The organism is Streptomyces sp. NPDC036764 (assembly GCF_055609385.1).
Map to the genome: position 1 here is coordinate 163,760 of NZ_JBVJPT010000006.1, position 55,063 is coordinate 218,822.

Consider the following 55,063-nt stretch of genomic DNA (forward strand, 5'->3'; position numbering starts at 1 on the left):
GGGGGGGGGTGGGGGGGGGGGGGGTGGTGTTTTCGTCGGGGGGGTGCGGGGGGGGTTGGGGGGGCGGGGGGGGGGGGGGGGGGGTCTTCCCCCCCCCCCCCCCCCCCCCCCCCCCCCCACCACGTCTGCGACCCCGCCGGGCCGGCGTCCCAACCGGACCCGGCGGGGCCGCCGTCTCAACGGCGCCCGCCGCGCCTGCGTCGCAGTATCGAGGCCGCGACCAGCGCTCCGACCACCGCTCCGGCGACCAGCACCGGTCGGGGGTGCCGCAGGCCGGCCTGGACGACCGTGCGGACGGGGCGCGGTGCGCCGTGCTCCACCGTGTGGCCCGCTTCGGTCGCCCGGTCCTGGACGGTGTGACCGGCTCGGGTCGCCCGGTCCTGGACGACGTGTCCCGCTCGTGTCGCGCGGTCCTGCATCGCGTGGCCGGCCTGGGCGGCGCTGCTGCGCAGTTGCACGGTCATCGCGCCCGCCTTGTCCTTCAGGTCGGCGGCGCGGGCCATGGCCCGGCCCTTCACATCCGCCCTCTCCAGCAACTCGGCCACGGTGTCGCCGAGTTCGCCGCGCGTCCGCTCGATCTGGTCACGCAGCTCCTCGGCTCCCTTGGCCTCCTCGGCGGCATTCACGGCCGCGCCGGGTATGTCCCCCGCAGTCCTGTCCGTCATCGGTGCGCCCTTCCTTTGATCTCCTCGACGTCCGTCCTGACGCTGCCGAGAGCCGCCTCAGGTGTGGGTGGTGCCGCCCGGCGCAACTGGGCCCGGCCGGTCGCCGCGAGCAGAGCCGCGAGCGCGAACAGCACCCCGGTCACGATGAGCGCCGCCGCCCACAGGGACAGCGTCAGCGCGAGGGCGGCGGTGGCGGCCGCGGCCAGGAAGAGCAGCCCGGCGTACGCGACGGCGCCCGCCGCGCCCAGCAGGCCGCCGCCTCGACCAGCCCGCCGGCCCTTCTCGGCCATCTCCTCCTTGGCGAGGGCGACTTCCTGTCGTACGAGTCGGGAGAGCTGTTCGCCCGCCTGTGCGACGAGTTCGCCCACGGAGTGGTGCTCCTCGCGCACCGGCTCGGGGGTCATGGTCCCGGTCACGGTGTTCCGCCTCCTCTCGGTTCGGAACCCCCGGGTACCCGGACCTGCCCCCGCTATCCCTCCCGTCCGCCGCCCGGCCCGCGCTCGCCCAGCCGGGCCAACTGCGCCTGGAACCAGTCGAGGCGGGCCTGCAACAGCGCCGCCTCCGCGGTGAGTTCGGGCACCCCGAGTTCACCGGCGGCCCCGAGGTCGCCCGGCGCCACGGACACCGCCTTGCCCGCGACCACCCGCAGCCCCTCCCCCGCAAGCCGGGCGAACCCCGCCAGCGAGACGGACGTACGGCCGCGCAGGCAGCCCCCGCAGGACGGGGCGAGCGCCCGCCAGTGGGGGCGGCCCCAGTCGGCGTCGGCCAGGGCCGTGGCGACCGCGCCGCAGGCGCACGGGCCGACCGTGGCGGTGCGCACCCGCTGACGGGCGTAACGGAAGCCGTGTTCGAAGCGGATGTAGCGGCCGAGCACGGTCACTTCGAGAAGTACGGCCGCCCGGTGTTCGGCCGTGCACAGCAGCGCCTCGGCCGCCGTGCGGTCGTGCACACAGTGGAAGCCGCAGTCGCAGCGGCGGCTCGGCGCCCGGTGCCGCAGGCCGTAGACGCAGGACGCGTCGGCCAGGACCCCGTACGGCAGCGCGCCGCCCAGCGACACACCGGTGAACCCGGCCCGGGTGCCGTCCTGGGACAGCATCGGGTGGGCGATCTTGTATCCGGTCGGCGGCTCCGTCGGGCGTTCCTCCGGCAGCCGCAGCCTCATCGGGCGGCCGGGGCCTCTTCGGATTCGGACGCGGGCGTCTCGATGTCCTGGATCTCGTCGGCGAGCCGGAGTTCTTCGTCGTGGGTCTGCGGCCGCTCCTCAGCGACGCCGGTGGCGAGTGCCTTGCCGAGCTTCATGACGCCTCCCATGACCAGGGGTCGTTGACCGTCCTGGCCATGGTGACCCATGACGCCCGGATTTGGACATAGGGCATGCGGCCGCCTAACGCGCCCCCAGCGCCCGCGCCACCGCGTCCCTGACCTCCTGTTCCGAGGGTGCCGACCGCCCCTGTTCGGCGGCGAGTTCGGCGAGCGAGGTCATCGCGACGCCGGGCAGTCCGCAGGCGACGAACCTCGTGAACTCGACCAGGTCGGAGGTGACGTTGAGCGCGAAGCCGTGGCTGGTCACTCCGCCCCTGATCCGCATGCCGATCGACGCCAGCTTGCGCCCGTCCGGCGTCCAGACCCCGACCAGCGACTGGGCACCGGAGGGGGTGTCCCGTCGTACCGTCTCGAAGCCGAGGTCGGCGCAGGCGGCGATCAGGCCGTTCTCCACCCAGCGCACGATGTCGCCGGGCCCGCGCTCGCGCAGGTTGAGCACGAGGTAGCCGATGAGCTGGCCGGGTCCGTGGTAGGTGGCCTGACCGCCGCGGTCGACGGGCACGAGCGGGACCGTCAGGTCCGCGGGGAGTTCGGCGGGCGGCGTGCGGGAGCCGTAGGTGATGACGGGCGGGTGACTGAGGAGCGCGAGCCGGTCCGGGATCTCGCCTGCGCGGCGCCGCCCGACCCAGTCGGTCATGTCCCGTACGGCGTCCTCGTAGGGGACTTCGCCGAGGTCGACGCGCTCGACGCACCCAACAGTCCGCATTTCGCAGGACCCCTTATCAATACCTCGTAGAAGAATTAAGTGGAGCTACACGATCGCCTTGCCGAGACTACTCTCATGACGCCTGCCGACACCTCCGCCGCACCCTCGCCCGCGCCCTTCGGCCGCGCCCTGTGCGCCATGATCACGCCCTTCACGCAGGCGGGGGCGCTGGACCTCGACGGCGCGCAGCGGCTCGCCTCCAAGCTGGTGGACGAGGGCTGCGACGGTCTGGTGCTCTCCGGCACGACGGGCGAGTCGCCGACCACGACGGACGCGGAGAAGTCGGATCTGGTCCGGGCCGTCCGGGAGGCCGTGGGCGAGCGGGCGTCGATCGTCGCGGGCGTGGGCACCTTCGACACCCGGCACACCGTCGAACTGTCCCTGGCGGCCGAAAAGGCGGGCGCCGACGGCCTGTTGGTGGTCTCCCCGTACTACAGCAGACCCCCGCAGGACGCCGTCGAGGCGCACTTCCGCGAGATCGCCGACGCGGCGGGGCTGCCGATCGCGCTGTACGACATCCCGGGCCGCACCGGCACCCGGATCGAGCCGGAGACACTGATCCGGCTCGCCCAGCACCCCCGGATCGTCGCGGTGAAGGACTGTTCGTACGACTTCCTCGGCGCCCAGAAGGTGCTGGCCCGTACGGAGTTGGCCTACTACGCGGGCTGCGACGAGCACAACCTCGCGCTGTACGCGGTGGGCGGGGCCGGGTATATCAGCACGGTCGCCAATGTGATCCCCCGTCATCTGCGGTCCGTGCTGGACGCGTTCGACGCGGGCGACACGGCGGGCGCGGCGCGGCTTCAGCAGCGCGCCACGCCCCTGATCGAGTCGATGATGTCGGCGGGCCTCCCCGGCGCGGTCACCGCCAAGGCTCTCCTGGGCGGACTCGGCCTGCCCGGTGGCCCGGTCCGCGCGCCGCTGCGCCCCGCCGGCCGCGAGGCGGTCGACGGGCTGCTGACGGCGTACGAGTCGCTCACGGCCGGCTGATCACCGGCAGCTCACCGGCGGGCGAAGACGGGTTCCCACTCCTGCGGCTCGGCGTTCAGGGTCTCCTCGCGGACCCCGCTCAGGGGTACGACCTTGTCGCTGCCGATGGTGACCAGCACCAGACGCGGCCGGTACTCCTCGTCCAGGCTGGTCACCCGCTCCCAGGCGATGAGCCGCTTGTCGTCGGCCCAGGCCAGCAGATGGCCTCCGCGGACCTTGGTGATCTCCTTGCCCGTACGGGGATCGCGGATCGAGGAGTAGGAACGGCCGGGCGAGCCGTTGACCTCCTTGGTCAGGCCGAGGGCGGCCAGCCGCCCGCTCGGGGACAGCCGCGCGGCGACGTCCGAGCGCAGATGCTTCTCGTTCGCCGGGGCGGCCACCTCCTGGCCCCGGAGGCCGTAGAACTTCTGCATGCCGTCCGCGCCGCCGACGACCTGCTCGTACACCAGATCACCGGTGCGGCTGTACGCGAAGTCCTGGCGGGCGTTGCCGTTCCGGTCGGGTGCGACCGCGCTCCACGAGCCCCGGCCGGTGGCGATGTCGAGGTCGTAGAAGCCGGACCGGCTCGACTGGCCCCAGGTGGGCATCCACGCCCACTCCTCCTTGTCGTCCGCATTGAACAGCTTCTCCTTGATCCGCGCGTCGGGGCTGTCGTCGTACGTCGTCGCGACGAGCCGGCGGCCGTCGTACGAGAACGCGAGCCCGCCGACCCGATGCCCGACCGGGATCCACCGCTCGACCTCCCCCGTCGCGAGGTCGAGCAGGCCGATCCGGCGGGCGGGCAGATTCCGCTCCAGCACGGCGGCGGTCCTGATGCCGGGGGCGACGGCGACGAAGGACCACCGGGCGTCCTTCTCGTACCTCCCGGTCTTCGCGTCGAGCAGCCAGTAGGTGCGCTCGGAGACGGCACGCTCCTCGGTCAACGGCCGGGTCCGTGCCGTGTAGTACGCGGCCAGGACCGCGTCCCCGGCCCCGATCACGTCCCGTGGCGGCGTCTGGTCCGGGTGGGCGTGGACGCCGTCCTGGTCCAGGACGTTCGCGGGGCGCACGTCCTCCTTGCCGGGGTCCAGCAGCGGCACCGCCACGGCGATACCGACGACGGCGGCGGTGGCCGCGGCGACGGAGGCGATCCGCCGGGTGCGGCGGCGCCGACGGCCGGCGAACACCCGGTCGGCGAACCCCGGCCCCGCCGTCGGCTGTTCGGCGGCAAGCTCCCGCAGGGAGTCACGTACGAGTTCCTCGACGTTCACGGACGCACCTCCACGGGTGAGAAGTCACGGGACGGCCGCGGCTCGGGGGCGGCCGGGTCGAGAGCGGCCAGCTCCGGCGCGAGGGAGCGCAGGCGGGCGAGCGAGCGGTGGGTCGTGGACCGTACGGTGCCGACCGTGCAGCCGAGGATCCGGGCCACGTCGGCCTCGGGGAGGTCCTCGAAGTAGCGGAGCACCAGGACGGTGCGCTGCCGTGGGGTCAGCCGGGCGAGCGCGCCGCGCATCAGCAGGCGCAGTTCGGCGGCGGCCGCGCCGTCCGGGCCTGCGGCGGCCTCCGGGGGCTCGGCGACGCTCAGCTCGCGCCGCCGCCACTTCAGCCGCCAGCGGCTGATCTGCTGCCGGTACAGGATCTGCCGTACGTACGCCTCCGGCTCGTCGATGCGATGCCAGCGGTCGGCCGCCTTCATCAGCGCGCTCTGGAGGAGGTCCTCGCCCGCGTGCCGGTCGCCGCCGGACAGCAGGACGGCGGTCTTCAGCAGCGCGGACGACCGGTTCTCCACGAACTCCCGAAAGCTGTCCTGCGCTTCGGCATCCATCGTCACCTTCTCTTCCCCCCGGGCGGGCCGGATGCCCGCCGCTCCTGCCCCTTGTGACGCGTGCGGGTCGCCGCGGCTATGCCTGGGGTGCGAGAGGAATTCAACGGGACGGGGTCGCCGGGACGGGACCGGGCGGGGGCCCATCGTACGGAGAACGGAAAGGGGCCGGGTCCGCACCGCATCCTTCTGCGATACGTGCCCGGCCCCTGCCGTGCCCTGCGCGCTCAGCCCCAGGTGTACCCGTCGCCGAAGAGCAGGAAGTGCTCCAGCACGTCCTCCATCGGATCGTCCACCTGCCCCACGTTGACCAGCCCGATCCGCGGGCCGTTGTGCGAGCCCGTGTTGGTCTCGTCGGCGTACGCGTTCCCGGCCGGCAGCCAGCACACAGCTCCCGCGGCCAGCACCCCGACCACCAGTCGCACCACGGTCCTGGTCCGCCGGTCAGTCCTCACTCGACCCGTCATCAGCGCTCGGTCCTCGTCTCGTCGTTTCGGCATGTGATCGGAAACTGCGTCGACCGGTTCATCTGCCTGGACCACTGGGAGGTCACGACGAGTAACCCGTACGTGAGCGTGGCGCGCCGCCTGTCGGCCTGTCGGGGTCGGTCAGTTGTGGCTGTGCAGGATCTCGTTCAGGCCGCCCCAGACCGCGTTGTTCGGGCGGGCCTCGACGGTGCCGGTGACCGAGTTGCGGCGGAAGAGGATGTTGGACGCGCCGGACAGCTCGCGGGCCTTGACGATCTGGCCGTCCGGCATGGTGACGCGGGTGCCGGCCGTGACGTACAGGCCCGCCTCGACGACGCACTCGTCGCCCAGCGCGATCCCGACGCCCGCCTCGGCGCCGATCAGGCAGCGCTCGCCGATGCGGATGATCACGTTGCCGCCGCCGGACAGCGTGCCCATCGTCGAGGCGCCGCCACCGATGTCGGAGCCGTCGCCGACCACGACGCCCGCGGAGATACGGCCCTCGACCATGGACGTGCCGAGGGTGCCGGCGTTGAAGTTGACGAAGCCCTCGTGCATGACCGTGGTGCCCTCGGAGAGGTGGGCGCCCAGGCGGACCCGGTCGGCGTCGGCGATACGGACGCCCTTGGGCGCCACGTAGTCCGTCATGCGCGGGAACTTGTCGACCGACGTCACCTGGAGGTGCAGACCCTCGGCGCGGGCGTTCAGCCGGACCTTCTCGACGTCGTCGACGGCGACCGGGCCGAGCGAGGTCCAGGCCACGTTGGCGAGGAAGCCGAACTGGCCCTCCAGGCTCAGGCCGTGCGGCTTGACCAGGCGGTGCGAGAGCAGGTGCAGGCGCAGGTAGACGTCGTGCGCGTCGATCGGCTTCTCGTCGATCGAGGCGATGACCGTACGGACCGCGACGACCTCGACGCCCCGGCGGGCGTCCGGACCGATCGCCTTCGCGGCGCCTTCGCCGAGCAGTTCCACGGCCTTCTCGGCGGACAGCCGCTCGCTGCCGGAGGGGCCCGGCTCGGCGACGAGCTCGGGCGCGGGGAACCAGGTGTCGAGAACGGTGCCGTCGGCGGCGATCGTGGCGAGGCCGGCGGCCACGGCGCCGGTGGTGCGAGGAGCAGTCGTGTCGGTCATGAGGGCAACCTAACCGGCCGGGGCGTGTCGGGGCGAACTCGGGCGCGGGGCGTCTCAGGGTGCGAGCCGCCCGGCTGGTGCGCCTACGGGCGCCGGGGTCCCTTCGCGTTCGCGAGAGCCCCCGGCGCCCGGGCCCTTGCCCGACCGGCCAGCCCGCGCTCCCCTCGTGGCGCGGGCCGGCGCAGTCCGGCGTCAGATGTCAGGGCCGCCGGCCCGCCTCGTCCACCACCGCCTTCACCACGTACGCGTTGCCGCCGACCACTTCGCCGTCCTCGATCATGCGCTGGCCGACGACCTCGAAGGTCACGGGGTCGAGCAGCCACTCGTCGGCGTGCTTCTCGCCCTCACGGCCGGGCTCGGGGAACCTGACGGCGACGGCGTACTGGCCGGCCTCGTCCTCGACCAGGTGGTCGACCAGTTCGCCGCCCGGGATCGTGGCCAGGGCGCGGTACAGGCCCGCGAGGCTCTTGGGGGGCTGGACATAGGCGTCGAGCAGGACCGAGAGCTCGGTGTAGTCGTTCCCCGCCTGCGTCAGGCTCTTGTCGTCGACCAGGGCGTTCTCCTCGCGCAGCGCCTTGAGCGTGCCCTCGCCGTCGGCCGGCAGGGTGGCCAGGAAGCGGTACAACTGGCGGGGCGAACGGTCGTCGTACTCGTCGCCGAGCCCTTCGAGGTTCAGCTCGGTCGTCTCGAGCCGGCCCGGGTCCTCGGCCCCGGGCCTGGGGTAGGAGGCGAGCTTCGCACCGTCGTAGCGGAGCCACTTCTCCAGCTCGAAGTCCGCGTCGTCGTCCCCCTCCTGCGTCTCCTTGGCGTAGATCCACTGCTCCGCGCGCGGTTCGGCGACCGGTGGCTGCGCTTCCACCGTCCGCGCCGCGAACTCCAGCAGCTCGGGCGCGCTCATCCCCTTCAGATCGAGGCCCGGCGCCACGGCGGGCGGCGCCTCGCGTCCCGTCCGGTGCCCTTGGGCCAGCAGCGTCGCGGTGATGACGACCGCCGTCACGGCGACGAAGACCGCGGCGATCACCAGCGGACGCCGTCCCCACGTCACCCGGCCCCGCCTCGCCGTCAGTGCCGCCTCGACCAACCGGGCCCGCCCCGGCGCCAACCGCGCCCGGTCGGCGACGGGGGCGTCGGCGCGCATTTCCCGTACCTGGGTCATCTCGTCCACGCTCACGCCACCTCCGCCGCGTCACTCACGAATGCCGGATCGGCGCCCAGCGCCGTACGCACCTTGCGCCGGGCTCTGTTGAGCCGGGAGCGGACCGTGCCCACCGGGAGGTCCAGCGCCTCGGCGACCTCCTGGTAGGTGAGGTCGGCCCAGGCCACGAGGAGCAGCACATGCCGGTCGCCCGCCGAGAGGGAGGCGAGGGCGTCGGCCAGCGGGCCCTGCGCGGCGACGCGGCTGTCGGTGTCCTCGACCCAGGAGGCGGCCACCGGGTCGTGCCCCGTGCGGGCCAGCGCCCGCAGCGCCCGCACCTCGGCACGGCGCTGCTTGCCGATGAGGTTGGCGGCGATGCCGTAGAGCCAGGGCCGTGCGCTGGGGCGGGTGCGGTCGTAGCGGGCGCGGATGCGGAAGGCGGTCAGGAAGGTGTCGGCCGTGATGTCGTCGGCGGCCACCTCCCCGAGTCGCCGTGCCGCGTACCGGTGGATGTCGGGCGCGTAGCGGTCGTAGAGCCGGGCGAACAGCTCGGGCTGTTCCAGCGATCCGGCCACGACCTCGGCATCGTTCGCCACACTTACCGCCGGCGGCGGTGGTCCGCTCACAAGGCCTCCCCCTGTCGTGTCGTGCTGAGCGTGTCACCCCCTGTTCCCCGCGGGGCGGCAAAGAGTTCACGGCAAGTCAGGGGCCCGCCCCGCAGGGCACGTCAGGGGATCACGCGGCGCAGCACATCCCGCGCGTACGCCTCGTCGTAGGGCATCTCCGTGAGCAGCACCTGCAAGCAGATCCCGTCCATCAGCGCCACCAGCGCCCGTGCCGTGACGGGGTCGGTGCCGGGGGACAGGCAGTCGGCGAGGTCGCGGGCCCACTCGGCGGCGACCGGGCGCAGGGCGGGCCGGCGCAGGGCGGCCAGGTAGAGCTCGTACTCCAGCTCCACGCCCGTGCGGTCGCCCGCGAGCCACTCGCCCATCCAGCTTGCGAGTTCGGAGGCCAGGTCGGCCTGCGGGTCCTGGAGTCCGCCGCACGAGGCGATGACCTTGGCGAAGCCCTCGTTCGCCTGGCGCAACGCGGCGACCAGCAGGTCGTCGAGGGTCTTGAAGTGGTACGTCGTCGAGCCGAGCGGTACGTCCGCCTCGGTGGCGACGGTGCGGTGAGTGAGCCCGGCGATGCCCTTCTCCCGCACGATCCGGATCGCGGCGTCGATGATCCGCTGACGCCGCTCGGGGTCGTAGCGCCGGGCCATCAGTGCGCACCGCCCAGGTTCAGCACGACCACACCGACGATGATCAGCGCGATGCCGGCGGCCTTGGTGGCCGTCATCCCCTCCCCCATGAACAGGATCCCGATGGTGGCGATGGCGGCGGTGCCGACGCCGGCCCAGATCGCGTAGGCCGTGCCCACCGAGACGGTCTTCAGCGTCTGGGCGAGCAGCGTGAAGGAGAGCAGGTAACCGAGGGCGGTCAGCAGCGAGGGCAGGAGCCGGCTGAAGCCCTCGCTGTACTTCATCGCGGTCGTGGCGGCCACCTCGGCAGCTATGGCTCCGGCGAGCAGCAGGTATCCCATGCGTACAAGCGTACACAACGATGCGTACGGCCGTACACAAGCCGTCCGTCGTGCGAAACGACGGCGCGCGCGATCCTGCCCGTTACGACTTGCGCGCCTCGAAGAGGTCGCGGGACTGCTCGATGTGGCCGATGTACCGGTGGGTCCAGTCGCACATGCCGTCGATGGTCACCCGCAGGGCCTGGCCCGGCTCGGTCAAGGTGTACTCGACGCGCGGCGGCACCGTGGGGTACACGGTGCGCTCGATCAGGCCGTTGCGCTCCAGCATGCGCAGGTTCTGGGTGAGCATCTTGTGGCTGATGCCCTCGACCTCACCGTGCAACTCGCTGAAGCGCAGGGTGCGGTCCCCGACGGCCTCGATGATCAGCAGGGCCCACTTGTTGGCGATGTCCGTGAAGATCTCCCGGGCCAGGGAGTCCGCGCGCGTCACGTCCGCCTGGTCGATCGAGCCGCTGAACTGCTTGGTACCCATGAGGTTCCCCAGTCACTGAAAAGTGCGTTCTTCCATGTCGGCGTTCACTCTCCTACGGTTCCTGAGTAACCTCAAGTGAGTGAGAGCCCGGAGCCCCGAGCCCGGAGCGCGGAGCGCGGGCTCGGAGTGCAAGGAGCGGACACCATGGCCATCACCCTGATCAACCCGGCCGGACTCGTGGAGGTCGACGCCTACCGTCAGGTGGCGATCGCCGGCGGCTCGAAGCTGGTCTTCGTCGCCGGGCAGGTCGCCTGGGACGCGGACGGCGTCACGGTCGGGGCGGGCGACCTCGCCGCACAGGTCGAGCAGTGCTACCTCAACGTCGCGACCGCCCTGGCCGCGGCCGGTGCCTCCTTCGAGGACGTGGCGAAGCTGAACCTGCATGTCGTCGACTGGACCCCCGACAAGATGCCTCTTCTCATGGAGGGCATCACCCGGGCCGCCGCCAAGCTCGGGGTCGCCCCCGTCCCGCCGGCCACGCTGCTGGGCGTCGCGGCCCTCGACGTGCCCGAGCACCTGGTCGAGCTCGAGGCCACAGCCGTCCTCGACTGAGGGCTCAGCAGGTGCGGCGGCGGTACCCGGACTCGCCTTCCGGTACGACGTCGAGGTCGCGCAGCACCACCGACAACTCGTCGCCCCATTGCGCGCAGGCGGCGGCGAGGCCGTCCGCGCGGTACTCGATGACGAAGACCCGGTCGTCGTAGGCGTCCGCGTAGGTGTCGCACTCGTCGTACTGGCCGCACTCCTCGGCGACCGCGAAGTCGAAGCCGAGGTCACGGCCCTGTCGCGCCAGAGACGCGGCGTTCTTCTGGCCGATCGCCAGACCGGCGTCGTGGGCGCGGGCGGCGAGCAGCTTGCCGAAGGCCACGTTGTCGTCGGCGGTCAGCAGCCCGTCGGACCGCTCGTTGGAGTCGAGGTTGTCCGCCTCGACGGCCTGGAAGCCGGCATCCGCGCAGCCGTCGATCCACTTGCCCACGATCCCCACGAGCCGTTCGCGCTTGGCGGCCGTGGAGATGTCCAGCAGGATCTCGTCCCAGTCCCGGTCGACGACCGCAGTGCCGTCGTCGTCACGCAGCAGCAGGTCGGGGGCGTGGTCCTCCCACCAGTCCGCTGCGTCCGGCTGGGCCTGGAAGGCGTTGACGTAGCAGATGTTGTACACGCCGGGCGCGGGCTCGGCGGTTCGGTCGCGGGAGACCGCTTCCACGCCGTTCGGCGGCTTGTAGGCACCGCCGATCTGGTAGTCGAAGTCGATGCCCGGCTCGGGCAGCTCCACCTCTCCCTCGCCGCCCGGGCCCGTGGCCGAGGGGGCGGTGGAGCGGTCCGGTGCGGCGCCGCCCCCGCCGTCGGACGCCGTGCAACCGCCGACGGCGAGGGCGAGCGCACCGCACAGAGCCGCGACCGCCGGCGCTCGGCGAAGGGCACGGGGAACGCGGTGGACCATGATCCGGGAACTCCTGTCGGTGCGTGAACTACGGTGCTGCCGGCCATGATGCCCTGCTCAGCGCACGGACTTCGCCCGCGTCCGCCCGCACGCCCCGAACTGCGCCGCGGGCAGCCCCGGTTCAGGCCGGCACCGCGGCACGGTCGGATGGCTCGGGACCGGCGGCACGGTGAGAAATCGATGTGGACACAGCTCGTTCCAAACAGCTATTCCCGAACCACTGGGTCCACTAGTGTTTCACCGTTCACATACCGGTCCTTCACAGCCGCGGCTGTCGTCTCGTGACGCCGCTGGAGGAACACCGCATGCCTGAAAACAAGTCCCGGCCGTCTCAGGACCAACCCTGGGAGAACGGCTGGGCCCCGGACACCTCGCGGGCACCGGGAACGCGCCGCCTGTGGCTCGCGGGCGGGATGGCGATGGCGACGATCATCGCCTGCATCACGGCAATAGCCATATCCGAGAAGAACCCTGACGGTGATTCAGCCGGGGCGTCGGCCCCCGCGGACGCCACGGTCCCCGGGTTGATCTCCTTCGCCACTCCGTCCAAGACGGCTCCCCCGAAGGGCAAGAGCGGCCTGTCGACGCAGAAGTCGACGACCGAGGCGCCCCGTCAGCAGGACGCCACAACGCCCAAGCCGGCGCCGTCCAAGTCGCCTTCCGGCGACGCCGGTTCACCGACGAAGGCCCCGAAGCCCCCGGCCGGCACGACCACTTGGCGCTCCGTCCGCTCGGTCAACTACCCCGACCGCTACTGGCACATGAGCGACGGCCGGGTGGGCCTCGACCAGGTCCGCGGCTCCGAGTCCCGCGAGGACTCCACCTTCAAGCAGGTCAAGGGCCTGGCCGACAGCTCCTGCTACTCCTTCGCCACGCGCGACGGGAGGTATCTGCGCCACCGCAACTTCGTCCTGCGTACCGAACGCAACGACGGCTCCGCCCTGTTCGCCCAGGACGCCACCTTCTGCCCGCGCGGCTCCTCCTACGACTCCGGCGCGACGATGCTGGAGTCGGTCAACTACCAGGGCCACTTCCTCCGGCACAAGAACTTCGTCGTCCGCCTGGAGCGCTACGACCACAGCTCCCTGTTTCTGGCGGACTCGTCCTTCCGGCTGGTGGACGGGCTGGCCTGAGCCGCGTCGGCCCGGGCACGAGAAAGCGGCGGCACCCGGGCAGGTGCCGCCGCCTCATCGTGAACGGGGGGTCTCAGACGTTGAACCCGAGCGCCCGAAGCTGCTCGCGGCCGTCGTCCGTGATCTTGTCCGGGCCCCACGGCGGCATCCAGACCCAGTTGATGCGCAGCTCGTTGACGAGGCCGTCCGTGGCTGACTTCGCCTGGTCCTCGATGACGTCGGTCAGCGGGCAGGCCGCCGAGGTCAGGGTCATGTCGAGCGTCGCGATGTTCGCGTCGTCGATGTGGATGCCGTAGATCAGGCCGAGGTTGACGACGTCGATACCCAGCTCGGGGTCGACGACGTCGTACAGCGCCTCACGGACCTCTTCCTCCGAGGCCGGCTTCATCTCAACGGTCTCGCTCATGCCGTCTTCCTTTCGGCGTCGGCTCCGCCCAGGGCCTGGGCCGTCGCGTCCTTCCACGCCATCCAGCTCAGGAGGGCGCACTTGACCCGTGCCGGGTACTTGGAGACGCCGGCGAACGCGACCGCGTCCTCCAGAACCTCCTCCATCGCATCGTCCGGCTCGAGTTTCCCCTTGGACTGCATCAGCTCCAGGAAGGTCTCCTGGATCTTCTGCGCGTCGGAGAGGTCCCTGCCGACGAGGAGTTCGTTCAGTACGGACGCGCTCGCCTGGCTGATGGAACAGCCCTGGCCCTCGTACGAGACGTCCTCGATCTTCGTGCCGTCGTACTTCACGCGCAGGGTGATCTCATCGCCGCACGTCGGGTTGACGTGGTGCACCTCGGCATCGCCATCCCGCAAGCCCCGCCCGTGCGGGTTCTTGTAGTGGTCCAGGATGACTTCCTGGTACATCGAATCCAGCTTCATGCGATCGCTCGTCCCGTCAGCCGAAGAAGTTCCGGACGTGCTCCAGGCCGTCCACCAGAGCGTCGATCTCGGCCGGCGTGGAGTACAGATAGAACGACGCTCGCGTGGTCGCAGGAATTCCGTACCGCAGGCAGACCGGCCGCGCGCAGTGGTGGCCGACCCGGACGGCGATGCCCTGCTCGTCGAGGACCTGGCCCACGTCGTGCGGGTGGATGTCGCCGAGGGTGAAGGAGATCGCGGCGCCCCGGTCCTCGGCCGTGGTCGGGCCGATGATCCTGAGGTCCGGGACCTCCGCCAGCCGCTTCACCGCGTACTCGGTGAGCGCGTGCTCATGGGCGAGGATCTTGTCCATGCCGATCGAGTTGAGGTAGTCGATCGCCGCGCCCAGACCGATCGCCTGGGAGATCGGGGGCGTGCCCGCCTCGAACTTGTGCGGGGCGGGAGCGTACGTCGACGAGTGCATCGACACGGTCTCGATCATCTCGCCGCCGCCGAGGAACGGGGGCAGGTCCTCCAGCAGCTCCTGGCGGCCCCAGAGCACACCGATGCCGGTCGGACCGCACATCTTGTGGCCGGTGAAGGCCACGAAGTCGGCCTGGAGCGACTGGACATCCATCGGCATGTGCGGCGCGGCCTGCGAGGCGTCGATGCAGACCAGCGCACCGACCTCCTGCGCACGGCGCACTATCGCCTCGACCGGGTTGACCGTGCCCAGGATGTTCGACACCAGCACGAACGAGACGATCTTCGTCTTCTCCGTGATGATCTCGTCGATGTTGGACAGGTCGAGACGGCCGTCGTCGGTGAGGCCGAACCACTTCAGCTTCGCACCCGTGCGCTGCGCGAGCAGTTGCCACGGCACGATGTTGGAGTGGTGCTCCATCTCCGTGATGACGATCTCGGTCTCGTGGTCCACCCGGTAGGGCTCGTCGGCCCAGCCCAGCATGTTGGCCACGAGGTTCAGCGACTCGGAGGCGTTCTTGGTGAAGATCACCTCGTCGCGCGAAGGCGCGTTGATGAACTCGGCGACCTTGTCGCGCGCGCCCTCGTACAGCGCCGTGGCCTCCTCGGCGAGGACGTGCACGCCACGGTGGACGTTGGCGTTGTGCTGCTCGTAGTACTCGGAGAGCACGTCGAGCACCTGGCGCGGCGTCTGCGAGGTCGCCGCGTTGTCCAGGTACACGAGCTTCTTGCCGTCGTGGACGACGCGGTCCAGGATCGGGAAGTCCTTGCGGAGCGCCTCGGTGTCGAGGAGGCCCGGCATCTGTGTCACGCGGATGCGCCACCCTTCGTGTATGCCTCGTAGCCCTCGTTCTCCAGCTTGTCGGCGAGCTCGGCGCCGCCGGACTCGACGATGCGGCCCGCGGAGAAGACGTGCACGTGGTCGGGCTTGATGTAGCGCAGGATGCGCGTGTAGTGGGTGATCAGCAGCGTGCCGACCTCGCCGGTCTCGCGGACCCGGTTCACGCCCTCGGAGACGACGCGCAGAGCGTCGACGTCCAGGCCGGAGTCGGTCTCGTCGAGGATCGCGACCTTCGGCTTGAGCAGCTCGAGCTGAAGGATCTCGTGGCGCTTCTTCTCACCGCCGGAGAAGCCCTCGTTGACGTTGCGCTCGGCGAAGGAGGGGTCCATGTTGAGGCGCTCCATGGCCTCCTTGACCTCCTTCACCCAGGTGCGCAGCTTGGGGGCCTCGCCGCGGATGGCGGTGGCGGAGGTGCGCAGGAAGTTGGAGACCGAGACGCCGGGGACCTCGACCGGGTACTGCATCGCCAGGAACAGGCCGGCGCGGGCGCGCTCGTCGACGGACATCTCCAGGACGTCCTCGCCGTCGAGGGTGACGGAACCGCCGGTGATCGTGTACTTCGGGTGACCCGCCAGTGAGTAGGCGAGCGTCGACTTGCCGGAGCCGTTGGGGCCCATGATGGCGTGCGTCTCGCCCTGCTTCACGGTGAGGTCGACGCCCTTGAGGATCTCCTTCGTGGCGTTGTCGGCCTCGACGGTGACGTGCAGGTCTCGGATTTCAAGCGTTGCCATGGGTGCCTCAGGACTCCTGGGTGAGGGAGACGAGCACGTCGTCCCCTTCGATCTTTACGGGGTATACGGGGACGGGGCGCGTCGCGGGAAGGCCGGACGGCTTGCCGGTTCTGAGGTCGAACGCGGAGCCGTGCAGCCAGCACTCGATCTGGCAGTCCTCCACCTCGCCCTCGGAGAGCGAGACGTTCGCGTGCGAGCAGATGTCGTGGATGGCGAACACCTCCCCCTCGGTCTGCACGACCGAGACCGGCGTGCCGTCGAGTTCCACCCGCTTCGGGGTGTCCTCCTCCAGCTCGCTCAGCCCACAGGCGCGTACGAAAGCCATCAGACCGTGGCCTCCAGCTCCTCGTCGATCTTCACGAGGAGGCGCTCTTCGATGTCGTCGACGCCGATCTGCTGGACGAGCTCGGCGAAGAAGCCGCGCACCACCAGGCGACGGGCCTCGTCTGCCGGGATGCCGCGGGCCATCAGGTAGAAGAGCTGCTCGTCGTCGAAGCGGCCGGTCGCCGAGGCGTGGCCGGCGCCGACGATCTCGCCGGTCTCGATCTCCAGGTTCGGCACGGAGTCGACGCGGGCGCCGTCGGTCAGAACCAGGTTGCGGTTCATCTCGTAGGTGTCCGTGCCCTCGGCCTTGGCCTCGATCAGCACGTCGCCGATCCACACCGCGTGCGCGTCCTCGCCCTGGAGCGCGCCCTTGTAGGCGACGTTGGACTTGCAGTGCGGGGTGTTGTGGTCGACCAGGAGACGGTGCTCCTGGTGCTGGCCGGCGTCGGTGAAGTAGAGGCCGAAGAGCTCGGCCTCGCCACCGGTGCCGGCGTAGGCCACGCGCGGGTGGAGGCGTACGAGGTCGCCGCCGAAGGTGACCACGAACGACTTGAAGGTGGCGTCCCGGCCGATCAGCGCGTTGTGCTGGCCCACGTGCACGGCCTTGTCGTCCCAGTCCTGGACGGAGACGACGGTGAGCTTGGCGCCGTCGCCCAGGATGTAGTCGACGTTGGCGGCGAGCACGGCGTCACCGGTGTGGTCGATGACGACGACGGCCTCGGCGAAGGCTCCGAGCTCCACGACCTGGTGGCCGTAGGCGACCCCGCCCTCGCCGTGCACGGCGATCCGGATCGGCTCGGTGAGGACCGTCTCCTTGGGGACGGTGATCACACCGGCCTTCTCGAACGCCGAGTACGCCTGGGCGGCGACCCGGTCCACGGGCATGCCCGCCTTGCCGAGGCGCGCGTCGTCGCGGCCGACGGTCTCGACGGTGACGCCCTCGGGGGCCTCGACGGTGACCTGGAGGCCGTCGCCGGTCGCCACGGCGGTGCCGTCGTGCAGCCCGCGCAGGCGCTCCAGCGGGGTGAACCGCCACTCCTCCTCGCGGCCGTGCGGGACCGGGAAGTCCGCCACGTCGAAGGACGGCGGCGCGCTCATGCGCGTGGCGACGGTCGACTCGGCGGCAACGGCCACCGCGCCGGCGGTGGTGGACCCCACCGGGATGTTCTGAGCCTCAGCCATGGCTGTCGGTCTGCTCTCTTCCTACGTCAGATTTCGCTAGCTGCTTTACCGAGGACCCGGTCTTAACCGACCGCGCCTTCCATCTGCAGCTCGATCAGCCGGTTGAGCTCGAGGGCGTACTCCATGGGCAGCTCCTTGGCGATCGGCTCGACGAAGCCGCGCACGATCATGGCCATCGCCTCGAACTCGCTCAGACCGCGGCTCATCAGGTAGAAGAGCTGGTCCTCGGAGACCTTGGAGACGGTCGCCTCGTGGCCCATGGACACGTCGTCCTCGCGGACGTCCACGTAGGGGTACGTGTCGGAGCGGGAGATGGTGTCCACGAGCAGCGCGTCGCACAGCACGTTGGACTTCGAGCCGTGGGCGCCCTCGCCGATCTCGACCAGACCGCGGTACGAGGTACGGCCGCCACCACGCGCCACGGACTTCGACACGATGTTGGAGGAGGTGTTCGGCGCCATGTGGACCATCTTGGAGCCGGCGTCCTGGTGCTGCCCCTCGCCCGCGAAGGCGATGGACAGGGTCTCGCCCTTGGCGTGCTCGCCCATCAGGTAGACGGCCGGGTACTTCATCGTCACCTTGGAGCCGATGTTGCCGTCGATCCACTCCATGGTCGCGCCCTCGTAGGCGACGGCGCGCTTGGTGACCAGGTTGTAGACGTTGTTCGACCAGTTCTGGATGGTCGTGTAACGGCAGCGGGCGTTCTTCTTGACGATGATCTCGACGACCGCGGAGTGCAGCGAGTCCGACTTGTAGATCGGGGCCGTACAACCCTCGACGTAGTGCACGTAGGCACCCTCGTCGACGATGATCAGGGTCCGCTCGAACTGGCCCATGTTCTCCGTGTTGATGCGGAAGTAGGCCTGGAGCGGGATCTCGACGTGCACGCCCTTCGGGACGTAGATGAAGGAGCCGCCCGACCACACGGCGGTGTTCAGCGACGCGAACTTGTTGTCACCGACCGGGATGACGGTGCCGAAGTACTCCTTGAAGAGCTCCGGGTGCTCCTTCAGCGCGGTGTCGGTGTCGAGGAAGATGACGCCCTGCTCCTCCAGGTCCTCGCGGATCTGGTGGTAGACGACCTCCGACTCGTACTGGGCGGCGACACCGGCGACGAGGCGCTGCTTCTCGGCCTCCGGGATGCCCAGCTTGTCGTAGGTGTTCTTGATGTCCTCGGGCAGGTCCTCCCAGGACTCCGCCTGCTTCTCCGTGGAGCGCACGAAGTACTTGATGTTGTCGAAGTCGATGCCCGAGAGGTCCGAGCCCCAGTTCGGCATGGGCTTCTTGTCGAACAGCCGCAGACCCTTGAGGCGGAGCTTGGTCATCCAGTCCGGCTCGTTCTTCTTCGCGGAGATGTCACGGACGACGTCCTCGCTCAGACCGCGCTTCGCAGAGGCGCCGGCTTCGTCGGAGTCGGCCCAGCCGTATTCGTACTTGCCCAGGCCGTCGAGCTCAGGGTGGGCAGTCTCCTCGATGGGGAGAGTCATGCGGGGTTCCTCCCGGCCGTGCTTGCAGATGCGTTATCGGTGTTATGGGAAATCTTCGGGATGAACGTCGTGCAGACGCCGTCGCCGTGCGCGATGGTCGCCAGACGCTGGACGTGCGTTCCGAGCAGCTCGGCGAAGATCTCCGTCTCCGCCTCGCACAGTTGGGGGAACTGCTCCGCGACATGCGCCACCGGGCAGTGGTGCTGGCAGAGCTGCTCGCCCTTTTGGGGGAGGGGTGCGCTGCGCGCCGTAGCAGCGTACCCGTCCACGCTCAAGGCCTTGGCCAGGGCTTCGGTCCGCTCATCGGGGCTGACGGCCTCGATCGCCTTGCGATAGGCGCTCGCCTGGGAGGCGATCCGGGCGCGGGCGAAGGCGGCGACCGCCTCGCTCCCGCCCTCGCGCTCGGCGATCCACTTCAGGGCGTCCGCTGCGAGCTTGTCGTACGACTGGTCGAAGGCGTCGCGGCCGCAGTCGGTGAGCGCGAAGACCTTGGCGGGACGGCCGCGCGTACGCGTGCCGTACACCCGCTGTTCCCGGGGCTCCACGACGTCATCGGCGACCAGCGCGTCCAGATGCCTGCGCACGGCGGCCTGGGTGAGCCTCAGGCGGCCGGCCAGGTCGGCGACGGTCGACGGCCCGTGGTCCAGGATGGATCGCGCGACCCGGTTGCGCGTGGAGCGCTCCCCGGTCGCGAGCTCCTCCTGAGGGGGCCCCGTGGGGGTCTCCCGAGCCTCGCCGACGTTTTTCACAACGCCATTGTTGCGTAATTCCTCAAAGCCAGGCAAGCGGCGTCCACGTCCGTCGACGGTGCCCTGCGTCACTTAGGCATACCTAATCTGACCTGCGGAAACGATCTTTGATCGATCAAACCGGTGGCGCCGCGAGGCCCCTTCCGGAACACTCCGGAAGCATGCCCATACCCCCTCCGACCGGCCCTCTTGTCACTCGGGACACCCTCGCCGCACAACTTCGCGAGCTGGGCGTCCGATCCGGTGAGACGCTCCTCGCGCACTCCTCCCTCAGCTCCCTCGGCTGGGTCTGCGGAGGCCCCGTCGCGGTGGTCCAGGGACTGCTCGACGCCCTCGGTCCCGAGGGCACGCTGGTGGTCCCCACCCAGACCGGCGACCTCTCGGATCCGGCGGTGTGGAGCAACCCGCCCGTTCCCGAGGAGTGGTGGGAGGCCATTCGGGCGACGATGCCCGCGTACGACCCTGCCGTCACGCCCACGCGCGGGGTCGGCGTCATCCCGGAGACGGTACGGACCTGGCCGGGCGCCCTGCGCAGCGCGCATCCGCAGACGTCCTTCGCCGCCGTCGGCCCGCGCGCGGCCGAGATCGTCGCGGGCCACGCGCTCGACTGCCGGCTCGGCGAGCGCAGCCCGCTGGCCCGGCTGGAGGCGCTGCACGCGCGCGTGCTGCTGCTCGGCGCCGGCTACGACACCTGCACCAGCTTCCATCTGGCCGAGTACCGGATCCCGTCACCGCTGGTGAAGGTGGGGCGGCCGGGGCCCGCGGGCTGGGAGGTGGTGACCGAGGTGTCCATCACCTCGGAGCGGTTCGACGAGCTGGGCCATGACTTCGAGCGGGACCGTCGCGTCGTGCGCGGGAAGGTGGGCGCGGCCGACGTCCGGCTGTTTCCCATGGCCGACGCGGTGGCGTACGCCCAGCGGTGGCTGGGGATCCACCGGCCCCGCGCCGAGGAGGTATGAGGACGGCCGTATGAGCAGATGTGAACCCGGCCGTCCGGGGCACCGTCCGCCTACCTAGACTCTGGAGCCATGCGAACTGAGCCCGTGCTCCAGGTCCAGGCCCTGGTGAAGCGGTACGGCGACAAAACCGCGGTGAACGGTCTCGACCTGGTGGCCCACGCGGGTGTCACCGCCGTACTCGGACCCAACGGCGCGGGCAAGACCACGACCGTCGAGACCTGCGAGGGATACCGCAGACCGGACTCCGGCACCGTGCGGGTCCTGGGGCTCGACCCGGTGCGACAGTCCGGGGCGCTGCGGCCCCGGATCGGCGTGATGCTCCAGTCCGGCGGCGTCTACTCGGGCGCACGGGCCGACGAGATGCTTCGCCATGTGGCCAAGCTGCACGCGCATCCCCTGGACGTCGACGCCCTCATCGAGCGCCTCGGCCTCGGCACCTGCGGCCGGACCGCTTACCGGCGCCTCTCCGGCGGCCAGCAGCAGCGGCTCGCGCTCGCCATGGCCGTGGTCGGCCGCCCGGAGCTGGTGTTCCTGGACGAGCCGACCGCCGGGCTGGACCCACAGGCCCGCCGGGCCACCTGGGACCTGATCCGCGACCTGCGCGCCGACGGCGTCTCCGTGATCCTCACCACCCACTACATGGACGAGGCCGAGCAGCTCGCCGACGACGTCGCGATCATCGACGCCGGCCGCGTCATCGCCCACGGCTCCCCCGAGGACCTGTGCCGCGGCGGCGCCGAGAACACCCTCCGCTTCACCGGCCGCCCCGGCCTCGACGTGGGATCCCTGCTCAAGGCCCTGCCCGCCGACTGCACGGCGGCGGAGCTGACGCCGGGTTCGTACCGCGTCGGCGGCAAGGTCGACCCCCAGTTGCTCGCGACGGTGACGTCGTGGTGCGCACAGCACGGGGTGATGCCGGACCGGATCTCGGTGGAGCGGCACACTCTGGAGGACGTCTTCCTGGAGCTGACCGGCAAGGAGCTGCGCTCGTGACCACCCTCGGTACAGGTAGGGGTACGGGTACGTACGCCCCGAAGCCGGGCGCCGCCCCCCTCCCCCGCATGATCGGGGCACAGGCGGCCCTGGAGACGAAGATGCTGCTGCGCAACGGCGAGCAGCTCCTGCTGACGGTGGTGATCCCCACCCTGCTGCTGGTCCTTTTCAGCTCGGTGGACATCGTCGACACGGGTGCCGGCGAGGCCGTCGACTTCCTCGCCCCCGGCATCCTCGCGCTCGCCGTGATGTCGACGGCGTTCACGGGGCAGGCCATCGCCACGGGCTTCGAGCGCCGGTACGGAGTGCTGAAGCGGCTGGCCTCCTCACCGCTGCCGCGCTGGGGCCTGATGACGGCGAAGACGGTGTCGGTGCTGGTCACCGAGGTCCTGCAGATCGTGCTGCTGACGGTGATCGCGTTCGCGCTGGGCTGGTCGCCGCACGGCAACCCGCTGGCCGTCCTGCTTCTGCTGGTGCTCGGCACCGCGGCCTTCTCCGGGCTCGGCCTGCTGATGGCCGGCACGCTCAAGGCCGAGGCCACACTGGCCGCCGCCAACCTGGTGTTCCTGCTGCTGCTCGTCGGCGGCGGGGTGATCGTGCCGCTGGACAAGTTCCCGGCCGCCGCCCAGGACGTCCTGGGTCTGCTGCCCATCTCCGCGCTCTCCGACGGGCTGCGGGACGTCCTCCAGCACGGGGCCGGGATGCCGTGGGGCGACCTGGGGATCCTGGCCGTGTGGGCGGTCGTGGGACTGGCCGCGGCGGGGCGGTTCTTCCGCTGGGAGTAGGCCCGCGGACCCCGGTCCGGGACCCTCGTGAAACCGTGCACAAGCGGGCGCCTACGATAGGGCGCGTGCCAAACGTGACCCGCGCCGACGCCGTAGCGGCAGTGCGCAACCCGCTCGCCTTCATCGCCGCACGCTGGACCCCCACCCCGAGGACGGTCCGGCGGGCGGCGCTCGCCGCGCTCGTGATGTCGGTGCTCATCGTGGTCACCGGCGGTGCGGTACGCCTGACCGGGTCCGGGCTCGGCTGCCCGACCTGGCCCAAGTGCACCGACGACTCGCTCACCGCCACCAGCGAGATGGGCCTGCACGGCGCCATCGAGTTCGGCAACCGCATGCTGACGTACGTGCTGTGCGCGGCGGTCGGCTGGGCGATCATCGCCGCGCGCTCGACGAAGCCGTACCGGCGGGACCTGACCCGCCTCGGGTGGGCGCAGTTCTGGATCGTGATGAGCAACGCCGTGCTCGGCGGCATCGTCGTCCTCGTCGGACTGAACCCGTACACGGTCGCGGCCCACTTCGTGGCGACCTCCGCGCTGATCGCCGTCGCCACGGTGATGTGGCAGCGCGCCCGCGAGGGCGACGGCGCGCCGCGTCCCCTGGTGGGCAAGGCGGTGCAGCAGCTTGTGTGGGTCCTGGTCGCGGCCTCGGTGCTGCTGATCCTCCTCGGCACGGTGGTCACCGGCGCGGGCCCGCACGCGGGCGACTCCAGCGAGGTCGAGCGGATGCCGGTCGACTGGGAGACCGTCACCAAGCTGCACGCCGTGCTGGCGTGGATCGTGGTCACCCTGGCCTTCGCGCTCTGGTTCGTCCTCAAAGCGGTCGACGCACCGAAGGGCCCCCTGAACCGCACCCGCGACCTCTTCCTGATCCTGCTCGGCCAGGGCGTCATCGGCTACGTCCAGTACTTCACGGACCTCCCGGAGGTACTGGTCGGCCTGCACATGTTCGGCTCGGCCCTGGTCTGGATCGCGACCCTGCGCATCCTGCTCGCGCTGCGGGAGCGGCCCGAGCCGGAGGTGCCCGACCTGCCGCTTCAGGCGTACGACGCCACGAGCGCGTCGATCGCCGGTCCCAGGTAGTCCCGCGTCAGCCCGGCCCGGCGCGCCGTCCACTCCTCGGTGGGCGGCGCGGGATCCTCGTAGCGGCGCCTGCGGATGTCCTCGACGAGCTCGACGGGTGCCCCGAGGCCGGGCAGCAGCTCCAGCGCCTCGCGCTTGGAGATCAGCCGGCCGTCCCGCAGGGTGACGCCCGCGCGGGCGAAGGTGACCAGAGCGAGGTCCACCCACACGTCCTGGGTCCACAGCCGGGCGTTGTCGACGGCGGGCCGCCAGAAGTCCCGCTGGTCGCGTACGACGAAGTCGCCGAGCTCCCGGTCCGTGACCGGCGGCAGCAGGCCGGCCGGGGCCTTACCGTGCAGCACGCGTCCGAAGGTGTGCAGTTCGCGCCGGGTGACGGGGCTGACCGACCGTTTGAACAGCTCCTGGTGCGCCCAGGTGAGATGGCGCCGGCCGGTGTCGTCCATCGCGTCCGGCGTCAGGTAGGTGCAGTGCAGCTTCGCGGCGAGCGGCTCGGCCCGCAGCCGGGCGTGCAGTTGGGCCAGCCGCCAGATCGTGCGGGGCGTGAGCGGTGCGTCCGCGACGACGATCAGGTCCAGGTCGCTGACGCCCTCCTGGTAGTCACCGCCGGCCAGTGAGCCGTGGGCCCAGACGGCGAGCGGGGCGGCCGGCGGCAGGGCGGTCTTGAGGCCGGTGACGAAGCGGTCGAGTAACACCTCGGTCTGCATCCGCCCAGTCTGTACAGGACGCCTCGGGCGGTAAACCCCCTCACTCCAGCCCCCCGTCACTCCAGCCCGTACACCCTGCGCGCGTTCCCCGCCGCGACCATCTCCGCCACCCGCTGCGCGTCCGCGAGCGACCACGCGTCCTCGGCGACCCAGCCGCCGAGCACCCTGGCGAGGGCCTCGCGGAAGAGGCGGGCGCCCACCACGTGCAGTTCGGGCAGGCCCTGGGCGCCGGTGGAGAAGAGGATCTTGCCGAAGGGGGCGAGTTCCAGGATCTCGGCGAGGATCGTGGCCGCGCGGGCGCCGGTGCGGATGAGGGCTGCGCCGGAGTCGGCGTAGACGTGCGGGAAGACGCCGGCCAGATGGGCGGCGTGCCGGTGGTACGGGTAGCCGTGCAGCAGGACCAGGTCGGTGCCGAGTCCGGCCGTGGCGCGGACGAAGTCCGTGAGCAGGACCGGGTCGGTGCGGTCGATGCGCAGGCCCGGCTCGCCCAGCCCCGCGTGCAGTTGGAGCGGCAGCCCGGAGGCGACCGCGATCCACAGCAGATGCCGTAGGAGCACGGGGTCGCTCAGCTCGCCGCCGACCCGGCGGGCCGCGAGCCAGCGCCCTGCCGCGCCCCGCACCTCCCCGGGCCCCGGCGGCTCGGGCGCGAGCGCGAGGCCGTGCCGTACGCCCGCGACCGAGGTGAAGGCCACGGCGTTCACGGCCGCGCCGTGCACCGACTCGGCGAGGTTGGCCAGGAAGGACTCGACGGTGCCGGAGGTGTCGGCGACCTGTTCGGCGAGGAGTTCCAGGCGCACGATCTCATGGGCCCTGGCGGACGACGCGGACGCCATCTCGGGCGGGCCGGTGAGATCGCCCGGCAGTCCGGTGTCGACCAGGTACGTCGTGATGCCGCTGCCCCGCAGCAGACGCCGGCCCGCCTCCAGTACGCCGAGTTCACGACGCCGGGCCAGATAGCGGGCGGGCCGGCAGTGCGGTTCCAGGCCCAGCAGAGGGGGGCACCAGCGTCGTACGGCGAAACCCGTCTGGGTGTCGAAGAGGGTGGTGCCCGGCGCCGGCGGGCCCTCGGTGCGGGCCAACTGGGCCTCGAAGGTGCCGAGGCCCAGCTCCGTTCGCAGTACGCCGTGGCAGTACTGGTCCACGAGGAACGGCGTGTCGATCATCCGGGCTCCCCGTGGGTGGACTGCGCTTGCTACAGGTCCTAACGGGTGAACCGGTGACTAGGTGTTGCGGAAGGAGGGAGCGGCTCGGGAAATGGCGTGACTCAGCCGCCGATCTGGATGCCCGCCATGCGCTTCCACTCGTACGGGCCGGTCGTCACCTTCGCCGCGAACTCGCCGTCGAAGGACTCGTGGCGGGTGATCCCGGCCTTCTCCACCGCCTTCTCGGCGATCTCGTACGACGGTGCCACCAGGTCTCCCCAGCCGCCGTCCTCGCCCACGAGCACGATCCGGGCGCCCCGCTCGCCGATGTAGGCCACCTGGACCTCGGCGCCGCCGTGGGACTTCGCGAAGGAGTTCATCTGCTTGGCCAGCTTGGCCACCCTGCGCTCGGCCTTCTGGTCAACCTGCTGCGTGTCTGCCATGGTCAGGATGCTACTCACGAGTAGATCGGCTGGCGAGGGCAGGGCACTGTGACGTGCGTCAGCGCAGGAAGGGGTCCACCGCGACCGCGACGAACAGCAGCGACACGTACGTGATCGACCAGTGGAACAGGCGCATCTCCTTGAGCTTGCCGCCCGTCACCTCCGCCTTCGCGCGGTTCTGCAGCGCGTGCGCCTCCCACAGCCACCAGCCGCCCGCGCCCAGCGCGACCACTGTGTAGAACCAGCCCGTGTAGCCGAGCGGCGTGAGCAGCAGCGACACCGCCACCATCACCCAGCTATAGATGACGATCTGCTTGGCGACGACCTTGTTGGAGGCGATGACCGGAAGCATCGGCACGCCCACGCGCGCGTAGTCCTCCTTCACCTTCATGGACAGCGGCCAGTAGTGCGGCGGCGTCCAGAAGAAGATCACCAGGAAGAGGATGAGCGGCGCCCAGGACAGCGAGTTCGTGACCGCGGACCAGCCGATCAGGACCGGCATGCAGCCCGCGATGCCGCCCCACACGATGTTCTGCGACGTACGGCGCTTGAGGATCATCGTGTAGACGACGACGTAGAAGAGGAGCGCTCCGAGGGACAGCCAGGCCGACAGCCAGTTGACGGTGAGGCCGAACAGCAGCGTGGAGACGACCGCGAGGGTGATGCCGAAGGCCAGGCACTCGCGCGGGCTGACCATCCCGGTGACCAGCGGGCGCTGCGAGGTGCGGTCCATGAGCGCGTCGATGTCGCGGTCGATGTACATGTTCAGGGCGTTGGCGCCGCCGGCGGAGAGGTAGCCGCCGACGCACGTGAGCAGCACCAGACCGAGGTCGGGCACGCCCTGCTCGGCCAGGAACATCACCGGAACGGTGGTGATGAGCAGCAGCTCGATGATCCGCGGCTTGGTAAGCGCCACGAACCCCTTGACCCGGGCCCCGATCGGCCGCCGGCTCGGGCTCTGGCTCGTCCCGATAATCCCCGCTGGACGGGATTCAACGGCCGTCACGCACACCCCTGACAGAGACATCCCAGCAAGCCCCCCGGTGTGAAGTCCCGGTAAAGGCTCGCGCGTACCACGCCACTGTAGACGTTGCCCAGACCCGGACATTCGCGGGGGTGGGGTCGTGTTGGAGGGGGCCGTCCGAAGGGCGCGCCGAAGCTCGATTGAGCACCCGGATGAGCGGCTCCGTATTCACTTGCCGAATGTGGAACGACCCAGTCGGGAGGCACATCCCGGTGACTCCCGGCAGTCTGGAATGAGTCGAAAAAACGCACGTACTTCCGGGGGTAGGCTCGACAACGGCCGGCCGACGCCGAGTACGCCGGCAGCCGGTGGGCGTGTGTGCCCGTGACACCGGCAACCGACATGTGGAGAGGAGCCCTGACCCAGGGTGAGCACCAAGCCGACCACCACAGACCTCGAGTGGACCGAGCTGGACCAGCGGGCTGTCGACACCGCCCGCGTCCTGGCCGCCGACGCCGTACAGAAGGTCGGAAACGGCCATCCGGGTACGGCGATGAGCCTGGCACCCGCCGCCTACACCCTCTTCCAGAAGGTGATGCGGCACGACCCCGCGGACGCCGAGTGGGTCGGTCGCGACCGCTTCGTGCTGTCCGCAGGCCACTCGTCCCTGACCCTCTACACCCAGCTCTACCTGGCCGGCTTCGGTCTGGAGCTGGACGACCTGAAGGCGTTCCGGACGTGGGGTTCGAAGACCCCCGGCCACCCGGAGTACGGCCACACCACGGGCGTCGAGACGACGACCGGCCCGCTGGGCCAGGGTGTCGCCAACGCCGTCGGCATGGCGATGGCCGCCCGCTACGAGCGCGGTCTGTTCGACCCGGACGCCGCGCAGGGCACCTCCCCCTTCGACCACTTCGTCTACGCCATCGCCGGTGACGGCTGCCTCCAGGAGGGCATCTCCGCCGAGGCGTCCTCGATGGCCGGCCACCAGCAGCTCGGCAACCTGATCCTGCTGTGGGACGACAACCACATCTCGATCGAGGGCGACACCGAGACGGCCGTCTCCGAGGACACCGTCAAGCGCTACGAGGCCTACGGCTGGCATGTGCAGCGCATCGCGCCGAAGCCGGACGGCGACCTGGACCCGCACGCCATCTACAACGCGATCGAGGCCGCGAAGCAGGTGACGGACAAGCCGTCCTTCATCGCGATGCGCTCGATCATCGCCTGGCCCGCCCCGAACGCGCAGAACACCGAGGCCGCCCACGGCTCGGCGCTCGGCGACGACGAGGTCGCGGCCACCAAGCGCGTCCTGGGCTTCGACCCGGAGCAGTCCTTCGAGGTGGCCGACGAGGTCATCGGCCACACCCGCAAGGCGCTGGAGCGGGGCGCCGAGGCGAAGGCCGAGTGGGAGAAGTCCTTCCAGCTCTGGCGCGACAACAACCCCGAGCGGGCCGCCGAGTTCGACCGCATCCACAAGGGCGAGCTGCCCACCGGCTGGGAGGAGAAGCTCCCGGTCTTCGAGCCCGGCAAGGGCGTCGCCACCCGCGCCGCGTCCGGCAAGGTGCTCCAGGCACTCGGCGCGGTCATCCCGGAGCTGTGGGGCGGCTCGGCCGACCTGGCCGGCTCCAACAACACGACGATCGACAAGACCTCGTCGTTCCTGCCGGCGGACAACCCGCTGCCGGAGGCCGACCCCTACGGCCGCACGATCCACTTCGGCATCCGCGAGCACTCCATGGCCGCGGAGATGAACGGCATCACCCTGCACGGCAACACCCGTGTCTACGGCGGTACGTTCCTGGTCTTCTCCGACTACATGCGCAACGCCGTGCGCCTGTCGGCGCTGATGCACCTGCCGGTGACGTACGTCTGGACGCACGACTCCATCGGCCTGGGTGAGGACGGCCCCACCCACCAGCCGATCGAGCACCTCGCGTCCCTGCGCGCCATCCCCGGTCTCAACGTGGTCCGCCCGGCGGACGCCAACGAGACCGCGATCGCCTGGCGCGAGATCCTCAAGCGCTACACGAAGGAGTTCGGCAAGGGCGCCCCGCACGGGCTCGCGCTGACCCGTCAGGGCGTGCCGGTGTACGAGGCCAACGAGGACACCGCGCGCGGCGGTTACGTGATGTTCGAGGCCGACGGCGGCAAGCCCGAGGTCGTCCTCATCGCGACCGGTTCCGAGGTGCACGTGGCCGTCGAGGCGCGCGAGCGGCTCCAGGCCGACGGTGTGCCGACGCGGGTCGTGTCCATGCCCTCGGTGGAGTGGTTCGAGGAGCAGGACCAGGGGTACCGGGACAGCGTCCTGCCGCCGGCCGTCAAGGCGCGGGTGGCGGTCGAGGCCGGTATCGGTCTGACCTGGCACAAGTACGTCGGGGACGCGGGTCGCATCGTTTCCCTGGAGCACTTCGGTGCTTCGGCCGACGGCAAGGTCCTTTTCCGGGAGTACGGCTTCACTGCCGAGAACGTGGCGGCCGTCGCGCGGGAATCCCTCGCCGCGGCCCAGCGCTGACGCTCATATACGAGACGTAGGAGTTTGATTTTCCATGACAGACGCATTGAAGCGCCTCTCCGAGGAGGGCGTCGCGATCTGGCTGGACGACCTGTCGCGCCAGCGCATCACGTCCGGCAACCTCGCCGAGCTGATCGACCAGCAGCACGTCGTGGGTGTCACGACCAACCCGTCGATCTTCCAGAAGGCGATCAGCGGTGGTGACGGCTACGAGCAGCAGGTCGCCGACCTCGCCGCCCGCAAGGTGACGGTCGAAGAGGCGATCCGCATGATCACCACGGCGGACGTCCGGGACGCCGCCGACATCCTGCGCCCGGTCTTCGACGCCACCGGCGGCCAGGACGGCCGGGTCTCCATCGAGGTCGACCCGCGGCTCGCGCACAACACCCGTGCGACCGTCGCCGAGGCCAAGCAGCTCGCCTGGCTGGTGGACCGTCCCAACACCCTGATCAAGATCCCGGCCACCAAGGCGGGCCTTCCGGCGATCACCGAGGTCATCGGCCTCGGCATCAGCGTCAACGTCACGCTGATCTTCTCGCTGGAGCGCTACCGCGAGGTCATGGACGCCTACCTGGCCGGTCTGGAGAAGGCCAAGGAGCGCGGGCTCGACCTGTCGCTCATCCGCTCGGTGGCGTCCTTCTTCGTGTCCCGTGTGGACACCGAGATCGACAAGCGCATCGACGCTCTCGGCACCGACGAGGCCAAGGCCGCGCGCGGCAAGGCGGGCGTGGCCAACGCGCGCCTCGCCTACCAGGCGTACGAGGAGGTCTTCTCCTCGGACCGCTGGAGCGTGCTGGAGAACGCGGGCGCCAACAAGCAGCGTCCGCTGTGGGCGTCGACCGGCGTGAAGGACCCGGCCTACAAGCCGACCCTCTACGTCGACGACCTGGTGGCGCCGAACACGGTCAACACCATGCCCGAGGCCACCCTCCAGGCCACGGAGGAGAAGGGCGAGATCACCGGCAACACCATCGCCGGCACCTACGAGCAGGCCCGCGCCGACCTGGACGCGGTCGAGCGGCTCGGGATCTCGTACGACGACGTGGTGCAGCTCCTGGAAGACGAAGGCGTCGAGAAGTTCGAGGCGTCCTGGAACGACCTGCTCAAGTCGACCGAGGCAGAGCTGGAGCGCCTCGCCCCCTCGGAGGGCTGATCCCTTTGCCACCCTTCAACGTCACTGAAGCGAACCCGCTTCGTGACGCCGCCGACCGACGGCTCCCGCGTATCGCGGGGCCGTCGGGCCTGGTGATCTTCGGCGTTACGGGCGATTTGTCACGTAAAAAGCTGATGCCCGCGGTGTACGACCTCGCCAACCGGGGTCTGCTGCCGCCGGGCTTCTCGCTGGTCGGTTTCGCCCGCCGCGAGTGGGCGCACGAGGACTTCGCGCAGGAGGTCCACGAAGCGGTCAAGGAACATGCCCGCACGCCCTTCCGCGAGGAGGTCTGGCAGCAGCTCATCCAGGGCATGCGCTTCGTGCAGGGCACCTTCGACGACGACGAGGCGTTCGAGCGGCTGCGCGCCACCATCGACGAGCTGGACAAGGCACAGGGCACGGGCGGCAACTTCGCCTTCTACCTCTCGGTGCCGCCGCGCTCCTTCCCGGTGGTCATCCAGCAGCTCAAGAAGCACGGCCTCGCCGACCAGTCGTCCGGCTCCTGGCGCCGCGCGGTCATCGAGAAGCCGTTCGGCCACGACCTGGCCTCCGCCGAGGAGCTCAACAAGGTCGTGCACGAGGTCTTCGCCCCGGACCAGGTCTTCCGCATCGACCACTACCTGGGCAAGGAGACCGTCCAGAACATCCTGGCGCTGCGCTTCGCCAACACGATGTTCGAGCCGATCTGGAACCGGTCCTTCGTGGACCATGTGCAGATCACGATGGCCGAGGACATCGGCATCGGCGGCCGGGCCGGGTACTACGACGGCATCGGCGCCGCCCGTGACGTCATCCAGAACCACCTGCTCCAGCTCATGGCCCTGACGGCCATGGAGGAGCCCGCCTCCTTCGACGCGGACGCGCTGGCCGCCGAGAAGACCAAGGTGCTCGGTGCCGTACGGCTGCCGAAGGACCTGGGCCGCGACACCGTGTTCGCGCAGTACGCGACCGGCTGGCAGGGCGGCGAGAAGGCGGTCGGCTACCTCCAGGAGGAGGGCATCGACCCCAAGTCGAAGACCGACACGTACGCCGCGGTCAAGCTGTCCGTCGACAACCGCCGCTGGGCGGGCGTCCCCTTCTATCTGCGCACCGGCAAGCGGCTCGGCCGGCGCGTCACGGAGATCGCGGTCGTCTTCCAGCGCGCGCCGCACTCCCCGTTCGACACGACGGCCACCGAGGAGCTGGGCCAGAACGCGATCGTGATCCGCGTCCAGCCCGACGAGGGCGTCACGGTCCGCTTCGGCTCCAAGGTGCCCGGCACCTCGATGGAGATCCGGGACGTGTCGATGGACTTCGCCTACGGCGAGTCCTTCACGGAGTCCTCGCCCGAGGCGTACGAGCGACTGATCCTCGACGTCCTGCTCGGCGACTCCAACCTCTTCCCGCGCACCGAGGAGGTCGAGCTGTCCTGGAAGATCCTCGACCCGATCGAGGAGTACTGGGACACGCACGGCAAGCCCGCCCAGTACCCATCCGGTACCTGGGGGCCCGTCGAGGCGGACGAAATGCTCGCACGAGAGGGACGGAGCTGGCGCCGGCCATGAAGATAGACCTGACGGACACCACGGCCAGCAAGATCAACAAGGCGCTGGTGCAGGGGCGGCGGGCCATCGGCACGCCGGCCGTCGGCATGGTGCTCACGCTGGTCATCGTCACGGACGAGGAGAACGCGTACGACGCACTCAAGGCCGCGAGCGACGCCTCGCGCGAGCACCCCTCGCGCACACTGCTGGTCATCAAGCGGGTCTCGCGCTCGCCCCGCGACCGTACGACGTCCCGGCTGGACGCCGAGGTGCGGGTGGGCGCGGACGCGGGCACCGGTGAGACGGTGGTGCTGCGGCTGTACGGCGAGGTGTCCGAGCACGCCCAGTCCGTCGTCCTCCCGCTGCTGCTGCCGGACGCCCCGGTGGTGGCCTGGTGGCCGGTGAACGCGCCGCTCGACCCGGCGAACGACCCGCTGGGCGCTCTTGCCCAGCGCCGGGTGACCGACACCTACGCCTCGGAGCAGCCGGTGCGGGAGCTGTCGTCCCGCGCCGACGCCTACACACCGGGCGACACCGACCTGTCCTGGACCCGGATCACGCCCTGGCGCTCGATGCTGGCGGCGGCTCTGGACCAGGTGGTCTGCGAGGTGAAGGCCGTCGAGGTGGAGGGCGAGGAGTTCAACCCGAGCTGTGAGCTGCTGGCGATGTGGCTCGCGGACCGGCTGGACGTCCCCGTGAAGCGGTCACTGTCGTCGGGCCCCGGCCTGACGGCGGTCCGCATGGCCACCGACTGCGGCCCGATCACGCTGGACCGGGCGGACGGCTCGCTCGCGACCCTGTCCATCGAGGGCCAGCCGGACCGTGCGGTGGCGCTGAAGCGGCGCGAGACGGCCGAGCTGATCGCGGAGGAGCTGCGGCGGCTCGACCCGGACGACACCTACGCATCCGCGCTGCGGTTCGGCGTGGAGCGGCTGAACTCGGGGCCGGCCTCCTCGGTCAGGGGCGCCGAGGCGGCCGTGGCCAAGGCGGAGCGGGCCGTGGCGCTGGCCCAGGCCGCCGTGGCCCGGGCCGAGGAGCCGGCGGCCGACGAAGCCGGGACCGAGCAGGCCGAGGGGGCGTCACCGGCCAAAGGAGAACCGGCCGCAACGCCCGCCCAGGCGGCTGCGCAAGCATCCGGGAAGGAAGCGGCGGCGCAGGAAGTGACGGCGCAGGGCGCGAAGAAGGCGGCGGCGAAGTGAGTACTCCGCAGCTCGTCGTGCACCACGACAAGGAGCTGATGGCCCAGGCCGCGGCGGCCCGGCTGATCACGAAGATCGTGGACGCGCAGGCCTCCCGGGGCTCGGCGTCCGTGGTCCTCACCGGCGGCCGCAACGGCAACGGCCTGCTGGCCGCGCTGGCTGCCGCCCCCGCGCGGGACGCCATCGACTGGGGCCGTCTCGACCTGTGGTGGGGCGACGAGCGCTTCCTCCCCGAGGGCGACCCCGACCGCAATGTCACGCAGGCCCGCGAGGCCCTGCTGGACGCGGTGCCGCTGGATCCGAAGCGGGTGCACGCCATGCCCGCCTCGGACGGCCCGTTCGGCACGGACGTGGAGGCGGCGGCCGCCGCTTACGCGGAGGAACTGGCCAGGGCGGCCGGCCCGGAGAACCACGGGGCGGTTCCCACCTTCGACGTCCTGATGCTGGGCGTGGGCCCCGACACCCACGTCGCCTCCCTGTTCCCGGAACTGCCCGCGGTACGGGAGACCCAGCGCACGGTCGTCGGAGTGCACGGCGCCCCGAAGCCCCCGCCGACCCGTGTCACCCTCACGCTCCCCGCGATCCGGGCGGCGCGTGAGGTGTGGCTGCTGGCGGCCGGCGAGGACAAGGCGCAGGCCGCGGCGATCGCCCTGTCGGGCGCGGGCGAGATCCAGGCCCCGGCGGCGGGTGCCCAGGGCCGTTCCAGGACCCTGTGGCTCCTGGACGCGGCGGCGGCGTCACAACTGCCGAGGTCGCTGTATCCACCGGCGTCGTCCTGAACGCCTTCGGGCCCCCACTTCACCGCGAAGTGGGGGCCCGAATCACTTGGGCCCGAATCACTTGGGCCCGAATCACTTGGGCCCGAATCGCTTGGGCTACTTCACCGACCCGGCCATCACGCCCTGCACGAAGTGCCGTTGGAACGCGAAGAACACGACCACCGGCACCACCAGCGAGACGAACGCGCCGGGCGCCAGTACGTCGATGTTGCTGCCGAACTGCCGTATCTGGGACTGGAGTTCAACGGTTAGCGGCTGTGCGGAGCTGTCGGCGAAGAGCAGCGCCACCAGCATGTCGTTCCACACCCACAGGAACTGGAAGATGGCGAGCGAGGCGATGGCCGGGCGCCCCACGGGAAGCACCAGGCGGGTGAAGATGCGCCACTCGCTGCCGCCGTCCATCCGCGCCGCCTCCAGCATCTCCTTCGGCATCTCGGCGAAGTAGTTCCGCAGCAGGAACACCGCGAACGGCAGTCCGTACGCCACGTGGAAGAGGACGACGCCGGGGATCGTGCCGAACAGGCCGAGCTGGCCGAAGAGTTTGGCGACCGGGAGCAGGCCGATCTGCACGGGCACCACGAGCAGCGCCACGACGAGAAGGAAGATCGCCTCGCGTCCGGGGAAGTCCAGCCAGGCGAAGGCGTATCCGGCGAGGGCCGCGAGGACGACCACCAGCAACGTCGTCGGCACCGAGATCAGCACGGTGTTCCAGAAGGCCTGGCTGATCCCGGCGTTCCCCAGCAGCGCCGAGTAGTTGTCGAAGGACAACTGGCCGGGACTGGTGAACACCGTCCACCAGCCGCCGTTCGCCGTGTCCTTCGCGGACCGCAGGGAGGAGAGGAACAACCCGGCCAGCGGGGTCAGCCACACCAGCCCGATCACCACCAGGAACGCCTGGACCAGTGAGTTGCCCAGGCCCCGCCTGACCGCGTTCATCGCTGACTCCTTCGGAAGCGGCGGACGTTGAAGACCATCGCCGGGATGACCAGCAGCAGAAGCAGGACGCCCAGCGCGCTGCCGAGCCCCTGGTTGTTGCCGCCGCCGAACGACACCAGCCACATCTGTGTCGCGAGTACGGTCGCGTCCTCCTGTACCGGACCGGGCGCGATGATGTAGACGAGGTCGAAGACCTTCATGACGTTGATGACGAGGGTGACGAAGACGACCGTGAGGACCGGCGCCAGCAGCGGCACCGTGATCCGCCTGAAGATCTGCCACTCGTTCGCGCCGTCCATCCGCGCCGCCTCCAGCGCGTCCCGGGGCAGGGCCGCGAGGCCCGCGCCGATCAGGACCATCGCGAAGCCGGTCCAGATCCACAGGTACGCCCCGATGATCGCCGGCGTGACGAGCGTGGGCCCGAGCCAGGAGACGCCCTCGTAGGGGGCGGCGAAGTTCGAGGCCGGCAGCCTCACCGAGTACGAGCCGTCGTCCAGCCCCTCGAAGCGGAAGGAGCCGTCGGACGCGGTGGTCGCCGTGGCGACGGTCTTCCCGGCACGCGACGCCTCGACCGTCATCTCCGGCAGCCCGTTCTCACGCCGGTCGACCTTGCCCTGCTCCCCTCCCCCACCTGGCGTGAAGTCGAGGTACACGACGCCGCGCAGCTCACCGGGGCCCGCCTTCTGACCCGCCGCCGGGTAGGCCGGTTCGGTGCCGCCGGGCAGGTCGTCGGGGAGGACACCGACCAGGCCGAGCGTGAGCGCGTCACCCGGCGACACGCTCGTGCTGGTGCGGTACGAGCCGTCCGGGTCCTTCGTCAGTCCCTGCCCGTCGCGTGCCCGGGCCGTCGGATAGGTCGACGTGCCCTGGAAGGCGTCGTGCACGGAGACGACGGCTGCGTTCAGCACGCCCTTGTCCGGGTCCTCGTCGTAGGCGAGGCGGAAGATGATGCCGGCGGCGAGGAACGACACGGCCATCGGCATGAACAGCAGCAGCTTGAACGCGGTCGCCCAGCGGACCTTCTCCACCAGCACGGCCAGGATCAGACCGAGGCCGGTGAGCAGGGCCGGGGCCACGACGACCCAGATCGTGGTGTTGCGGATGGCCTTGAGGGTGGCCGGGTCGCGGAACATCTCGGTGTAGTTCTCGCCGCCCACGAAACGGGTGCCGGAGGCGTCGAAGAAGCTGCGCCCGATCGAGAACAGCACGGGGTAGACGACCAGCGCGCCCAGCAGGAGCAGCGCGGGGAAGACGAAGAGGAGTGCGACGATCCGCGCGCGCCGCCGGGAACGCCTGGCACGTTCCCGGCCGGGGCTCGCGGCGGCCCCCCGGCTCGCCTCCTTGAGAAGAGTGGCGGTCATGTCAGGTCAGCCCTGGCCCTGGTACGCCTTGGCCGCCGCGGCGTCCAACTTCGCCGCGGTCCCCTTCGGGTCGGACGGGTCGCGCAGGAAGTCCTGCAGGAGCTTCCACTCGCCCGCGCCCTTGGTGCCGCCGAACGCCGCCGGGGCCTGGTCGGACATGTCGAAGCGGACCGAGTCGCCGGCCGAGACGAGGGACTTGGCGGTCGCCCGGGTGACGTCGTCGCCGTACGAGGCGAGGTCGACGTTCTTGTTCGGGGACAGGAAGCCGCCGGCCTCCGCCCACACCGCCGCGGCCTCCGGCGTCGCCAGGTACTCCAGGAGCGCCATGCCGGCCTTCTGGTTCTTGCCGTCCTTCAGGACGACGGCCGCGTCACCGCCGCTGACCACCGGCGCCTTGCCGCCGCCGACCGCCGGGAACGGGAAGAAGTTCGCGTCCTCGCCGATCTTCTTGCCGAACTGGTCCTTGGCGACGCCCGCGACGAAGTCGCCCTCGTAGACCATGCCCGCCTCGGGCTTCGGCCCGAACACCTTCTCCACCGAACCCGGGAAGTCGGTGTTGAGGGCGCCCTTCTGGCCGCCCGCGATGAGCTGCTTGTCCTTGAACAGCTTGCCGAGGGTGGTCAGCGCCTCGACCACGGAGGCGTCGGTCCACTTCAGCTCGTGCGCGGCGAGGGCGTCGTACTTCTCGGGTCCGGCCTGCGAGAGGTAGACGTTCTCGAACCAGTCGGTCAGGGTCCAGCCGTCCTGCCCGGCGACCGAGAAGGCGGCGAGGCCGGAGTCGGAGACGGTCTGTCCGGCCTTCAGCATGTCGTCGTAACTCTTGGGCGCCTCGACGCCGGCCTGCGCGAGGGCGTCGGGGCTGTACCAGACGGTCGACTTGTGGGCGGCCTTGAAGTAGAGGCCGTAGAGGGTGTCGTCGACGCTGCCGTAGTTCTTCCACACGGGGGCGAAGTTGGTGTCGACGGACTTCTGGGCGGCGCCGGACAGCGGCTTGAGCCAGCCGCTCTTCGCGAACTGCTTCAGGACGCCGACCTGCGGGACCATCACCACGTCGGGGGCGTTGCCGCCCTCGATCTTGCTGCCGACGACGGTGGAGACGTTGTCGCCGGTGGACGTGAACTGGGTCTTGGCACCGGTCTTCTCGGTGAAGGCGTCCAGCACCTTCTGGAAGTTCTTCTGCTCGCTGCCGGACCAGACACCGGCCACGGTGACCGTCTGCCCGCTGAGCGCCTTGTCGCCGCCGCCGGCGGAGACCGGCCCGCCGCCGCAGGCGGTCGCGCCGAGCGCCAGGACGAGGGCGGTGCAGCCGGTGAGCAGGGTGGTACGTCGTCGCATCATCGTTGATGTCCCTTCGGGGATGGGGAGTTGACGGAGGTCGGGAAAGTCAGCGGTCGTTGATCCACCAGGCGGCGGTGGAGCCGGGCAGTACCCCGGCCGGGCAGGGACCGCTGGACAGCAGGGGGGTGCCGGAGACGGGAGCGGAGGTGGGCGCCGTGCCGAAGTTGACGGCGCAGACCACGCCGTCGCCGCGCTCGAAGGCCAGGACGCCGGGCGGGCTGTCCAGCCAGCGCAGCGTTCCCTCGCCCAACTGCGGCAGCCCGGCGCGCAGTTGGAGACCGTCGCGATACAGGTGCCAGAAGGAGCGGGTGTCGGCGAGGGCGCGGTCGGTGGCGTACTCGGCGAAGTACTCCGGCTGCGGCAGCCACGGCTTGGCGCTCTCCGCGCCGGAGGTGAAGCCGAACGGCGAGGCCTGTCCCGACCACGGCAGCGGCACCCGGCAGCCGTCGCGGATCCGGGCCCGGCTGCCGGTGCGGCGGAAGATCGGGTCGGTGAGCACGTCGTCGGGCAGATCGACGACCTCGGGCAGACCCAGCTCCTCGCCCTGGTAGATGTACGCGGCTCCGGGCAGCGCCAGCATCAGCAGCGCGGCGGCGCGGGCGCGGGCGGCGCCGAGGCCGCTGCCTTCGGTTGCGGGCTCGCCGTAGCGGGTGACGGTGCGGACCTGGTCGTGGTTGTTGAGGACCCAGGTGACCGTCGAGCCCGTGCCGGCTATGTCCTGCATGGCCTCGGAGATGACCTTGCGGAAGGCGTCGGCCTCCCAGGGGGCGCTGAGCAGGTCGAAGAAGAACGCCTGGTGGAGTTCGTCGGAGCGGACGTACAGGGCGTGCTCGCGGGCGGTCGGGACGGAGACCTCGCCGACGAGGAGGCGCTCCCGGCCGTCGCGGGCGGTGTACTCCTCGCATATGGAGCGCCACTGGCGCCACACCGCGTGCACCTCGGGCTGGTTCCAGGCGAGCGGGTTGACCGAGTCGCGGGTGCGGGCGTCGGCCTCCGGGTCGTCGGAGTCGGGCAGTTCCGGGTGCTTGAAGAGGCCGGCGGCGACGTCGATGCGGAAGCCGTCGACACCCCGGTCCAGCCAGAACCGCAGGACCCGGTCGAACTCGGCGCCGACCTCCGGGTTGCGCCAGTTCCAGTCGGGCTGCTCGGGCGTGAACATGTGCAGGTACCACTGACCGGCCTGCCCGTCCGCCTCGGTCACCCGGCTCCACGCCGGGCCGCCGAACATCGCGTGCCAGTTGTTGGGCGGCTCACTGCCGTCGGCGCCACGGCCGTCGGCGAAGTGGAAGCGGGCACGGGCCGCGCTGCCGGGTTCGGCGGACAGCGCCTCCTCGTACCACCGGTGCTCGCTGGAGCAGTGGTTGGGGACGATGTCGAGCAGCACCTTGATCCCGAGCCGCCGGGCCGCTGCGACCAGCAGGTCGAACTCGGCGAGGTCGCCGAAGAGCGGGTCGACGTCGCAGTAGTCGGCCACGTCGTAGCCGTGGTCGTGCTGCGGGGAGGGATAGAAGGGGCTCAGCCAGATCCCGTCGACCCCGAGCTTCTTGAGGTACGGCAGCCCCGCGCGGACCCCTGCGAGGTCGCCGACACCGTCGCCGGTGCTGTCGAGGAAGCTGCGGACGTAGACCTGGTAGATCACCGCGTCACGCCACCAGTGGTACTTACTCAGCATGCATGCATGTTAAGTAGCCGTTTCCGGAGGGTGTCAATGAACTGGACGCAAGCTACCGAACAGTTGACCTGGCAAACCGGGACATAGCGGGGCATCGTAAGAAGGGATGAGACGCTGCCGTTACCTAACAGGTAACTACCCAGTCGGGACTCAGTCGGGGAAATACTCAGCGCGCGACGGCGTCGAGCTCGCGCGCCAGCCGGCGCACCGCGGCCTCGGGCGTCTCACGCCCGGTCATCGCGTCGTGCACGACCGCCTGCACCACCAGGCTCACCTGGTCGTAGCGCGGGCTCTTGGGGCGCGGCGCGGCCGTACGCACGCTCTCGCGCAGGGTCGGCAGATACGGGAACTCCCGCACCAGCGCCGGATCCTCGTACAGGTCGGCACGCACGGGCGGCAGGGCGCCGCGCGTGAGGACCTGACGCTGGACGCGCTCGCTGGTCAGATACGCGAGCAGCCGCGCGGCGGAGTCGGGGTGCCGGGCATGGGTGCTGACGGCCAGGTTGGAGCCGCCCAGGACGCTGGTCCCGGGTCCGTCCGGCCCCGGCAGCGGCACGGCGCCGATCTTCCCGGCGACCGGCGACCCCTTGGCCGACGCGCCGACATAGGCGTAGGGCCAGTTGCGCAGGAACAGCAGGCGCCCGTCCTGGAAGGCCTGCTTGGACTCCTCCTCCTTGTAGGTGAGCGCCTGTTTCGGGATCCAGCCCTCGCGCACACCCCGGGCGAGGAAGTCGATGCCGTCGCGGGCCGCCATCGAGTTCACGGTCACGCGCTCGCCCTCGTCGCCGAGGATCGAGCCGCCCGCCGAGTAGACGGCCTCGGCGGCGTTGACGGTGAGGCCCTCGTACGGCAGGAACTGGCCCGCGTAGCCGTCGAGGCCGTACTTCGGGGCGACGGTCTTGGCCTGTTTCTCCAGCTCGGCCCAGGTGCGCGGCGGGTCGAGGCCCTCCTTGGCGAGGATGTCCTTGCGGTACAGGAGCAGCCCGGCGTTGGTGACGTACGGGACCGCGTACAGCCGTTCGTCGTAGGTCGCCGTGTCCACGACCGGCGGCAGGAAGGTGTCCAGCGGGAAGCGGTCGCGGGCGAGCGGGCGGATCCAGCCGTGCGCCGCGAACTCCGAGGTCCAGTTGACATCGATGTTGAGGATGTCGAAGCGGCTGCGGTCGCCGCCGCGCAGGTCGGTGGTCATCTGCGCGTGGGTCTCGTCGGCGGAGTCGGGCAGCTCGACGAGGGTGACCTTCTCGTCGGGGTGAGTGCGGTTCCAGCCCTCCAGCACGGAGCCGAGATAGCCGGTGAGGTCTCCCGCGGTGGCGAGGGTCAACGGCCCCCTGCCGCCCGCGGGACCCTCGTCGGCACGGGCGCCGGAGGCGACGTAGCCGGTCAGGATCACGACGAGGACGAGAAGGCCCCTACCGGCGGCGTGGATCCACCGCATAGGTTCCTCCCTGTACACCTGGCACCGGGCGTCTTCGCCCGGGGAACAGAGGCCATGTATACCTGTTAGGTATGCGCGATACTAGGGCCTGCGGCACATTAACTCGGGAGCGGGAGGAGAGCACGAGTGCGGCTGCCCCTCCTGGCCCTGCTGGCGCGCGGCCCGGCGCACGGATACGAGCTGAAGCAGGACCTTGAGGTACTGCTGGGCTCCGCGTACCCTCAGCCGAACGTCGGCCAGATCTATGTGACCCTCGGCCGTCTCGAGAAATCGGGACTGATAGAGGGCGAGGACGTCGAGCAGTCGAGCCGGCCCAACAAGAAGGTCTACCACCTCACCGACGCCGGGCGTGAGGCGCTGCGCGCCTGGTTCGAGGAGACCGAGGACGAGCCGCGGGTGCGCGACGAGTTCTTCATGAAACTGGCCGTCGCCCCGCAGACCGGTCTCGCCGACCAGATCGCCCTCATCAACAAACAGCGGCGTCAGTACCTGAACACCATGCGTCAACTGTCGAAACTGGCCGCCGCCGAAGACCGGGACAACCGCATCGCCCATCTGCTGATCGAGGGCGCGATGCTGCACCTTCAGGCCGACCTCGACTGGCTGGAGCGGTGCCAGGAAGAGTTGGAGGAGCTGGAGTGAGCGACGATTCCGCTCCTGTGCCGCGCGCCGACGGGCCCGAGGCGCCTTCCGCCGCGCCCGACGAGCGTCCCGTGCTGCGTGCCGAGGCCCTGGTCAAGACGCACTACGGCGAGGGCGCTCCGGCGCATGCCGTGCGGGGTGTGGATCTCTCCGTCCGACGCGGTGAGTTCGTGGCCGTCACCGGTCCGTCCGGCGCCGGCAAGTCGACCCTGCTGCATCTGCTGGGCGGGTTGCAGCGGCCGGACAGCGGGGCCGTCTGGCTGGACGGCGAGTGCGCGGACCGGTGGAGCGAGGCCCGCTGGTCGGTGGAGCGCAGGAAGCGCATCGGGATCGTCTTCCAGTTCTTCAACCTGGTCTCCAACCTCTCCGTCGCCGACAACGTCGAGCTGCCGGCCCTGCTGGCCGGCGTCCCGCCGAAGCGGGCCCGCGCCGAGCGGACGGAACTGCTGGCCGAGCTGGGGCTCACGGGCAAGGAGCGCAGCATGCCGGGCGAACTGTCCGGCGGTGAGCAGCAGCGCGTCGCGCTGGCCCGGGCGCTGGTGAACCGGCCGCCGCTGCTGCTGGCCGACGAACCCGCCGGCAGCCTGGACAGCAAGGGCACCCGCGAGGTGATGCGGCTGCTGTCCCGGTTCCACCAGCGGGGCCAGACGATCGTGCTGGTCACGCATGACGCCCGGCTGGCGAGCGCCGCGGACCGGGTGATCAGCTTCTTCGACGGCCGGATAGCCGACGACGCCGAGCTGGACGGCGGCCCGCCGCCGCGCCGGGCCGGGACGTCGGGTGTGCTCGAGCTGGAGCTCAGGGACTGAGATGCGGGTGTACGAGCACTTCCTCCACGAGCGCTTCCTCCACGGGTGCCTCCCGCACGGGCGGTTCCTCCACGAGCGCCTCTCCGCCGCCGGGCAGAGGGGCTGAGGCCCGTGCGAGCCACCCTGCGCTGGGCGCACTCCGATCTGCGCACGCACCGCGGCGAGGCGTTGTTCCTCGTGCTGGCCACGGCCGGCATCGTCGTCTCGCTGCTGCTGGCAACAGCCCTCTTCGGCTACGCCACCAACCCCTGGCAGCGCGTCTTCACCCCGGCGCGCGGAGCCCACGTATGGCTGCACACCGGCGCGACGGCCGACACCGCGAAGCTGGCCGGCCTCGACGGCGTCGAGTCCGTCGCGGGCCCCTATCCCACCGCGTCCACCACGCTCGCCTCCCGGGGCACCCGCGCCTCGGTCGAGCTGCGCGGCATGCCCGAGCGCCCCACCGTCGGCCGCCCGCTGCTGGCCTCCGGCCACTGGCTCGACCCGGCGAACCCCGACGGCGTGGTCCTGGAGAGCCGGCTGGCGCGCGCCCTGCTGGCCGCCCCCGGCGACACCCTCACCCTGCCCGGCACCGGCCGGACCCTGACCGTCCTCGGCATCGCCGACAGCGCCGAGCCGCGCTACCGGGCGGGCGAACAGGCGGGCCTCGTCTGGGCACCGCCGTCAGCCGTGCGCAACCCGGGCGGCCAGGTGATCGGGCTGCGCCTGACCGACCCCGACGACACGGACTACGCCATCCAGCGGGCCGTGACCGTGCTGGGCGCCGGCGCGGTCAGCGAGGTCTCCACCTGGAAGCAGGCCCGTGCCGAGGCGCAGGGCGACAACCGGCTGCTCGGGCAGGTGCTGGGGCTGTTCGGGCTGGGCGCGCTGGTCGCCGCCGGGCTCGCCGTGCACGGGGCGATCGGCACCAGGATCCGCGGCCATCTGCGGGACATATCGGTGTTGAAGGCGATCGGCTTCACCCCGGGTCAGGTGGTCCGCGTCTTCCTGCTCCAGCACCTCGCCTTCGCGCTGCTGGGCGCCGTGGCCGCCGCGACCCTCATCCAGGCCCTGGGCAACCGCATACCGGGGCGCCTCGGGGACGCGGTCGGGGTGTGGCAGGGACTGCCCGGGCACACCGTGGCGCTGTTCGCGGTGCCGGTGGGGGCGGTGCTGTTCATCGGTGCGACCACGGGCCTCGCGGCCTGGCGGGCGGGGCGGGTGCCGCCGGTGCCGGTACCGCGGCGCGCGGCTCCGCTCGGCGGACGTCTCTCGGGTGCGGCCCGGCAGGCGCTCGGGCTACGGCTGCCGCCCGCACTGGTACTGGGCTGGCACCGGGCGTTCACCCGCCGGCCGCGGTCGCTGGCCACGGTCGCGCGGCTGGCGTTGCCGCTCCTGCTGATCGTGGTGGCGATGAGCGCGTGGACCACCATCGACCGCTTCGACAGCCGGCCCGAGCAGATCGGCCTGCCGACCGCGCTGACCGTCCACACCGATGCCGGCCTGGCCGACGGCGACGCCCGCACCCTGCTGGAACGCGACCCCCAGGTCGCCGCCGCCTACCCGGGCGTCGAGGTGGCCGCCCTGGTCCCCGGCCAGACGGCCACCATCGCCCTGCGCGGCCTCGGCACCCACCAGGACCCCTACCCGTTCGCGCTGGCCGAGGGCCGCGCGGCGCAGGGCCGCGACGAGGCGGTCGCCGGTCAGGGGCTGCTGGATCTGCTGGATGTGAAGGTCGGCGACTGGGTGCGGATGACCGTCGGCGACCAGCCGCAGATCCTGCACATCGTGGGCCGCAGCATCGAACCGGAGAACGCCGGCCGGGTCATCTCCACCTCCCTCGACACCCTGCGCGAGAACGACCCCGGCCTCGGCCCCACCCTCTACGAGCTGCGGCTGCGCCCCGGCGCGGACCCGGACGAGGTCGCCGACCGGCTGGCCGGCGACGGGCAGGGACGCCTGGACGTACATGCCGTACCGAACCCCGCCGACGGGCTCTCGCCCCTGCGCGGCGTCGTCGTGGGCCTGATCGTCGTCCTGGCCCTCATCGGGCTCATCGAACTGCTGACCGCGATCGGCGGCACCGTCCGCGAGGGCGAGCGTGACCTGCTGGCCCTGAAGGCCATCGGCCTCTCCCCGCGCCAGATCACGGCGATCGCCGTCACGTCCACCGCCTGCACCGCGCTGGCCGCGGTCGTCATCGGCACGGCCTTGGGCGCACCCCTCGCGCACTGGCTGATCGACACCCAGGGCCGGTCGAGCGGCATCGGCTCCGGGATCGCCCAGGGCCCGTCGCCCGCTCTCCTGCTCCTGCTCGGCACGGCAGCGGTCACGGGAGCCGCCGCCCTCGCCGCGGTCCCCGCCTCCCGTGCGGCCCGCCGCCGCCTCGCGGACACCTTGAGCGCCGTCGCCTGATCCCGGGCCGTCCCCGCCCGTGGCGGCCGCGGTCGGGGAGTTACTACGGGTTGTACGGGGGCGGCGCCGGCGTGTTGTACGGCGGCTGCGGGGCATACGGGTTCTGCGGACCCGGCGTGTACGGGTTGCCGTGCGGGGGTGTCCCGTAGAGGTTGCCCTGCGGGGGCGTTCCGTACGGGTTGCCCTGCGGCGGCACGAAGCCATTCGGTGCGTACGACGGTGGCGGCGGGGTCGGCGTCGGACCGGGCGTGGGCGTCGGCATCGGTGACCGGACGGCCGGGTGGTCCGCCAGCCGGATGCCGTACCGGCTCTTGAGGCGGCCCATCTCCAGCATCGCGATGGCCGTGACCGTCACCGGGGCGCCCAGGATGAAGAAAACACCCATGGCGAGGCTGAGGCCGTGCAGATCACCGGTGATGAGATCGGGGATGGCCATGAGCCACGTCGTCACCGTGGCCAGCAGCGGCGGCAGACACCGGTGCACGACGGCGGTGCCGAAGAAGTTCCCCGAGATCCGGTAGGCGCCGGCGATCACGAAGAACGCCATCCAGAGCCCCACGACGCTGACCAGCATGCTTCCGAGGATCCCGAGGGAGCCGCCCAACTGGAAGATCAGCACCGTCCCGAGCGCCGAGCCGATGAACAGCAGCAGCAGCTTCAGCGACCGGACGAGCGGCTCCTTGAGCTGCGCCACCGTCCCGGCGCCGGAGCGCTGCCAGAGGTAGAGCATCACACCGACCGTGAGCGGCGTGATGAACAACAGCACCAGACAGGCGGTCGCCGCGTTGTCCAGCATCTCGTCGAAGGCGAACCCGCCCTCCACGAAGGTGTAGACACCGAACGCCGCGACCGCGCCGGCGATGACCCGCACCTTCTTGAGGGCATCCACCGAAGGATCCAGCGACTGCGGGATCCAGGACGGATGGAACACCGCCCGCGCCACGTGATGAGGCTTCAGGAACGACCGCGCGGTCAGCGTGCCGCCGGTCCAACTCCCTTGTGGATACGTCAACTTGCACTCCCCCGAGTGATCGTTGTCATGATCACCGAGGGAGTCTACGGTAAGCGGACGGCCACGCGCCGCCCGCTTTCCGTATCCGTGCTCACTTCCGGCCGCGCAGCTCCCGGTACTTGGCGACGAGCGCCTTCGTCGACGCGTCCAGCCCCGGCACCTCGGCACCTTCGGTCAGCGCGGGCTCGACCCGCTTGGCGAGGACCTTGCCGAGCTCCACGCCCCACTGGTCGAAGGAGTCGATGTTCCACACCGCACCCTGCACGAACACCTTGTGCTCGTACAGCGCGATCAACTGGCCCAGCACGGACGGCGTCAGCTCACGCGCGAGGATCGTGGTCGTGGGGTGGTTGCCCTTGAACGTCTTGTGGGTCACCAGCTCCTCGGGCACCCCCTCCGCGCGCACCTCCTCCGGCGTCTTGCCGAACGCCAGCGCCTGCGTCTGGGCGAAGAAGTTCGCCATCAGCAGGTCGTGCTGCGCCTTGAGCCCGTCGCTCATCTCGGCGACGGGCTCGGCGAAGCCGATGAAGTCCGCCGGGATCAGCTTGGTGCCCTGGTGGATCAACTGGTAGTACGCGTGCTGCCCGTTGGTGCCCGGCGTGCCCCACACCACCGGCCCGGTCTGCCAGTCGACCTCCCGACCGTCCCGGCCGACGTACTTGCCGTTGGACTCCATGTCCAACTGCTGCAGATACGCGGTGAACTTGGACAGGTAGTGGCTGTACGGCAGCACCGCGTGCGACTGGGCGTCGTGGAAGTTGCCGTACCAGATGCCCAGCAGACCGAGCAGCAGCGGCACGTTCTCCTCGGCGGGCGCGGTGCGGAAGTGTTCGTCGACGGTCCGGAAACCGTCGAGCATCTGACGGAAGCGGTCCGGCCCGATGGCGATCATCAGCGACAGGCCGATCGCCGAGTCGTAGGAGTAGCGCCCGCCCACCCAGTCCCAGAACTCGAACATGTTGGCCGTGTCGATGCCGAAGTCGGCGACCTTCTCGGCGTTCGTCGACAAGGCGACAAAGTGCTTGGCGACGGCTTCCGGACCGGCCTTCAGCTCGGCAAGGAGCCAGTCCCGCGCGGACGTGGCGTTGGTGATCGTCTCGATCGTGGTGAACGTCTTGGAGGCGATGATGAACAGCGTCTCGGCCGCGTCCAGATCGCGGGTCGCCTCGTGCAGGTCGGCGCCGTCGACGTTCGACACGAAGCGGACGGTCAGGTCGCGGTCGGTGAAGCTGCGCAGCACCTCGTAGGCCATCGCCGGGCCGAGGTCGGAGCCGCCGATGCCGACGTTGACGACGTTCTTGATCCGCTTGCCGGTGTGGCCGGTCCAGGCGCCGGAGCGGACCCGCTCGGCGAAGCCGGCCATCTTGTCGAGGACGGCGTGCACACCCGGGACGACGTTCTCCCCGTCGACCTCGATCACCGCCTCACGCGGGGCGCGCAGCGCGGTGTGCAGCACGGCGCGGTCCTCGGTGGTGTTGATCTTCTCGCCACGGAACATGGCGTCCCGCAGCCCGGACACGTCCGTCGCGGCGGCCAGCTCGCGCAGCAGCCGCAGCGTCTCGTCGGTGACCAGGTGCTTGGAGTAGTCGATGTGCAGGTCGCCGACCTGGAGGGTGTAGCCCGAGCCGCGATCGGGGTCGGCGGCGAACAACTCCCGCAGCCGCACTTCGCCGAGCTCCTCGCGGTGCCTGGCCAGCGCGGTCCACTCGGGCGTCTGGTTGAGCCTGGTACGGCCGTCTGCGTTCATGTCCGACTTCAGCCTTCTTTCGTGCCTGTCCCAGCGGTTCCAACCTAATTGATCAGCGCGGGACGTGAGCTGTCCTGGCGTCGTCGTCCGGCGCAACAACAGGTACGTCCCGCTTGCCCTCGGGTATCAGCGCCGCGAGGGCCAGCACGAAGAAGCCCGCTGTGAGCAGGGGCGGGGTGTTCAGACCCCAAGCCGTGGCGGCGGCACCGCCCAGCAGGGCGCCGAGCGGCACCCCGGCGAAGGCCAGGGTCCGGAAGGCCGAGGCCACCCGGCCCAGCAGCTCGACGGGGCTGCGCTGCTGCATGAGCGTCGTCGTGTTGACGTTCCACACCATGCCCATGACCCCGAAGACCAGCAGTGCCGCCACCAGCACGGCCAGGCTGCGCACGGTGCCCATGACGATCAGGGCCCCGGTCTGCACCGCGCCCGCGATCAGCACGGCTCGCACCCGGCCCAGCCGCCTCACGATCCAGCCGTTCGCCACTCCCCCGGCCAGACCGCCGACGGTGAACGCCGCGCCCGCCGCCGCGTACCCCGAGGCGCCGGCGTCCAGCCACCCGGTCACCAGGAGGACCAGGGTGGCGAGCTGGGCGCCCATGCCGATGTTGCACAGCGCGGTGGCGGCGCACAGGCCTCTCAGAGCCCGGTCGCGCCACAGGGTGCGCGGTCCCTGCGCGATCTCGCGGCGCAGGGTGCCGCCCGCCGGGGCCGGCGTCCGCTCGGGCGCCCCGGTCCGCAGCGGCCGGTCCGTCAGCGTCACGGCGAGGAGCGGCAGGGCAGCCGTACGCAGGGAGTCTCCGAAGCTGGAGAGCACGGCGGCGCTCCACAGCCGTCCGAATCCACTGCGCCACGATGGCGCACGCACGCCCACCGTCTCAGCCGTCGCCATGGCTCCCCCTCCCGGTCCGTCGATACGAAGATCGATACACAAACCGTAGAGGGCACCACTGACAATCGGCCCCGGAGCGGGATCCGGGCAGCGCGTCAGACAGGTCCGGCCGAGCACCCTTGGGTACCCGGCCGGTCCTCAATTCCTAGATCTCGCCTCGCAGTTTGGCGAGCGCCTCGGCGAGGATCGCCTCGCCGTCCGCGTCACTGCGCCGCTCCCGTACATACGCGAGGTGCGTCTTGTAGGGCTCGGTGCGCGGCGGGTCCGGCGGGTTGTCCCGGTCCTGTCCGGCAGGAAAGCCGCAGCGCGGGCAGTCCCAGGTTTCGGGAACCTGCGCGTCGCTGGCGAAGCTGGGCTGCGTTTCGTGCCCGTTGGAGCACCAGAAGGAGATGCGCAGCCGGGGCGCGGACTCGCCCCGCTCGGCCTCGCCCATCGGCCCCGCCCCGACCCGGCTTCCTCGGATCGCGTTGCCACTTGCCACGGTCGTAACTCCCTGCGTGATGGTGCCGCAAAGCGAGTCGGCGTTTCGCTTCGCTGCGAGCGCCTCAGTCTACGTAAGGCCCAACGCGCGTCCAGTGATTGGAGTTACAGAGCCCCTACACCAAGACGCAAGCCCCATGATAGGCCGCGCTTAGCTGCGCGTACCGAACATGGGGCCTTACGTGTGGATTGTGCGTGCTCGTCAGTTGGTGACCTTCATCGTGATGCCGAGCACGACAATGCACGCGAACCACAGCAAACCGACCACAACAGTGATCCGGTCGAGGTTGCGCTCGGCGACGGAGGAGCCGCCGACGGAAGACTGCATGCCGCCGCCGAACATGTCGGAGAGGCCGCCGCCCTTCCCCTTGTGCATCAGCACCAGCAGCATCAGCAACCCGCTGAAGACGATCAGGGCGATCGAGAACCCCAAAACCACGGCTGGACCAACTCTCTCGGACTCGGATGGAGGACGGGGGCACGGTAGCTGCCTACCATGCCCCCGCAAGGGTACGACGGATCGCCGCTAGCGCATACTCACTGGTCGCGGAAGCGCACGATCTTGACGAACTCGTCGGCGTCCAGCGAGGCGCCGCCGACCAGGGCACCGTCGATGTCGGCCTGCGACATGATCTCGGCGACGTTGCCCGACTTCACGGAGCCGCCGTACTGGATGCGGACCTTGTCGGCCAGGTCCTGCGAGTACAGCTCGGCGATCTTGCCACGGATCGCGGCGCAGACCTCCTGGGCGTCCTCGGCGCCGCAGACCTTGCCGGTGCCGATGGCCCACACGGGCTCGTAGGCGATCACGACGGACTCGGCCTGCTCGGCCGGGAGGTCCTTCAGACCGCCCTCGACCTGGGCGAGGGTGTGCGAGACGTGGTTGCCCGCCTCGCGGACCTGAAGCTCCTCGCCGACGCACAGGATCGGGGTCAGGCCGTGCTTGTAGGCGGCCTTGACCTTGGCGTTGACGATCTCGTCGGTCTCCGCGTGGTACTGGCGGCGCTCGGAGTGGCCGATCGCCACGTACGTGCACTTCAGCTTGGCCAGCATCGGACCGGAGATCTCGCCGGTGTAGGCACCGGAGTCGTGCGCCGAGATGTCCTGGGCGCCGTACTTGATCTTCAGCTTGTCGCCGTCGACCAGGGTCTGCACGGAGCGCAGGTCGGTGAAGGGCGGCAGGACGGCGACCTCGACTGCGTCGTAGTCCTTGTCCGCCAGGGCGAAGGCGAGCTTCTGGACGTGCGCGATGGCCTCGAGGTGGTTGAGGTTCATCTTCCAGTTGCCCGCCATCAGCGGCGTGCGCGTGCTCATTGAGGTCAGTCCTCCAGTGCGGCGAGGCCGGGGAGCGTCTTGCCCTCGAGGTATTCGAGGGAGGCGCCGCCACCGGTCGAGATGTGGCCGAATGCCGACTCGTCGAAGCCCAGGGTGCGGACGGCCGCGGCGGAGTCGCCACCGCCGACCACGGTGAAGCCCTTGGACTCGACGAGGGCCTGGGCGACCGCCTTGGTGCCCTCGGCGTAGTCGGGGTGCTCGAAGACGCCCATGGGGCCGTTCCAGAAGACGGTGCCGGCGTCGGCGAGCTTCGAGGCGTACAGCTTGCGGGTCTCAGGACCGATGTCCAGACCCTCCTGGTCGGCGGGGATGGCGTCCGCCGCGACGGTCGTGGGGTTGGCCGGGGCCTTGGTCTTCAGGTCCGGGAACTCGGTGGCGACCAGGACGTCGACCGGCAGCACCAGCTCGACGCCGTTCTTCTCGGCGCGCTCCATGTACTCGGTGACGGTCGGGATCTGGTCCTCCTGAAGGAGGGAGATGCCGACCTCGTAGCCCTTGGCCTTGAGGAAGGTGTACGCCATCCCGCCGCCGATGAGCAGCCGGTCCGCCTTGGCGAGGAGCTGGTCGATGACGGCGAGCTTGTCGGACACCTTGGCGCCGCCGAGCGCGACGACGTACGGCCGCCTGACGTCCTCGGTGAGCTTCTTGAGGACGCCGACCTCGTTCGCGATGAGGTAGCCGGCGTAGTGCGGCAGGCGGGCCGGCAGGTCGTACACGGACGCGTGCTTGCGGTGCACCGCGCCGAAGCCGTCCCCGACGTAGACGTCGGCGAGGGCGGCGAGCTGCTCGGCGAAGGCGGCGCGCTCGGCGTCGTCCTTGCTGGTCTCGCCGGCGTTGAAGCGGAGGTTCTCGATGACCGCGACCTGGCCGTCCGCGAGGCCCGCGGCGACGGCTCGGGCGGACTCGCCGACCGTGTCGGTCGCGAAGGCCACGTCGGCGCCGAGGAGTTCACCGAGGCGAGCGGCGGCCGGCGCGAGGGAGAACACGGGGTCCGGGGCACCCTTGGGGCGGCCCAGGTGCGAGGCGACGACCACGCGCGCGCCCGCCTCGGCCAGTGCCTTGACGGTGGGCAGCACGGCGCGGATGCGGCCGTCGTCGGTGATGGAGGTGCCGTCCAGCGGCACGTTCAGGTCGGCGCGGACGAAGACCCGCCGGCCCGCGACTCCTTCAGCGAGGAGTTCGTCGATCGTCTTCATGGAAGGGGACTCCCGAGGAGGGTTCGTATGCTCGGATCGCCAGTGATCCTAAAAGGCCTGGTCTGCACGTGAGTCAGGGCCCGGGCGGCGCGTCCCTGCGCCGCACGGGCCCTGCCCTCACATCAAGGTGCCTGCTCTGCCGATCAGAGCTGGTTGCCGACGAAGACGGTCAGGTCGACGAGGCGGTTGGAGTAGCCCCACTCGTTGTCGTACCAGCCGAGGATCTTCACCGACGTGCCCTCCTGGACCATGGTCAGGGAGGAGTCGAAGGTGCAGGACGACGGGTCGCTGACGATGTCCGAGGAGACGATCTCGTCCTCGGTGTAGGTCAGGTATCCCTGCAGCTCGCCCTCGGAGGCCTTCTTGAAGGCGGCGTTGACCTCCTCCTTGGTGACCTCACGCGCCAGCTCCACGACGAGGTCGGTGGCCGAGCCGGTCGGGACCGGGACGCGCATGGCGATGCCGTCCAGCTTGCCCTTGAGCTGCGGCAGGACCAGCGCGGTGGCCTTCGCGGCACCCGTGGTGGTCGGGATGATGTTCTCGGCGGCGGCACGGGCGCGGCGCAGGTCCTTGTGCGGGAAGTCGAGGATGCGCTGGTCGTTCGTGTACGCGTGCACCGTCGTCATCAGGCCCTTGACGATGCCGAAGTTCTCGTCGAGGACCTTCGCCATCGGCGCCACACAGTTGGTGGTGCAGGAGGCGTTGGAGATGACGTGGTGGTTCGCCGGGTCGTACTTGTCCTGGTTGACGCCCATGACGATGGTGATGTCCTCGTCCTTGGCCGGAGCCGAGATGAGGACCTTCTTGGCGCCGCCGGCGATGTGCTTGGCGGCGTCTTCCTTCTTGGTGAAGATGCCGGTCGACTCGATGACGATGTCGACGCCCAGCTCGCCCCACGGGATGTCGGCGGGGTTGCGCTCGGAGAGCACCTTGATGGTGTGGCCGTCGACCGTGATGCTGTCGGCGGTGTGGGTGACCTCGTGCTTGAGGCGGCCCAGGATGGTGTCGTACTTCAGCAGGTGGGCGGTGGTCGCAGTATCACCCAGGTCGTTGACAGCCACGATCTCGATGCCTACGCCCTGCTCCAGCAGCGCGCGGAAGTAGTTGCGACCGATACGACCGAAGCCGTTGATGCCTACGCGGATCGTCACGAACCGATCTCCTCGTTGGTACGCCGGCCATGCGGTGCCGGCGAGCTCTATTTGGGATGTCCCCGACCGCCTACGACCCTACCTCTCTGCGGCCTCCGTGGTGACATCCAGATGCCTCATAGACGGCACGGCGGCCCGTACCCGCCAGTAGGGGTACGGACCGCCCCGCCCGGAAGCCCGGATCACTCGTTTCGGTCACGCTGCGTTGCGCACCGTTGACCTCGGCGTGTCAGTCCTCAAGTGAGGAGAGGGCCTTCCCGATGAGCGCCGCACGGTCGGCCGCCGCGGTGACGTGTTCCAGGCCGAAGCCCAGCAGCACCGTGTCGTCCGTGGTGATCGCGCCGTACGTCTGGAACAGCGCTCCGGTGCGCGCCCAGTCCTTGAGCACGGCCGGGCTGCCCGCGGGCGGTCCGCCCACGCTCCAGGCGCCGAGCGACGTCTCGAAGCCCTCGGTCTCGGTGGCCGTGCCGCCGACGACGAGCGAGGCCTGGTCGGCGAGGACGCCGCGCCCGCCGAAGCCCGGGTCGGAGACATAACTGATCGAGATCTCGACGGACTTGCCGGCGTACGCGCTCAGGTCGAACTCGACCTGCTTCCAGCCCGCGGAGGCACCGGTGAGGGCGTTCCACTGGCCGCTGGTGCCGGACGCGGTGCAGCCCGCGGCCGACTGTGTCAGGTAGTGCTTGAGCCAGGGGTGTCCGGCCATGTAGAAGCCGGCCTCGCACTCCGCCGGAACGGCGTTGCTGCTGGCGCCGTTCTTCTCGGGAAGAGTCGTCCAGTCCTCGGCCCCGGTGCCATGGGCCTCGATCAGGACGTTGTCGTAGCCGGGCTCGACGTCCCACAGCAACTGGGTGCGCAGGGTCGGCTGCTGCGCCGCGGTCACACCGGTGAGGTCGACGGTCCTGGTGAGCCGCTTGTAGGCGTCGTCGGTGTGCACGGCGGCCGCCATCCACGAACCCGCGTAGGGGCCGAACGGGTTGACGGTCCCGGCGAACTGGCCCGCGCCCGCGCTGGCGAACTGCGGGTACTTGTCGGCGGCGAGCTGGTCCGAGGTGACGCTGTAACTCCCGGCCTTGTCCAGCGGGTTGCCGGTGGCGTCGCCGAGCGCTCCGGTGAAGCCGCCGAGTTCACCGGAGCCGGCGAAGCCGGTGGCGCCGGGGAGCGCCGTACGGGAGTAGGCGCCCAGGTAGTACTGGCTGAAGTCGTTCGACAGGGTGCCGCCACCGAGGTCGACGTTGCCGCCGGCCTGCTCGCCGGCCTCCACCAGCGTGCCGCCCTCGTTGAGGTAGGCGCGCAACTGGAGCTGGGTGGCGTTGCCCGGGACGTTCGCGCCGGTGTAGTGGACGACGGTGTCGAAGTGGCCCAGCACGCCCAGCGCGTCGGGCGCGCCCTGTGCGGCGACGTCCCAGACGACCGCCCGGTGGCCGTTGGCCTTGAGCGCGTCGACGTACTTCTGAGCGTGGGCGGCGCCGGCGCCTTCCTCGGCGACCACGAGCACGTCCGCGCGCGGCCGCTCGGCCACGGTGTACGTGAAGTGCTCGCTGGAGACCTTCTTCCCGCTCCTGGTCTCGCCGGTGAACCACACCTCGACCTTGTCGCCCTGATCGCCGTCGGCGACCTTGGCGCGGTACTCGTCGAAGTAGAGGTTGTCCTCACCGCCGTATGTCTCGCCGCCCTTCCAGGGCCTGAGCGCCATGTCGTGCGTACGGCCGCCGTTGACGCGGTACTTGAGCTCCTTGTCGCGCACGGACTTGCGTACGACGACGGAGACCTCCTGGTCCGCGCCGCGCGAGTACGACGTGGTGAACGGCGCCGGGGTGAAGTCGGCGGCCTTCAGACCGAGTGAGGAGACGGGCTGGTCGGGCCGCGCGGCGCTCTCGGCGACGGACAGCGCGAACGGCACGTTCTTGGCGAACTCGTCCTGGATCAGCTTCTCGTCGTCCGGGAAGTTGAACACCGACTGGCAGTCGGCCGCGTTCCACTGGTCGTTCGGGTCGATGGCCGACGCGGTCTGGCAGGTCGACATCTCGGGCGTGTACATCGCCAGGCCGTTGACGTTCGATGCGTGACCGTCCGCCTCGCCGTTGGTCGTGTACAGCTCCGAGGAGACCTGCGGGCGGTAGCCGGGGATCGCGGAGTTGTCCGGGGTTCCGGCGAGCGCCTTGTACAGCACGTCGTCGGGGGTGTTGGTGGCCACCTGCCAGCCGACGCCGTAGAGGAGGAGTTCGGCGGCGGAGTGGTAGTTGATGCCGTACGTGAAGCCGATGCGCTTCTGGAAGGAGTCCAGCGCCTTGGTCTCGGGCTCGGACGCCGGGGACGCGCCGCGGTAGGTCTCGCTGGTGGGGTTCGGGGACGAACCCTCGTCGTCGTAGCCCCACTTGTAGGAGAAGTTGCGGTTGAGGTCGACGCCGTCGCCGGTGCTGATGACGCCGTCGGCGTTGATGTCCCGCAGGTTCTTGCGCCACAGGCGGTTGGCGGCGTCCTTGAAGGTGTAGTCGTAGCCGTCGGGGTTGGCCGAGAGGACGAACCACAGCTCGTTCGAGTCGACGATCTTCTTGACGCGCTTGTCCGTCTTGTAGTTGTCCAGGTAGTAGTGCATCAGACGCCGGGTCATCTCCGGCGTGATCCACTCGCGCGCGTGCTGGTTGGACATGTAGAGGACGGAGGGCTTGGCGCCGTCCTTCGTGTTCTTGGCGTTCTTGGTGAGCTTGAGGGCCAGGATGTCCTGGCCACCCACCGTCTTGCCGATGGAGACGACCTTGGTCAGACCGGGGTTCTCCTGCCCGGTCCGCACGATCTCCTCCTTGAGCCCCCCAGCTCCGCTGTACGGGCGGAACACGCCCTCCGCGGCCTTCTCCGTGCGGGCCTCCGCCTTGGCGGAGAGGTCGTGCTCGGTGAGCTCGACGCCCTGCTTCTGAAGCTTCTCGGCCTGGT

Annotated in this window: 56 protein-coding genes (1 of these 56 only partly in view); 15 read left to right on the top strand and 41 right to left on the bottom strand. The window is 70.4% G+C overall.

Going from position 1 to position 55,063, the window contains the following annotated elements; all coding sequences use genetic code 11:
- Positions 1–176: 176 nt before the first annotated feature.
- From ACZ69Q_RS23540 to lipB, 5 genes are all read right to left on the bottom strand, one after another.
- Positions 177–665, bottom strand: coding sequence for a DUF3618 domain-containing protein (locus tag ACZ69Q_RS23540; protein ID WP_471045025.1), 489 nt, complete (start codon positions 663–665; stop codon positions 177–179).
- Complete coding sequence (locus tag ACZ69Q_RS23545; protein WP_471045026.1) at positions 662–1,081, bottom strand: phage holin family protein; 420 nt, start codon at positions 1,079–1,081, stop codon at positions 662–664. Before ACZ69Q_RS23545 ends, ACZ69Q_RS23540 begins: the two co-directional genes overlap by 4 nt.
- 53 nt (positions 1,082–1,134) lie before the next feature.
- The gene (locus ACZ69Q_RS23550) at positions 1,135–1,827 is read right to left on the bottom strand and encodes a hypothetical protein (protein WP_471045028.1); all 693 of its coding nucleotides are present in this window, start codon (positions 1,825–1,827) and stop codon (positions 1,135–1,137) included.
- Positions 1,824–1,964: a hypothetical protein gene (locus tag ACZ69Q_RS23555; protein WP_471045031.1), complete on the bottom strand. Its 141-nt coding sequence runs from the start codon at positions 1,962–1,964 to the stop codon at positions 1,824–1,826. Before ACZ69Q_RS23555 ends, ACZ69Q_RS23550 begins: the two co-directional genes overlap by 4 nt.
- An 85-nt stretch (positions 1,965–2,049) precedes the next feature.
- A complete protein-coding gene (gene lipB / locus ACZ69Q_RS23560; protein ID WP_471045034.1) occupies positions 2,050–2,694 on the bottom strand; it encodes a lipoyl(octanoyl) transferase LipB in 645 nt (214 codons plus the stop codon).
- Between the two features lie 75 nt (positions 2,695–2,769).
- Here lipB and dapA point away from each other — a divergent pair, with 75 nt between their 5' ends.
- Positions 2,770–3,684 (top strand): 4-hydroxy-tetrahydrodipicolinate synthase, encoded by a 915-nt coding sequence (gene dapA, locus ACZ69Q_RS23565; protein ID WP_471045036.1) that lies wholly within the window; start codon positions 2,770–2,772, stop codon positions 3,682–3,684.
- Positions 3,685–3,695: 11 nt separating this feature from the next.
- Here the strand turns inward: dapA and ACZ69Q_RS23570 are convergent, their stop codons facing one another.
- The 9 genes from ACZ69Q_RS23570 to ACZ69Q_RS23610 all read right to left on the bottom strand — a co-directional run bounded on the left by ACZ69Q_RS23570 (position 3,696) and on the right by ACZ69Q_RS23610 (position 10,274).
- A complete protein-coding gene (locus tag ACZ69Q_RS23570) occupies positions 3,696–4,934 on the bottom strand; it encodes a WD40 repeat domain-containing protein (RefSeq protein ID WP_471045037.1) in 1,239 nt (412 codons plus the stop codon).
- Positions 4,931–5,488 carry a SigE family RNA polymerase sigma factor gene (locus tag ACZ69Q_RS23575; protein ID WP_471045039.1) on the bottom strand — a complete coding sequence of 186 codons (558 nt, stop codon included), beginning with the start codon at positions 5,486–5,488 and terminating at the stop codon, positions 4,931–4,933. The genes ACZ69Q_RS23570 and ACZ69Q_RS23575 overlap by 4 nt, the downstream gene beginning before the upstream one ends.
- A gap of 224 nt (positions 5,489–5,712) precedes the next feature.
- Positions 5,713–5,940 (bottom strand): hypothetical protein, encoded by a 228-nt coding sequence (locus ACZ69Q_RS23580; RefSeq protein WP_471045580.1) that lies wholly within the window; start codon positions 5,938–5,940, stop codon positions 5,713–5,715.
- A 153-nt stretch (positions 5,941–6,093) separates the two neighbouring features.
- The gene (gene dapD / locus ACZ69Q_RS23585; RefSeq protein ID WP_471045041.1) at positions 6,094–7,083 is read right to left on the bottom strand and encodes a 2,3,4,5-tetrahydropyridine-2,6-dicarboxylate N-succinyltransferase; all 990 of its coding nucleotides are present in this window, start codon (positions 7,081–7,083) and stop codon (positions 6,094–6,096) included.
- A gap of 199 nt (positions 7,084–7,282) precedes the next feature.
- Positions 7,283–8,239: a CU044_5270 family protein gene (locus tag ACZ69Q_RS23590; protein WP_471045582.1), complete on the bottom strand. Its 957-nt coding sequence runs from the start codon at positions 8,237–8,239 to the stop codon at positions 7,283–7,285.
- A gap of 11 nt (positions 8,240–8,250) precedes the next feature.
- Positions 8,251–8,844 carry an RNA polymerase sigma factor gene (locus tag ACZ69Q_RS23595; protein ID WP_471045044.1) on the bottom strand — a complete coding sequence of 198 codons (594 nt, stop codon included), beginning with the start codon at positions 8,842–8,844 and terminating at the stop codon, positions 8,251–8,253.
- A gap of 101 nt (positions 8,845–8,945) precedes the next feature.
- Positions 8,946–9,482 (bottom strand): TetR/AcrR family transcriptional regulator, encoded by a 537-nt coding sequence (locus ACZ69Q_RS23600; protein ID WP_471045047.1) that lies wholly within the window; start codon positions 9,480–9,482, stop codon positions 8,946–8,948.
- On the bottom strand, positions 9,482–9,802 hold the full coding sequence (locus ACZ69Q_RS23605) for a DMT family transporter (protein WP_030958368.1): 321 nt from the start codon (positions 9,800–9,802) through the stop codon (positions 9,482–9,484). Before ACZ69Q_RS23605 ends, ACZ69Q_RS23600 begins: the two co-directional genes overlap by 1 nt.
- Positions 9,803–9,884: 82 nt before the next feature.
- Entirely contained in the window at positions 9,885–10,274 is a 390-nt protein-coding gene (locus tag ACZ69Q_RS23610) for a winged helix-turn-helix transcriptional regulator (protein ID WP_471045048.1), read from the bottom strand.
- Positions 10,275–10,418: 144 nt separating this feature from the next.
- On the opposite strand from ACZ69Q_RS23610, the gene ACZ69Q_RS23615 reads away from it, so the two are divergent.
- Positions 10,419–10,826, top strand: coding sequence for a RidA family protein (locus ACZ69Q_RS23615; RefSeq protein WP_471045050.1), 408 nt, complete (start codon positions 10,419–10,421; stop codon positions 10,824–10,826).
- 4 nt (positions 10,827–10,830) lie between these two features.
- Here ACZ69Q_RS23615 and ACZ69Q_RS23620 read toward each other — a convergent pair whose 3' ends face one another.
- A complete protein-coding gene (locus ACZ69Q_RS23620; protein ID WP_471045053.1) occupies positions 10,831–11,715 on the bottom strand; it encodes an endo alpha-1,4 polygalactosaminidase in 885 nt (294 codons plus the stop codon).
- A 305-nt stretch (positions 11,716–12,020) separates the two neighbouring features.
- Here ACZ69Q_RS23620 and ACZ69Q_RS23625 point away from each other — a divergent pair, with 305 nt between their 5' ends.
- Positions 12,021–12,848 (top strand): AbfB domain-containing protein, encoded by an 828-nt coding sequence (locus ACZ69Q_RS23625; protein WP_471045055.1) that lies wholly within the window; start codon positions 12,021–12,023, stop codon positions 12,846–12,848.
- Positions 12,849–12,921: 73 nt separating this feature from the next.
- On the opposite strand, the gene ACZ69Q_RS23630 is transcribed toward ACZ69Q_RS23625, so the two are convergent.
- From ACZ69Q_RS23630 to ACZ69Q_RS23665, 8 genes are all read right to left on the bottom strand, one after another.
- Positions 12,922–13,254, bottom strand: coding sequence for a metal-sulfur cluster assembly factor (locus ACZ69Q_RS23630; RefSeq protein WP_102911749.1), 333 nt, complete (start codon positions 13,252–13,254; stop codon positions 12,922–12,924).
- The gene (sufU, locus tag ACZ69Q_RS23635) at positions 13,251–13,718 is read right to left on the bottom strand and encodes a Fe-S cluster assembly sulfur transfer protein SufU (protein ID WP_471045058.1); all 468 of its coding nucleotides are present in this window, start codon (positions 13,716–13,718) and stop codon (positions 13,251–13,253) included. Before sufU ends, ACZ69Q_RS23630 begins: the two co-directional genes overlap by 4 nt.
- A gap of 16 nt (positions 13,719–13,734) precedes the next feature.
- Positions 13,735–14,991, bottom strand: coding sequence for a cysteine desulfurase (locus tag ACZ69Q_RS23640; RefSeq protein ID WP_471045061.1), 1,257 nt, complete (start codon positions 14,989–14,991; stop codon positions 13,735–13,737).
- Entirely contained in the window at positions 14,988–15,752 is a 765-nt protein-coding gene (sufC, locus tag ACZ69Q_RS23645) for a Fe-S cluster assembly ATPase SufC (protein WP_330353575.1), read from the bottom strand. Before sufC ends, ACZ69Q_RS23640 begins: the two co-directional genes overlap by 4 nt.
- 7 nt (positions 15,753–15,759) lie before the next feature.
- A complete protein-coding gene (locus ACZ69Q_RS23650) occupies positions 15,760–16,077 on the bottom strand; it encodes a non-heme iron oxygenase ferredoxin subunit (protein WP_030948995.1) in 318 nt (105 codons plus the stop codon).
- Positions 16,077–17,258: a Fe-S cluster assembly protein SufD gene (gene sufD, locus ACZ69Q_RS23655; protein WP_471045065.1), complete on the bottom strand. Its 1,182-nt coding sequence runs from the start codon at positions 17,256–17,258 to the stop codon at positions 16,077–16,079. The genes ACZ69Q_RS23650 and sufD overlap by 1 nt, the downstream gene beginning before the upstream one ends.
- A gap of 62 nt (positions 17,259–17,320) precedes the next feature.
- On the bottom strand, positions 17,321–18,745 hold the full coding sequence (sufB, locus tag ACZ69Q_RS23660) for a Fe-S cluster assembly protein SufB (RefSeq protein ID WP_471045067.1): 1,425 nt from the start codon (positions 18,743–18,745) through the stop codon (positions 17,321–17,323).
- Complete coding sequence (locus tag ACZ69Q_RS23665; protein WP_471045070.1) at positions 18,742–19,494, bottom strand: helix-turn-helix transcriptional regulator; 753 nt, start codon at positions 19,492–19,494, stop codon at positions 18,742–18,744. Before ACZ69Q_RS23665 ends, sufB begins: the two co-directional genes overlap by 4 nt.
- A 161-nt stretch (positions 19,495–19,655) precedes the next feature.
- Here ACZ69Q_RS23665 and ACZ69Q_RS23670 point away from each other — a divergent pair, with 161 nt between their 5' ends.
- The 4 genes from ACZ69Q_RS23670 to ACZ69Q_RS23685 all read left to right on the top strand — a co-directional run bounded on the left by ACZ69Q_RS23670 (position 19,656) and on the right by ACZ69Q_RS23685 (position 23,310).
- Complete coding sequence (locus tag ACZ69Q_RS23670; RefSeq protein ID WP_471045073.1) at positions 19,656–20,453, top strand: AAC(3) family N-acetyltransferase; 798 nt, start codon at positions 19,656–19,658, stop codon at positions 20,451–20,453.
- A 69-nt stretch (positions 20,454–20,522) separates the two neighbouring features.
- Entirely contained in the window at positions 20,523–21,446 is a 924-nt protein-coding gene (locus ACZ69Q_RS23675; RefSeq protein ID WP_471045076.1) for an ABC transporter ATP-binding protein, read from the top strand.
- Positions 21,447–21,514: 68 nt separating this feature from the next.
- The gene (locus ACZ69Q_RS23680; RefSeq protein ID WP_471045583.1) at positions 21,515–22,231 is read left to right on the top strand and encodes an ABC transporter permease; all 717 of its coding nucleotides are present in this window, start codon (positions 21,515–21,517) and stop codon (positions 22,229–22,231) included.
- Positions 22,232–22,296: 65 nt separating this feature from the next.
- On the top strand, positions 22,297–23,310 hold the full coding sequence (locus ACZ69Q_RS23685) for a COX15/CtaA family protein (RefSeq protein WP_471045079.1): 1,014 nt from the start codon (positions 22,297–22,299) through the stop codon (positions 23,308–23,310).
- Here ACZ69Q_RS23685 and ACZ69Q_RS23690 read toward each other — a convergent pair.
- The 4 genes from ACZ69Q_RS23690 to ACZ69Q_RS23705 all read right to left on the bottom strand — a co-directional run bounded on the left by ACZ69Q_RS23690 (position 23,265) and on the right by ACZ69Q_RS23705 (position 26,626).
- Entirely contained in the window at positions 23,265–24,014 is a 750-nt protein-coding gene (locus ACZ69Q_RS23690) for a nucleotidyltransferase domain-containing protein (RefSeq protein ID WP_471045081.1), read from the bottom strand. The genes ACZ69Q_RS23685 and ACZ69Q_RS23690 overlap by 46 nt on opposite strands.
- Before the next feature lie 56 nt (positions 24,015–24,070).
- Positions 24,071–25,177 (bottom strand): amidohydrolase family protein, encoded by a 1,107-nt coding sequence (locus ACZ69Q_RS23695; protein ID WP_471045083.1) that lies wholly within the window; start codon positions 25,175–25,177, stop codon positions 24,071–24,073.
- Between the two features lie 101 nt (positions 25,178–25,278).
- The gene (locus ACZ69Q_RS23700) at positions 25,279–25,599 is read right to left on the bottom strand and encodes a hypothetical protein (RefSeq protein ID WP_471045086.1); all 321 of its coding nucleotides are present in this window, start codon (positions 25,597–25,599) and stop codon (positions 25,279–25,281) included.
- A gap of 58 nt (positions 25,600–25,657) precedes the next feature.
- Positions 25,658–26,626 (bottom strand): heme o synthase, encoded by a 969-nt coding sequence (locus ACZ69Q_RS23705; protein WP_471045089.1) that lies wholly within the window; start codon positions 26,624–26,626, stop codon positions 25,658–25,660.
- A gap of 364 nt (positions 26,627–26,990) precedes the next feature.
- On the opposite strand from ACZ69Q_RS23705, the gene tkt reads away from it, so the two are divergent.
- Genes tkt through pgl form a run of 5 tightly spaced genes read left to right on the top strand, consistent with a single transcriptional unit; the run spans position 26,991 to position 33,732 of the window.
- The gene (gene tkt, locus ACZ69Q_RS23710) at positions 26,991–29,078 is read left to right on the top strand and encodes a transketolase (protein ID WP_471045091.1); all 2,088 of its coding nucleotides are present in this window, start codon (positions 26,991–26,993) and stop codon (positions 29,076–29,078) included.
- Positions 29,079–29,112: 34 nt separating this feature from the next.
- A complete protein-coding gene (gene tal, locus ACZ69Q_RS23715) occupies positions 29,113–30,231 on the top strand; it encodes a transaldolase (protein ID WP_471045092.1) in 1,119 nt (372 codons plus the stop codon).
- Between the two features lie 5 nt (positions 30,232–30,236).
- The gene (gene zwf / locus ACZ69Q_RS23720) at positions 30,237–31,775 is read left to right on the top strand and encodes a glucose-6-phosphate dehydrogenase (RefSeq protein ID WP_471045094.1); all 1,539 of its coding nucleotides are present in this window, start codon (positions 30,237–30,239) and stop codon (positions 31,773–31,775) included.
- Complete coding sequence (gene opcA, locus ACZ69Q_RS23725; protein WP_471045096.1) at positions 31,772–32,953, top strand: glucose-6-phosphate dehydrogenase assembly protein OpcA; 1,182 nt, start codon at positions 31,772–31,774, stop codon at positions 32,951–32,953. Before zwf ends, opcA begins: the two co-directional genes overlap by 4 nt.
- Entirely contained in the window at positions 32,950–33,732 is a 783-nt protein-coding gene (gene pgl / locus ACZ69Q_RS23730; RefSeq protein ID WP_471045099.1) for a 6-phosphogluconolactonase, read from the top strand. The genes opcA and pgl overlap by 4 nt, the downstream gene beginning before the upstream one ends.
- Before the next feature lie 96 nt (positions 33,733–33,828).
- Here the strand turns inward: pgl and ACZ69Q_RS23735 are convergent, their stop codons facing one another.
- The 5 genes from ACZ69Q_RS23735 to ACZ69Q_RS23755 all read right to left on the bottom strand — a co-directional run bounded on the left by ACZ69Q_RS23735 (position 33,829) and on the right by ACZ69Q_RS23755 (position 40,474).
- Positions 33,829–34,668 (bottom strand): carbohydrate ABC transporter permease, encoded by an 840-nt coding sequence (locus ACZ69Q_RS23735; protein ID WP_471045101.1) that lies wholly within the window; start codon positions 34,666–34,668, stop codon positions 33,829–33,831.
- Positions 34,665–36,029, bottom strand: a complete 1,365-nt coding sequence (locus tag ACZ69Q_RS23740; RefSeq protein ID WP_471045103.1) for an ABC transporter permease subunit — start codon at positions 36,027–36,029, stop codon at positions 34,665–34,667. Before ACZ69Q_RS23740 ends, ACZ69Q_RS23735 begins: the two co-directional genes overlap by 4 nt.
- A 6-nt stretch (positions 36,030–36,035) precedes the next feature.
- Positions 36,036–37,367 carry an ABC transporter substrate-binding protein gene (locus ACZ69Q_RS23745; protein WP_471045105.1) on the bottom strand — a complete coding sequence of 444 codons (1,332 nt, stop codon included), beginning with the start codon at positions 37,365–37,367 and terminating at the stop codon, positions 36,036–36,038.
- Between the two features lie 46 nt (positions 37,368–37,413).
- Positions 37,414–39,039 (bottom strand): glycoside hydrolase family 13 protein, encoded by a 1,626-nt coding sequence (locus tag ACZ69Q_RS23750; RefSeq protein ID WP_471045108.1) that lies wholly within the window; start codon positions 39,037–39,039, stop codon positions 37,414–37,416.
- Between the two features lie 166 nt (positions 39,040–39,205).
- A complete protein-coding gene (locus ACZ69Q_RS23755; RefSeq protein WP_471045111.1) occupies positions 39,206–40,474 on the bottom strand; it encodes an ABC transporter substrate-binding protein in 1,269 nt (422 codons plus the stop codon).
- 126 nt (positions 40,475–40,600) lie between these two features.
- On the opposite strand from ACZ69Q_RS23755, the gene ACZ69Q_RS23760 reads away from it, so the two are divergent.
- From ACZ69Q_RS23760 to ACZ69Q_RS23770, 3 genes are all read left to right on the top strand, one after another.
- The gene (locus ACZ69Q_RS23760; RefSeq protein ID WP_107907177.1) at positions 40,601–41,116 is read left to right on the top strand and encodes a PadR family transcriptional regulator; all 516 of its coding nucleotides are present in this window, start codon (positions 40,601–40,603) and stop codon (positions 41,114–41,116) included.
- Between the two features lie 17 nt (positions 41,117–41,133).
- On the top strand, positions 41,134–41,925 hold the full coding sequence (locus tag ACZ69Q_RS23765) for an ABC transporter ATP-binding protein (RefSeq protein WP_471045585.1): 792 nt from the start codon (positions 41,134–41,136) through the stop codon (positions 41,923–41,925).
- 111 nt (positions 41,926–42,036) lie between these two features.
- On the top strand, positions 42,037–44,319 hold the full coding sequence (locus ACZ69Q_RS23770) for an ABC transporter permease (protein WP_471045113.1): 2,283 nt from the start codon (positions 42,037–42,039) through the stop codon (positions 44,317–44,319).
- A gap of 43 nt (positions 44,320–44,362) precedes the next feature.
- Here the strand turns inward: ACZ69Q_RS23770 and ACZ69Q_RS23775 are convergent, their stop codons facing one another.
- The 9 genes from ACZ69Q_RS23775 to ACZ69Q_RS23815 form a co-directional block, all read right to left on the bottom strand.
- Positions 44,363–45,331 (bottom strand): hypothetical protein, encoded by a 969-nt coding sequence (locus tag ACZ69Q_RS23775; RefSeq protein ID WP_471045115.1) that lies wholly within the window; start codon positions 45,329–45,331, stop codon positions 44,363–44,365.
- Positions 45,332–45,422: 91 nt separating this feature from the next.
- Positions 45,423–47,078 (bottom strand): glucose-6-phosphate isomerase, encoded by a 1,656-nt coding sequence (gene pgi / locus ACZ69Q_RS23780; protein ID WP_471045116.1) that lies wholly within the window; start codon positions 47,076–47,078, stop codon positions 45,423–45,425.
- A gap of 52 nt (positions 47,079–47,130) precedes the next feature.
- Positions 47,131–47,967, bottom strand: coding sequence for an MFS transporter (locus tag ACZ69Q_RS23785; protein WP_471045118.1), 837 nt, complete (start codon positions 47,965–47,967; stop codon positions 47,131–47,133).
- A gap of 145 nt (positions 47,968–48,112) precedes the next feature.
- On the bottom strand, positions 48,113–48,448 hold the full coding sequence (locus ACZ69Q_RS23790; protein ID WP_003976875.1) for an RNA polymerase-binding protein RbpA: 336 nt from the start codon (positions 48,446–48,448) through the stop codon (positions 48,113–48,115).
- Positions 48,449–48,649: 201 nt separating this feature from the next.
- The gene (gene secG, locus ACZ69Q_RS23795; protein WP_471045587.1) at positions 48,650–48,880 is read right to left on the bottom strand and encodes a preprotein translocase subunit SecG; all 231 of its coding nucleotides are present in this window, start codon (positions 48,878–48,880) and stop codon (positions 48,650–48,652) included.
- Positions 48,881–48,984: 104 nt separating this feature from the next.
- Positions 48,985–49,761 carry a triose-phosphate isomerase gene (gene tpiA, locus ACZ69Q_RS23800; protein ID WP_471045121.1) on the bottom strand — a complete coding sequence of 259 codons (777 nt, stop codon included), beginning with the start codon at positions 49,759–49,761 and terminating at the stop codon, positions 48,985–48,987.
- A 5-nt stretch (positions 49,762–49,766) separates the two neighbouring features.
- The gene (locus ACZ69Q_RS23805) at positions 49,767–50,978 is read right to left on the bottom strand and encodes a phosphoglycerate kinase (protein WP_471045123.1); all 1,212 of its coding nucleotides are present in this window, start codon (positions 50,976–50,978) and stop codon (positions 49,767–49,769) included.
- 143 nt (positions 50,979–51,121) lie between these two features.
- On the bottom strand, positions 51,122–52,129 hold the full coding sequence (gene gap / locus ACZ69Q_RS23810; protein WP_471045124.1) for a type I glyceraldehyde-3-phosphate dehydrogenase: 1,008 nt from the start codon (positions 52,127–52,129) through the stop codon (positions 51,122–51,124).
- 229 nt (positions 52,130–52,358) lie between these two features.
- Positions 52,359–55,063: the 3' portion of a M14 family metallopeptidase gene (locus tag ACZ69Q_RS23815; RefSeq protein ID WP_471045127.1), read on the bottom strand. It continues 250 nt past the right edge of the window; only the last 2,705 of its 2,955 coding nucleotides appear in the window; its start codon lies off the right edge, out of view; it ends in the stop codon at positions 52,359–52,361.

Excerpts from the sequence above, each read along its gene's own strand:
- ACZ69Q_RS23605 (WP_030958368.1), bottom strand. The coding sequence starts at position 9,802 with ATGGGATACCTGCTGCTCGCCGGAGCCATAGCTGCCGAGGTGGCCGCC.
- ACZ69Q_RS23540 (WP_471045025.1), bottom strand. The coding sequence starts at position 665 with ATGACGGACAGGACTGCGGGGGACATACCCGGCGCGGCCGTGAATGCC.
- sufB (WP_471045067.1), bottom strand. The coding sequence starts at position 18,745 with ATGACTCTCCCCATCGAGGAGACTGCCCACCCTGAGCTCGACGGCCTG.
- tal (WP_471045092.1), top strand. The coding sequence starts at position 29,113 with ATGACAGACGCATTGAAGCGCCTCTCCGAGGAGGGCGTCGCGATCTGG.
- dapA (WP_471045036.1), top strand. The coding sequence starts at position 2,770 with ATGACGCCTGCCGACACCTCCGCCGCACCCTCGCCCGCGCCCTTCGGC.
- ACZ69Q_RS23695 (WP_471045083.1), bottom strand. The coding sequence starts at position 25,177 with ATGATCGACACGCCGTTCCTCGTGGACCAGTACTGCCACGGCGTACTG.
- ACZ69Q_RS23600 (WP_471045047.1), bottom strand. The coding sequence starts at position 9,482 with ATGGCCCGGCGCTACGACCCCGAGCGGCGTCAGCGGATCATCGACGCC.
- tpiA (WP_471045121.1), bottom strand. The coding sequence starts at position 49,761 with ATGAGCACGCGCACGCCGCTGATGGCGGGCAACTGGAAGATGAACCTC.
- ACZ69Q_RS23550 (WP_471045028.1), bottom strand. The coding sequence starts at position 1,827 with ATGAGGCTGCGGCTGCCGGAGGAACGCCCGACGGAGCCGCCGACCGGA.
- ACZ69Q_RS23625 (WP_471045055.1), top strand. The coding sequence starts at position 12,021 with ATGCCTGAAAACAAGTCCCGGCCGTCTCAGGACCAACCCTGGGAGAAC.
- ACZ69Q_RS23690 (WP_471045081.1), bottom strand. The coding sequence starts at position 24,014 with ATGCAGACCGAGGTGTTACTCGACCGCTTCGTCACCGGCCTCAAGACC.
- ACZ69Q_RS23590 (WP_471045582.1), bottom strand. The coding sequence starts at position 8,239 with ATGACCCAGGTACGGGAAATGCGCGCCGACGCCCCCGTCGCCGACCGG.
- ACZ69Q_RS23610 (WP_471045048.1), bottom strand. The coding sequence starts at position 10,274 with ATGGGTACCAAGCAGTTCAGCGGCTCGATCGACCAGGCGGACGTGACG.
- ACZ69Q_RS23705 (WP_471045089.1), bottom strand. The coding sequence starts at position 26,626 with ATGTCTCTGTCAGGGGTGTGCGTGACGGCCGTTGAATCCCGTCCAGCG.
- sufD (WP_471045065.1), bottom strand. The coding sequence starts at position 17,258 with ATGGCTGAGGCTCAGAACATCCCGGTGGGGTCCACCACCGCCGGCGCG.
- ACZ69Q_RS23555 (WP_471045031.1), bottom strand. The coding sequence starts at position 1,964 with ATGAAGCTCGGCAAGGCACTCGCCACCGGCGTCGCTGAGGAGCGGCCG.
- ACZ69Q_RS23630 (WP_102911749.1), bottom strand. The coding sequence starts at position 13,254 with ATGAGCGAGACCGTTGAGATGAAGCCGGCCTCGGAGGAAGAGGTCCGT.
- ACZ69Q_RS23750 (WP_471045108.1), bottom strand. The coding sequence starts at position 39,039 with ATGCTGAGTAAGTACCACTGGTGGCGTGACGCGGTGATCTACCAGGTC.
- ACZ69Q_RS23740 (WP_471045103.1), bottom strand. The coding sequence starts at position 36,029 with ATGACCGCCACTCTTCTCAAGGAGGCGAGCCGGGGGGCCGCCGCGAGC.
- lipB (WP_471045034.1), bottom strand. The coding sequence starts at position 2,694 with ATGCGGACTGTTGGGTGCGTCGAGCGCGTCGACCTCGGCGAAGTCCCC.
- ACZ69Q_RS23785 (WP_471045118.1), bottom strand. The coding sequence starts at position 47,967 with ATGGCGACGGCTGAGACGGTGGGCGTGCGTGCGCCATCGTGGCGCAGT.
- ACZ69Q_RS23675 (WP_471045076.1), top strand. The coding sequence starts at position 20,523 with ATGCGAACTGAGCCCGTGCTCCAGGTCCAGGCCCTGGTGAAGCGGTAC.
- pgi (WP_471045116.1), bottom strand. The coding sequence starts at position 47,078 with ATGAACGCAGACGGCCGTACCAGGCTCAACCAGACGCCCGAGTGGACC.
- ACZ69Q_RS23575 (WP_471045039.1), bottom strand. The coding sequence starts at position 5,488 with ATGGATGCCGAAGCGCAGGACAGCTTTCGGGAGTTCGTGGAGAACCGG.
- sufU (WP_471045058.1), bottom strand. The coding sequence starts at position 13,718 with ATGAAGCTGGATTCGATGTACCAGGAAGTCATCCTGGACCACTACAAG.
- ACZ69Q_RS23620 (WP_471045053.1), bottom strand. The coding sequence starts at position 11,715 with ATGGTCCACCGCGTTCCCCGTGCCCTTCGCCGAGCGCCGGCGGTCGCG.
- ACZ69Q_RS23745 (WP_471045105.1), bottom strand. The coding sequence starts at position 37,367 with ATGATGCGACGACGTACCACCCTGCTCACCGGCTGCACCGCCCTCGTC.
- ACZ69Q_RS23755 (WP_471045111.1), bottom strand. The coding sequence starts at position 40,474 with ATGCGGTGGATCCACGCCGCCGGTAGGGGCCTTCTCGTCCTCGTCGTG.
- ACZ69Q_RS23805 (WP_471045123.1), bottom strand. The coding sequence starts at position 50,978 with ATGAAGACGATCGACGAACTCCTCGCTGAAGGAGTCGCGGGCCGGCGG.
- dapD (WP_471045041.1), bottom strand. The coding sequence starts at position 7,083 with ATGACCGACACGACTGCTCCTCGCACCACCGGCGCCGTGGCCGCCGGC.
- ACZ69Q_RS23700 (WP_471045086.1), bottom strand. The coding sequence starts at position 25,599 with ATGGCAGACACGCAGCAGGTTGACCAGAAGGCCGAGCGCAGGGTGGCC.
- ACZ69Q_RS23615 (WP_471045050.1), top strand. The coding sequence starts at position 10,419 with ATGGCCATCACCCTGATCAACCCGGCCGGACTCGTGGAGGTCGACGCC.
- ACZ69Q_RS23670 (WP_471045073.1), top strand. The coding sequence starts at position 19,656 with ATGCCCATACCCCCTCCGACCGGCCCTCTTGTCACTCGGGACACCCTC.
- ACZ69Q_RS23650 (WP_030948995.1), bottom strand. The coding sequence starts at position 16,077 with ATGGCTTTCGTACGCGCCTGTGGGCTGAGCGAGCTGGAGGAGGACACC.
- sufC (WP_330353575.1), bottom strand. The coding sequence starts at position 15,752 with ATGGCAACGCTTGAAATCCGAGACCTGCACGTCACCGTCGAGGCCGAC.
- ACZ69Q_RS23680 (WP_471045583.1), top strand. The coding sequence starts at position 21,515 with ATGATCGGGGCACAGGCGGCCCTGGAGACGAAGATGCTGCTGCGCAAC.
- opcA (WP_471045096.1), top strand. The coding sequence starts at position 31,772 with ATGAAGATAGACCTGACGGACACCACGGCCAGCAAGATCAACAAGGCG.
- ACZ69Q_RS23735 (WP_471045101.1), bottom strand. The coding sequence starts at position 34,668 with ATGAACGCGGTCAGGCGGGGCCTGGGCAACTCACTGGTCCAGGCGTTC.